Genomic DNA, 53,709 nt, shown 5'->3' on the forward strand with positions numbered 1-53,709 from the left:
GCATCGCGCTCGGCACGCCCTCGACGCTGCTGTTCGTGCCCTTCCTCTACAGCCTGCTGCGGCGGGGCGAGGCCAAGCCGCTCGAGGATTATGTATGATGCGCGCGGGCATCGAGAGAGAAGGATCGTTTCGTGAGCCAGCCTGACCGGACAGGGGACGACAAGAAAGTCCCGCCGCCGCCGGGCAAAGGCGGCTTCGTGCTGGCCGGGCTGGTCGCCCTCGGCCTGCTCGCCTACGGCGGCTACGGCCACTGGCAGCGGGCGGCCCGGGCCGAGGCGACGCAGCGCAAGCAGATCGAGTTCGTGCCCAAGGTCCGCACCGAGGAGGCCAAACGCCTCGACGGACCGGTCGAGCTGACCCTGCCGGGCCAGACCGAACCCTTCGCCACGGCACGGATCTATGCGCGCGCCACCGGCTACGTCGCCGAGCGCCACGTCGATATCGGCTCGCGGGTGAAGAAGGGCGACGTGCTCCTGCGCATCGCCGCGCCCGACCTCGACCAGCAATTGGCGCAAGCGGAAGCGCAGCTCGGCCAGTTGGAGGCGCAGCTCCTGCGGGCCGAGGCCATGGTGGACCAGGCGAAGGCCAACGTGAACCTCGCCCAGGTCACCAACGCGCGCACCTCGACGCTCGCCGGCCAGGGCTGGGCCTCGAAGCAGAACGCCGACACCACCCAGGCCGGCGTGCTCTCGCAGGCCGCCAACCTCGCCTCGGCCGAGGCCGACGTGAAGGTGGCGCAGGCCAACATCAAGGCGCAGCAGGCCACCGTCGGCCGCCTCAGGGCCCTGACCGGCTTCGAGATCGTCGCCGCGCCCTTCGACGGCGTGATCACCACCCGCAACGTCGATGTCGGCGACCTCGTCCAGGCGGATGCGGGTTCCGGCTCGCCGCTCCTGTCGATGGACCGGGACGACGTGCTGCGCATCTCGGTCAACGTGCCGCAGAACGCGGCGGTCGGCGTGCAGCCCGGCATCGCGGCCCGGATCAAGGTGCCGCAGATGCCCGACCGCAGCTTCTCCGGCGCGGTCGAGCGCAGCTCGGTCGCCCTGCTCGCCTCCTCGCGCACGCTGGTCACGCAGGTCGACGTGCCGAACCCCGACCGGACCCTGCGGCCGGGCCTGTTCGTCTACGTGACGCTGGCGATTCCCCGCACCGGCGGCGCGACGGTGGCGGTGCCGGCCGAAGCCCTGGTGTTCAACCAGTCCGGCACCCGCGTCGCCGTCGCCCGCGAGGAAGACCGCGTGACCTGGGCCGAGGTCCACGTCGCCCGCGACAAGGGCACGGTGGTGGAGGTGGACAGGGGGCTCTCGGGCGGCGAGCGCCTCGTGCTGAGCCCACCCGCGGATCTCAAGGACGGCGGCCGCATCGCCCCGCAGCCGCCGAAATCCGACAAGCCGATGCAGGCCGCGCAGCGGTAGAAACTTTCGCGCAGCCGCTCTCCCGCTGTCATGGCGAGGCTTCGGCCGATCCTGCCGGCGAAGAGGTTCCGGATGGGGCGAGTGCCTGATCCGGCGTCGGAGCGCTCTGGCTGGACGCCGACCGATGGTCGACTTCCTCTCGTCCGGCGGGCGCCCGCCGCCCACGCCTTCGCGCGGGCAACCGGCGATGCGCCGGGATCGGCGCCGGGTGGTATCAGGAGCCCGGCGCGCCCCGGCAATGTGTCGGATCGGACGGGAACCCTGCGGGACGCGAATGGCGCCGCTGCCATGGTCCCGCCATGGGCCGTCCCCGGTTCCGTCACGGAAAGGGTCGGTTTCCGCGAAGACTTCGTCAACCAAGAGCCGCTATTCTGCATCAAGTTTTACGGAACCCGGATCGGGGCCGGGTCTTGATGGACAAGCTCGGCCGCAACACCGCCGGTCGGCACCAGCAATCGGGAATGTGTTCCGTGAGTTTCACCGTCAGCGCCGGCACCGATTCACGCGTCTGTTCCTGGCAGCACGGCTCGATGATGAGTGCCCTGGAGCAGGGCCTCTCGCTGATGACGGCAGGGATGAGCGACGTGCGCATCGTCGATTCCGAAGGCCGCAGCCACAGCCCCGCCGCCCTCTACCAGCGCATGTTCGGACAGCGGCCGGCGGAAGAGGCCGCGCAGCCCCGCGCCCGCGCGGCCTGATCCGGCGCGCCATCACCGGAGTCGCGACGATCAACCCCGGAGCACCTCCGGCTTCGTGGCAGGATCGATACCGGGTGGCGACGAGATCGCACAATCACGGCCCCGAACAGGCCCGGCTCGACGGGATCGCCGATCCGGACGGACGTCGCGGTGACCGGCCTCGTCCTGCCGGACCAGGGGGCGCCGCATATCGAGCTGCTGTGCTGCCGCGGCGCCTTCGACCGCTCGGCACCCCCGCCCGGCCTCACCGATGCGGCGGCGACCCGCCTCGTCCTGGCGATGCGCGGCCGGGCCGCGCTGGACGCCGCCTGTTCAGCTCCCCTCTCCCGCTTCAGGGGAGCGGGATGCGCCTACCCCCGGATCGCCGCCGCATCCGGCGCCACGACCGCGAACAGGTCGCTCAGCGCCGCGAGGCTCGCGGCCTGGAGCGCGGCGGCCGGGACGGTGGCGCCGTCCGGCCCCGGCAGGGCGCGGGTGGCGGTGGCGGAGGCCACGACCGTCGGGCGGAAGCCGAGGTTGAAGGCGCCCCGCGCGGTCGAGTTCACGCACATATGCGTCATGAAGCCCGCCAGGATCACGTCCTTGACGCCGGCCGCTTCCAGCCGCGCCTGAAGGTCGGTGCCGACGAAGGAACTCGGATAGGTCTTGGTGACGACCGCCTCGCCCTCTCGCGGGGCGACCTCGTCGCTGATCTGGCCGATGGCCGCCGTGAGGTCGTAGGGTGAGCCCGGCCCGGCGTCGTGGCGCACGTGGAAGACCGGGATGCCCGCGTCCCGCGCCCGCTCCAGCAGGGTCTTGGCCTCGCGGATCGCCGGCTCGACGCCGTCGAGCCGCATCACGCCCTCGCGGTAGGTGTTCTGCAGGTCGATCAGCACAAGCGCCGAGCCGGCGAGGGCGGCGGGCTCCGGCGGCAGGCCGGACAGGCTGCGCAGGGTCTTGAGGTCGGTCATGGCTCTGGCCTTCTCGTGGGACGCGGTTCCGGGCGGGATGTGAGCCGAGCGGGGCTGCCCGCGCAACCTGCCGATCCGTCCAACGGAATCGGGACGGTCGATCCTGCCTCTCCTCGAACCGGTCCGGTCGATTCCTCCGGCTCCGCCGTCATCGCGAGCGTCGGCGAGGCGATCCGGCGGCGCGACCTGTCCGGAGAGGGCAGCCCGCACCGTCATTCTTGTCGCCATCGTCCGGCACGGGCCTCGCACGCCTCCAGCGGCAGGGTCGTCTCGCCGCCTTCCTCCTGCACCCGGACATGGCTCGGGCGCGGCTGCTTCGGTGGGCAGAGAAAGGCCCTTGAACGAGGGGGTCATCTCATACCGTTTCCGATCGATCGCTTCGGGTTTCGCCCCCCCTCCGTCATCGCGAGCGGCCGCGAAGGGATCCAGGGCGCGACAGGTCCGAAAAGGGCGCGCCCTGGATCGCCACGGCTTCGCCTCGCGATGACGCAGGAGAGGCCGAACTCATCAACCGGATATCGTATCACACGCCCTCCGGCCGCTCGCCCTGCGGCGAGCGATGCCCGTGCGCCGGACGGGTCCGCAGGTAGCCCTTGAAGCGCAGGTACTCGGCGACGATCGCGCAGATCGCCCGGTCCAGCGGCAGGTTCTCGACCGCGCAGTGCTCGTCGAGCGCCGCCACGACCTCCGGCGGGAAGGTCGGGATGCCGGCGAGTTTCGGTTCGGTCGAGGTGTCGCTCACGCTTTCGACGCTCCTCGCTCTCCGGTTGCATGGCCGCCCCGGCCGGCGGCACGCCCGGCCCGTCCGGGTCGCCGGGGCGGGTCGCGCCCAGGCGCCGCAGCAGCGCCGCGCGGGTCTGCACTGCCGGGGATGCGGCCCGAAGCGCGCGGGTGTCGGCGAGGAGGCACCGGACATCCCACGAACGATTCCCGCGCCCGCCCTCCCCCCGGGCTCGCCTCGAACAGCCGCGTCGGCGCCCGTTCGAACAGGCTCACGAGAAGGCCGAGCCGCTCGGTCTCGTCCGCCATCGTCGTCTCCGCTTCGGCCGGCGCGGTGCAGGCCCGGAGGTGAATGCCGGGAGCGCGGCCCGCGGTTCCCGGACTGCGCACACTCGCGACTTCGTGTAAGCTGGGTCGGGAACTCTCGCAGCGCCCGTCGGGATGTCCGTTCGTCCTCCATCCGTCGAGCCGCTTTTGCCTCCCTCATCGATCCTTCCCCTCGCCTGGCCCCGAGCGGCATCTCGCGGGGAGCCGGGCGATGCGGCGGGGGCGCAGGACAGGGGGGAGGATCGCCACGGCGGCTTTCCCACCGGGGCGATCGCGCGGCTGCACCGCGCCGGGCTGCTCGCGGCACCGCTGCCCGAACCGCTCGGCGGCCGCGGCCTGTGCGAGCCCGGCCGGGTGGACACGCTGCGGGCGCTGCTCACGCGGATCGGCCGCGACGACCTCGCGGTGGGTCGGCTCTACGAGGGCCACGTCAACGCCCTCGCCCTGGTCCTGCGCTACGCCGACGCCGCCACCGCCGAGCGGCTCGCCCGCGACGCCGGCGAGGGCCACCTGTTCGGCGTCTGGAACACCGAGCCGGCCGAGGGCGGCCTCGTCCTCGACCCCGCGGGCACGCTCCACGGCGCGAAGAGCCGCGCCTCGGGGGCCGGGTTCGTCACCCGTCCGCTGGTGACGGCGCGGCTTGCCGACGGGCGCCGCCTGATGCTGGTGATGCGGCTCGAACCCGGCGAGCGGGCCGACCTGTCGGATTGGCGCGCCCACGGCATGCGGGCCTCCGCCACCGGCACGGTCGACTTCTCCGGGCTCTGCGCCGCGGACGGGGCGGTGATCGGCGCGGCGGGCGATTACGGGCGCCAGCCCTTCTTCTTCGCCGGGGCGTGGCGCTTCCTGGCGGTCCAGCTCGGCGGCATCGAGGCGGTGGTCGAGACCCACCGCGCCCATCTCGCCGCGATGGGCCGGGGCGACGATCCGCACCAGCAGGCCCGGTTCGGGCGGGCGATGGTCGCGCTGGAGACGAGCCGCCCGCTCGTCGCCCGCGCGGCCCGGCTCGCCGCGGCGGAGGACGCGGCCCCGGAGCGGATCATCGCCTACGTCAACCTCGTCCGCGCCGCGGTCGAGGGGGCGGGCCTCGACGTGATCGCGCTGGCCCAGCGCTCGATCGGGCTGGCCGGCTTCCTCGAAACGCATCCGCTGGAGCGGCAGATGCGCGACCTCGCCACCTATCTGCGCCAGCCCGCCCCGGACGCCGCCCTGACGGGCATGGCGGCGCACGTGCTGGCGGCGGCCGAGCCGTTGCATGCGCTCTGGCCCGAGGAGGCCGCGTCGCAACCGGATTCCCTGCCGCGGCCGGCGGAGGTGGTCGGATGAGCGGGCGGCGGAGAGAGACGCTGCCGGAGCGCTACTTCGCGGAGATCTACGCCGCCGATCCCGATCCGTGGCGCTTCACCTCCAGCGCCTACGAGGCGGAGAAATACGCCGCCACGCTCGCGGCCCTGCCGCGGGCACAGTATGCGAGCGCTCTGGAGATCGGCTGCTCGATCGGCGTCTTCACCCGGGCGCTCGCCCCCCGCTGCACCGCGCTGACCGCCCTCGACATCGCCGAGGCGGCGCTCGCGGCGGCGCGGGACCGCTGCGCGGACCGTCCCCAGGTCGCGTTCGTCCGCGGCGCGGTGCCGGAGGTCTGGCCCGAGGGCCGGTTCGACCTCGTCGTGTTCGGCGAGATGCTCTATTTCCTCAGCCCTCCGGATCTGGCCCGGCTCGTCGCGCGGGTCGAGGCGAGCCTGGAGCCCGGCGGCGACTGCGTCCTCGTGCACTGGCTCGGCGAGACCGACTATCCCCTCTCCGGCGACGCGGCGGCGGAGGGCTTCATCGCCGGCACCGCCCCGTTCGCCCGCGTGCTGCACGGCGCGCGCACCGACGCCTACCGCCTCGACGTGCTGCGGCGGACCGGCGGCCGATGACGGCGCGTGCGCAAGAGGCCGTCCCGCGCCACCCGCTCTGGGTGCGCCTGACCCATTGGGTCAATGCCGGCGCGTTCCTGGCGCTTGCGGTCAGCGGCTGCGCGATCCTGCTCGCGCTGCCGCGCCTGTTCTGGGGCGAGACCGGGGCCAACGACGCGCCGGCCTGGCTCGTCCTGCCGCTGCCGGTGAACCTCGAACAGACCGGCTGGGGCCGCAGCCTGCACTTCCTCGCCGCCTGGATCTTCGTCCTCAACGGCGCGCTCTACGGGCTCGCCGCGCTGGCGAGCGGGCACCTCCTGCGCCGCCTCGCTCCCGACCGCGACCAGCTCCGCCCCCGCCGCATCGCGGGCGACATCCGCGCCCATCTGCGCCTCACCGGCTCGGGCGGGGCCGGAGCGGGCCGCTACAACGTCCTGCAGAAGCTCGCCTATCTCGCCGTGCTGCTCGTGCTGGGCCCGGTGACGCTGCTCTCGGGCCTCACCATGTCCCCCGGCGTCACGGCGGCCTGCCCCGAACTGTTCACCCTGTTCGGCGGCCGGCAATCGGCGCGCACGGTCCATTTCCTGTCGGCCGCCCTGTTCGTCGGCTTCCTCCTCGTCCACATCTGGCAGGTGCTCGCCAACGGTCCGTTCGACCTGATGCGCGGCATGATCACCGGGCATTCCGCGGCCCCGAAGGAGGAGAGGCGATGAGCGCCTTCACCCGCCGCCGGCTGATCCTCGGCTCCTCCGCCCTCGGCCTCGGCAGCGCGCTCGGGGCTTGCGAACTGATCGAGGGGGGCCCGCGCCGGCCGGGCCTCTACGGCTTGAGCGAGACCCTGACGCTCGCCACGCAGCGCTTCCTGCTGCGCGACCAGCCGCTGGTGCGGGAGTTCGGGCCGGAGGCGGTCTCGGCGGTGTTTCCCACCATCAACACCACCGATCCGGACGATCCCGCCTACCGCCGCTCGAAGGCGCGGGGGTTTTCGGACTGGCGCCTGCCGGTGAGCGGCCTCGTCGAGCGGCCGGCCGCCTTCTCCCTCGCCGAACTGAGGGCGATGCCGGCCCGCACGCAGGTGACGCTGCACGCCTGCGAGCAGGGCTGGTCGGCGATCGGCGGCTGGACCGGGGTGCCGCTCGCGCACGTGCTGGCCAGCGTCGGGCTCAAGCGCGAGGCGCGCTTCGTCGTGATCCGCGCGGTCGATGGCTGGTGGGACACCTACGACCTGTTCGACGCCCTGCATCCGCAGACGATCCTCGCCTACGGCATGAACGGCGGCGACCTCCCCGTTTCCCACGGCGCCCCGGTGCGCCTGCGGGTGGAGCGCCAGCTCGGCTACAAGTCGCTGAAATACCTCGCCGGCATCGAGGCGACCGACCGGGTCGACGGGCTCGGCCAGGGCCGCGGCAGCATGGTCTCGGAACTGGGCTTTTCGTGGTACGCCGGGATCTGAACCCCCCCTCTCCGTGCCGAGCCGTTGTCGGTCCGTCATCGCGAGCGTGGCGACCCATTCACCCGATCACCGGCGTGCACACCGCCCGGCCCTGCCCCGGCAGCGGCACCACCGCGACCTCGACGCCGTAGAGGAGCCGCAGGGTCTCCGGCGTCACCGTCTCCGCAGGCGGGCCGAGCGCGACGAGGCGGCCGCCGTGCAGCAGCGCCACCCGGTCGGCGCAGAGGAAGGCGTGGCCGGGATCGTGGGTGGAGAGCACCACGCTGATGCCGAGGCCGGAGAGCCGCCGCACCTGGGTCAGCACCCGGGCCTGGTTGCCGAAATCGAGGCTCGCGGTCGGCTCGTCCATCACCAGGAGCCGGGGCTCGCCCGCGAGCGCCCGGGCGATCAGGACGAGCTGGCGCTCGCCGCCGCTGATCTCGGTGTAGATCCGCTGGGCCAGATGGCCGATGCCCAAGGTGGCGAGCGCCCGCTCGACCGCCGCCCGGTCGGCCGGCCCGGGGCTCGCGAAGGCGGACAGCCGGCTGGCGCGGCCCATCAGCACCACGTCCCGCACGGCGAACGGGAAGAAGGCCGCGTGCGCCTGCGGCACGTAGGCGATCCGTTTCGCGATTTCGCGGCGCGGCCAATCGGTCAGGTCGGTGCCGTCGAGGAGGATGCGTCCGCCGAGCGGGCGCAGCAGCCCGAGCAGGGTCTTGAACAGGGTGGTCTTGCCGCCGCCGTTCGGCCCGAGCAGGCACAGCGCCTCGCCTTCCCCCACGGTCAGGCTGACCCCGGAGCCGACCGCGCGGGCACCGTAGCCGAAGGCGAGATCGCGGATCTCGAACATCAGGCCCAGCCCCGTCTGGCCGTCGCCAGCAGCCACAGGAAGAACGGCGCTCCGACGAGCGCGGTGAGGATGCCGAGCGGCACCTCGATGGGGGCGGCGGTGCGGGCCAGGAGATCGACCGCGGTGAGATAGCCGGCGCCGAGCAGCATCGAGGCCGGCAGCAGGCGCCGGAAATCCGGCCCGACCAGGAGGCGGGCGACGTGCGGCACGATCAGCCCGATCCAGCCGATCACCCCCGTCACCGAGACCGCGGCGGCGGTCACCAGAGTGGCGCCGGTCACCAGCACCGGGCGGACCACCCGCGTCTCGACACCGAGCGCCCGGGCCTCCTCGTCGCCGAGGCTCATCAGGTTGACGCGCCAGCGCAGCAGCACCAGCGGCGCGAGGCCGGCGAGCATCGCCGGCAGGATCGCGGCGACGTCGCCGGGCGTCACCGCGGCGAGGCTGCCGAGCAGCCAGAAGGTGATGGCGGGCAATTGATTGTAGGGGTCGGCGAGCACCTTCAGCAGCGCGATGCCGGCCCCGAGAAGCGCACCGACCGCCACGCCCGCGAGCACCAGCGTCAGCACCGGATCGTGCCGCCGCACCGCGAGCCCGACGGCGTAGACGGTGCCGACCGCGGCGAGACCGCCGACGAAGGCGAGCCCCTGGATCGCCGCCACCGGCAGCGAGAGCACGATCCCGAGCACGGCTCCCAGGCTTGCGCCCGCCGAAACGCCCAGGATGTCCGGCGAGACGAGGGGATTGCGAAACAGCCCCTGATAGGTCGCCCCCGCCGCCGCGAGCCCCGCCCCGACCACGAGCGCGCCGAGCACCCGCGGCAGGCGCACCTGCCAGACGACGGTCGCCGCGGTCGGATCGGTCGCGACGGGATGGCCGAAGAGCGGGGCGAGCACCTTGGCGGACAAAACCGAAAAGACGTCGGCGAGCGGCACGGGGTAGCGGCCGATGCCGAGGGAGACCAGCACGAGGAGGAGCAGCGCGGCCGGGCCCAGGGCCGCCAGCCCGAGGGCGCGCAGCCGCCGCGCCGGCCGGGCCGCCCCGGCCGGGCCCGCCGTCCCGCTCACCGGGCCGGCCCCGGCCCGGCGGCCTCGCGCAGGAGGCGGTCGAGCTGCTCCGGCTTGAGATCGACCCGGTAGAAGCGCCGGTAGAAGTCGCGCACCGCGTCACCCAGCGTCTGCGGGAATCGTTCGGGGAAGAACAGCCCGGCGAGCCAGCGCAGGCCGATCAGGCGGTTCACGCCCGGCGGCGCGTCGACCCAGCCGAAGGGCAGCGTCGGGATGGCGTGGACCCGGCCCTCGCGCACGGCCTTCAGCCCGCTCCAGAGCGGATCGGCCGCGGCCGTTTTCGGGAAATCGGGGTCGAGGGCGACGATCACGTCCGGGTTCCAGGCCAGCACCTGCTCGGGCGAGACGGCGGCGAGCCCCCCGGCGCCTTCCGCCGCCGCCACGTTGCGACCGCCCGCGGCCTCGACGATCTCGGTGTTGATCGAGCCGGAGAGCCCCGTCTCCAGGCCTCGCGGCCCGCGCCCGTAATAGACCCGCGGGCGCTTGTCCTCCGGCACCGCGGCGACGACCTCGGCCACCGCCTTCAGGATCCTTTCGGACTCGGTCGCGAGCATCTCGGCCTCGGTGTCGGCTCCGATCAGCGCGCCGAGGGTCCGATAGGTCTGCGGCGTGGCCGCGAAGCGTCCGTCGAGCAGCAGATAGGGGATGCCGGTCTGGGCCTGTACCCGGTCGGCGAGCGAGGCATAGGTCGCCCCCGTGCTGCCGACATCGACGATGAGGTCGGGCTTGAGGGCGAGCAGCGCCTCGACATTGGCGGTGTTGCCCCGCCCGGTCAGCCGCCCGTAGGCGGGCAGATCCCGGAGCTCGGGAGCCAGGAAGTCCCGCTCCTCCGGGCTCGGCGCCCGGGGCCAGCCGACCATCTTGCCGGGCGCCAGGGTGTAGAGCAGCACCGCGGCGGGCGGGCCGGCGGCGAGCACGCGGGTCACCCGCTCCGGCACCTCGACCCGGCGCCCGGCCGCATCGGTGACGGGCCGGGCGGCCGCGAGACAGGGATAGAGGCAGGCGAGCGCGAGAAGGCAGCGGAGCAGCGGCATCGGGGAAGGGCGTCTCCCGTGATAGCGCATCACCTATAGAGCATCGTCCCGAAAGGTGGTTGCCGGCTCGTCCGAGAAGACGATGCGACATCGAGCGCCTTTGCGCCGGAATGGCGCCGCGCCCGAACCGCGCCGGCGTCGCCCGGGTTGGTCCGGCACCGACATCCCCCGTGCCTATCCTTCGGAGAAAGCATGCCCGATCCGGTCGTCAGCCACCGCCACGTCGCCCTCGGCAGCCTGCGGCTGCACCTGGCCGAGGCGGGGCCGAGCGACGGGCCGCCCACCCTCCTGCTGCACGGCTTTCCCGAATTCTGGTTCGGCTGGCGGCATCAGATCGGGCCGCTCGCGGAGAGCGGCCTGCGCCTCCTCGTCCCCGGCCAGCGCGGCTACGGCCTCAGCGACCGGCCGAAGGGGCTTCCCGCCTACCATCTCGACCGGCTCGCCCACGACGTGATCGCCCTGGCCGATGCCTGCGGGGCGAAGCGCGTCCGCCTCGTCGGGCACGATTGGGGCGGGCTCGTCGCGTTCTGGACGGCGAGCTTCCACCCCGAGCGGGTCGAGCGGCTCGCCGTGCTCAACGCCTTCCATCCCGGCGTGTTCGGCGCCTATCTCCGGCACCATCCGGGGCAGGCGCTGCGCAGCGCCTATGCCGGCTTCTTCCAGCTCCCCCTGCTGCCCGAACGGCTGCTCACCGCCCGCGGCGGCCACCTCCTGCGGGAGCTGATGCGCCGCTCCAGCGCCTCCGACACCTTCGGCGAGGCCGACCTCGACGTCTACGCGCGGGAATGGCTGCGCCCCGGCGCGGTCACGGCGATGCTCGATTGGTATCGGGCGCTCGCCCGCCTGCCCCGCGCGCGCCACCCGCCGAAGGTCGCCGCGCCGACGCTGATCCTGTGGGGCGAGCGCGACCGGGCGCTCCAGCCGGGGCTGGCGCAGGCGAGCCTCGCCCTGTGCGAGCGCAGCCGCCTGCACCGGTTTCCCGAGGCGACCCACTGGGTGCAGCACGACGTGCCCGAGGCGGTCAACGCCGCACTGATCGCGTTCCTGCACGAATAGGAACCGGCGCCGGGCCAGAGGCCCCGGCGCCCGTTCGCATCCGGAAGCTCCCCGCGGTCGTGTCGGCGGCCGCTCATGCCGACGCCGCCACTCTCGCCGCTGCGCGAGCCGAATTCCATGCCGCCGCGCTGCGCGCCGTCGATGGCCGCGGGCTGAGCGGAGACCGAGGGCTCGTCAGCCACGCGGCGGCAGCCGGCACATCGGGCAAATCGTTGAGCCAAACAAGGTCGCCCTCCACGTCGAGCGAGCGGTCGGGGCAAGGACCTCCGCGTTGAAGGCGAAGGTCGCAAGTACAGTCAAGGCTGGCAAACCGCGCAGGACGCCATAGGTTGGTGCCGTCTAAAACAGCGTCTCCTAATGCGGGGCTATCGACGGCAATGGATGCGGTGACGACCACCGACCTGCTACGCCTTCAGGACAAGGCAGCCGACGCCGCGCGAATGCTGCGCTTGCTCGCGAACGAGAAGCGTCTCCTCATCCTGTGCCTGCTGGTCGCCCAGGGCGAGATGGACGTGACGAGCCTCGCCGAGGCCGTGGAGCTCAGCCAATCCGCGCTCTCGCAGCATCTCGCCAAGCTGCGCGAGGACGGGCTGGTCGCTTTCCGGCGCGAGAGCCAGACGCTCCACTATCGCCTGGAGGATCCTCGCGCCGCACGCCTGCTCGCGACGCTCAAGGACATCTTCTGTCCGGAAGCGGGCTGATCTTGCCGCAACGGCGCCCGCCAACGCTTCCTTCGGGCCGGAGGCGGGCCGGCGATCCTCAGAGCCGTGCCGCCATCAGGGCATGGCTGGTCCGATTGTCACGGTCCCCGGCGTCCGGTCCGATGGGGCCGTAATCCCCACGGAGCGCCTTCAGGGCGTTGCGCTCGACCTCGATCTCGCGGGCCGTGCGGAAGCCGAGCCGCCGCAGGATCGGCAAGGGCGGGCACCAGCCCGGACGGCATGCTGGAGCGGGAATGCCGTCACGGCCAGCGACAGGGCGAGCCAGCGCCGGCCGGCGGTCATGTGCCGAGGCGGCGAGCGCCAGCGCCGCGGTGTTGGCCTCCAGCGTCCGCTCGATGTCCCACTCAGCGTCGAGCCCGCGCAGCCGGCGGCCGATCGCCTGCGGGTGTTCGGCATGCCACTTCACGCTCGCATCGATGTCGGCAGCGATGCGCCGGTTGACGCGCGCATCCGTGCGAAGCGGGATCCGCTCCGCCGTTCCGGGGATCAACGGCCAGTTCCCTTCTGACATTAAATTAGCTATAACTAATCAAGAATTATCTAATAATATCACGATCGAGGCGTGGGCATCCGGTCCATGACAACCCCGAAGGCGGCGTGAGGATCACGAGTCGCCCACGGGTTCGCCCTTTCCGCGGCCCAGGAGTGATCAGCATGGACGGCTTCACCCCTCTCAGCGCCATCCTCGGCGGCGTCATGATCGGCGCTTCCGCGGCCCTGTTCCTGCTCCTCAACGGGCGCATCGCCGGCATCAGCGGCATCCTCGGCGGGCTGCTCGCCCCGCCCTCGCGCGAGACCGGCTGGCGGGTCGCCTTCCTGGCCGGCCTGGTCCTGGCGCCGCTGGTCTACGCCAGCTTGGGAGGAAGCCTGCCGCCGGTGACGGTCGACGCCTCGATCCCCCTCCTGGTGCTCGCGGGTCTGCTGGTCGGGTTCGGCGCACGCCTCGGGGCCGGCTGCACCAGCGGCCACGGCGTCTGCGGCATCGGTCGCGGCTCGCCCCGTTCCCTCGTCGCGACAGGCACCTTCATGGCCGTCGCCATCCTGACCGTCTTCGTCACCCGTCACCTGACCGGAGCCTGAGCCATGGCCAAGACCGCTTCCGCCTTCGCCGTCGGCCTGCTGTTCGGGCTCGGCCTCCTCGTCTCCGGCATGGCCAACCCGGCGAAGGTCCTCGCTTTCCTCGACGTGACCGGACGCTGGGACCCGAGCCTCGCCCTCGTCATGGTGGGCGCCGTCGCGGTCTCGGCGGCCGGCTACCGTGTCGCGCGGCGCCGCGGCCGGCCGGTGCTCGCGCCCCGGCTGGAGATCCCGACCCGGCGCGACCTCGACCCGCACCTGATCGCGGGTGCCGCGGTCTTCGGCATCGGCTGGGGCTTGGTCGGCCTGTGCCCCGGGCCTGCGCTGACCATCCTCACGGTCGTACCGGCCCACGCCGCGACCTTCGTGGCCGCCATGGCCGTCGGCATGCTGCTCTTCGGCCTCGTGCCCTCGGAGCCGACGGCGGTGCAGGAAGTTGACGCGTGATGCCCGGCTTGCTGACATCCGGTCTCGCGGCCGGCTCGGGCGGGGTCGTCGGCGTGATCCTCGGCGGCGGCGGCTCGATCCTGGCGGTCCCGCTCCTGACCTACGTGGTCGGCGTGAGTTCGCCCCACGTGGCCATCGGCACCAGCGCCCCGGCGGTCTCGGTCAGCGCGGCCGGCAACCTCGTCCCGCAATGGCGGGCCGGGAACGTGAAGTGGCGGTGCGCGGCGGCGTTCTCGCTCGCCGGCGTCCTCGGTGCGCTCGCCGGCTCGGCCGCGGCCAGGGCCTCCTGGCATCGCCGACGTGACCGCGCCGTCTTCACGTCAAGGCCGATCAGATCCACAGGATCTCCGCCTGGAGCCCGCTCCGGTCGGTCCGGTTGCTGAGCCGGAGCCTCGCTCCGCTTCGGCGCGAGGCGGCCTCCGCGATGGTCAGCCCCAGACCGCTGCCCGTCGCGCTCCTGTGACGTCCGCGGTAGAACCGCGTCGTGACCAGGGCGATCTCCTCCTCCGGGATTCCCGGGCCCTCGTCACGGGCGTAGAAGCCCGCGCCGTCCTGCCTGCGCCCCCACTCGACCGTGCCGGCCTGCATGTGCTGCACGGCGTTCTCGTGCAGGTTGCGAACGGCGAGCCGCAAGCTTTCCGGGTCGCCTCGCATGGTGAAGCCGCGCAGCGCGGGGTCGATGACGGTCGCGACGTCGCCCGGTGCCCGCATGCTCTCGACGGTCTCGGTCACCAGGGCGCCGACATCGATCTCGGTCAGGGTCGCACCGTGCGCCTCTGCGTCGAGCCGGGCGGCATCGAGGAGTTGGCGCACGAGCCGCGTGGTGCGGTCCACCGCGGCGAGGATCTGGCGCAGCGCGGCCTGGGCTACGTCCGGGTCCCGGGCGGCCATCGCGACCTGGGCCTGCGTCTTCAGTCCCGCCAGCGGCGTGCGCAACTCGTGGGCGGCGAAGGCCGTCACCTCCCGCTCGTGCCGGCGGGCCGCCTCGACCTTGAGGAACAGCGCGTTCAACGCGTCGGTCAGCGGGCGCACCTCCGCCGGTGCGCGCCCGGCGTCGATCGCGCTCATGTCGTCCGCGTCGCGTCGCGCCAGGTCCCGGGCCATCAGACGCAACGGGCGCAGGCCTCGCCCGAGGCTCGCCCAGATCAGCATGCCGAGCAGCGGGACGACGAGGAGGGCCGGGGTCACGAGGCCCATGATAAGGTCGGCGACGAGGCGCTCGCGCAAGCCGAGGCGGTCGCCGACCATCACGCGCACGCCCTTGTCGGCATCCTCCAGGGTGAAGACCCGCCAGGTCTCGCCGTCGACCTCGCGCTCCGAGAAGCCGGCGGGCGCATCGGTCAAGCGCCGCTCCGGGGCTCCGCTCGACCGGGCCACCATCCGGCCGTCGAGTGACCAGATCTGGCAGGAGAGCTGCCGCTCGTACCCGCCGGGCGGCGCGAAGGCGACCGGCGCGCCCGCCGCCCCGGCGTTGCCGACCGTGCCGACGAGGGAGCCGACCATGCGTGCGGCCTCCTGTAGCCGGGTGTCGAGGACCTGCTCCACCTCCCGCTTCGAGCCCAGGTAGATCCAGGCGACCGCGCTGAGCCAGATCAGGCCGGTCGCGAGGAGGAGGATGGCGAAGAGCCTGACGCGCAGCGAGCTCATGCGGGTGCCCTCATGCGATAGCCGAGGCCGCGCACCGTCTCGATGGCGTGTTTCCCGATCTTGGCGCGCAGGTTGTGCACGTGCACCTCGACCGCGTTGCTCTCGACCTCCTCCTGCCAGCCGTAGAGGCGCTCCTCCAGCTCGGCCTTCGAGCGCAGCACGTTCGGGCGCTCCATGAGGGCCGCCAGCACCATGAACTCGCGCCGGGATACGGTGACCGGCGCTCCGTCGACCGTAACGGTCAGGCTGCCGAGGTCGAGCCGGATGCCGCCGTGTTCCAGGCCGGCGGCGGCCCGCCCGGAAACGCGCCGCACGACCGCACGGATGCGGGCCGAGAGCTCGTCGAGGTCGAAGGGCTTGCCGAGGTAGTCGTCGGCCCCGCCGTCGAGCCCGGCGATCCGATCCGCGACGGCGTCCCGGGCCGTCAGCAGGACTACCGGCGTGCGGTCGCCCCTGCGGCGGAGGCCGCGCAGCACGTCGAGCCCCGAGCCGTCGGGCAGCATCAGGTCGAGCACCACCGCCGCGAACCTGCTCGTGCCGAGCGCGGCGTCGGCATCCGCGCAGGTCGCGACGCAGTCGACGGTCGCCCCGCCCAAGGACAACCCGGCGCGGAGGCCGTCCGAGAGGATGGGGTCGTCCTCGACGACGAGGATGCGCATGCGTGTCTCCCTTGGCTGCCCGGCATCCTCCGGACTCGGCTTAAGCCTGGCTTAAGCTGCGTTTTCGACTTGCGCCGGGCCGATCCGAAAACCGGACCCCGCAGCCGACCATGCCGAACCTTCTCGCCCACCTTATCCTCGCCGCCCTTGTCTGGGCGGGTGCGTCGCTCTGGTCTCCGGGTCACTGCCAGGAAGCCGCCGCTCGGCGGGTGCCGTTCACGCTGGCCGCGACCCGTCAGCCCGACCTCTCACTCCACCTGCGCTGGACCATCCCCGCCGGCACCTACCTCTATCGCGACCGAATCGCGGCCTCCGCGCCGACCGGGCAATCGCTGCCCGTCGCCATCGGGCCGGGGGAGACCGAGGACGACCCGAATTTCGGGCCGACCGAGGTCTATCACGGCGCGGCCGAGGCCACGGTGCCGGGCGCGGCCCTGGCCGGCCTGCGCTCGGTGCGCGTCACCTACCAGGGCTGCGCCGAGAAGGGCATCTGCTACCCGCCGGTCACGCAGACGCTCGATCTCGCGGCGCCGGGCGCGCCGGAGGCGGCACGGCCTGACGGCGGATCCGGGACAAAGCCGGCCGTTGGCGATGTCGCGGGCGGGCCGCGGGAAGCCGCGCGATCGGGCATCCTGCCATCCGGGCCGGCCTCGCTGCTCACCGGCAACCTCGCCGGCGTCCTGATGGGCATGTTCGGGCTCGGCGTCCTTCTCGCCTTCACGCCTTGCGTCCTTCCGATGGTGCCGATCCTGTCCGGCATGCTGGTCCGCACGGGCGGGGGCCTCACGCCGGTACGCGGCTTCGTGCTTTCCGGCAGCTACGTCCTCGCGATGGCCGGGGCCTATGCGAGCCTCGGCCTTGCCGCGGCTTGGCTCGGACGCAACCTGCAGGTCGCGCTGCAGACGCCGCTCGCCCTTGGCCTGATGGCCCTGACTCTCGTCGCGCTCGCCCTCTCCATGTTCGGCCTGTTCGACGTCCAGGCGCCGCGGTGGTGGCGCGACCGTACCGCCGGCTCGGCCGCGGCGGGAGGTGGCTCGGTCCTCGCCGCCGCGCTGCTCGGCTTCAGCTCGGCGCTGATCGTCGGACCCTGCGTGACGCCGCCTCTCGCCGCCGCGCTCCTCTACGTCGCGCAGACCGGCGACGTCCTGCGCGGCGCCCTGGCCCTGTTCGCGCTCGGCCTCGGCATGGGGGCGCCCCTCGTCGCGTTCGGCACCTTCGGGGCCGGGGTCCTGCCCCGGTCGGGCCCATGGCTCGTGCGGGCCAAGCAAGCCTTCGGCTTCGTCTTCCTGGCGCTGGCGGTCTCGCTCGTCGCGCGCCTGCTTCCGGGCGGCCTGACGCTGCTGCTCTGGGGCGTGCTCGCCATCGGCCTCGGGTGGTCCGTCGCGGCCCTCGCGGGAGCGGGCGGCCGGGCCCGCCTCGGCAAGGCGGCGGGCATCGCGGTCGCCGCCTACGGCTGCGCGCTCCTCGTCGGGGCCGCAACCGGGGGAAGCGATCCTCTCCGGCCCCTGTCCGGCCTCGTCCCCGGGGCGGCGGCCCCCCTGGCCCACCGGACGGCGACGACACCGGGCGGTCTCGACGCGGCACTGCGGGAAGCGCGCGAGCGGGGTGCGCCGGTCCTGGTCGAGTTCGCCGCGGATTGGTGCTCCGTCTGCAAGACCAACGAGCGGACCGTGTTGGCGGACCCAGAGATCCGGGAGCGGTTGAAGGCCGTCTCCGTCATCCGGGCCGACGTGACCCACGACGCCGCCGGCACGCGCGCCCTGATGCAGCGCTACGAAGTCGTCGGCCCCCCGACCCTGATCTTCCTTCGCGCCGACGGCAGCGAGGTCCGCGACGCCCGCACCGAGGGTGAACTCGCGGTCGGCGAGCTCAAGCGCCGTCTCGCCCTCATCGGCGCCTGAGCGAGCCTTTCCCACCAGCCACGAGGGGACCCATCATGAACCGCAGGACCCTGCTCGCCCTACTGTCGGCTGCCGCCCTGGCGCCGGCCCTGCTGTCGCTGGCGCCGCCCGTCGAGGACGCGTTCGCGCAAGGCGTCGATCCGAACGCCATCCTCAACGACCCCGAGGCGCCGGTCTCGGGCAACCCGAAGGGCGACCTGACCATCGTCGCCTTCCTCGATTACAACTGCCCCTTCTGCAAGAAGTCTCACCCGGACCTGGAGCGGCTGGTGAAGTCGGACGGGCGCATCCGCCTCGTCCACAAGGACTGGCCGATCCTGGGCGACGCCTCCGTCTACGGCGCACAGCTCGCGCTCGCGGCGAAGTACCAGGGCCGCTACGACGAGGTGCACAAGGCGCTCATGGCCATCCCGGGCCGCAAGATTCCGAAGGAGCGGATGCTGGAGGCCGTGTCCGCCTCGGGCGTCGACATGGCCCGGTTGGAGGCTGACCGGAGCGCCCATGCGAGCGAGATCGCCGCGCTGCTCCAGCGCAACCTCGACCAAGCCGATTCCCTCGGCCTGCAAGGCACGCCGGTTTACCTCATCGGCCCGCTGAAGGTGGCCGCCGCCCTCGACTACGACGGCTTCAAGCAGGCTGTCGCCCAGGCCCGCGCCAAGGGCCGCTCGTGATGCGGCGAATCGTGATGCGGCGGACCCTGCACTTGCCGGCGCTGATCGCGCTCGCCTCGGCACTCGGCGCCTGCACGGTCTCGGTGGGGGCGCCGGCCCCGAGCGCGCAGGTCCGGCCGGCCATCGGTCCCGAAGCCCTACGCCGGTACGCGGCCGTCACGGACGAGCCGTTCCCGGTGGAGGCGGTCGCGCCGCGCGACATCAAGGCCCGCAACGTCCGCCAGATGGTCCACTACCCGACGAAGGAGCCGCCCGGCACCCTCGTGATCGACCCCTACGGGCGCTTCCTCTACCTCGTCATGGAGGGCGGCAAGGCGATGCGCTACGGGGTCGGCGTCGGCAAGGCCGGACTGGAATTCACCGGCGAGGCGACGGTGGCCCGCAAGGCATCCTGGCCGCGCTGGACGCCGACGTCCGACATGATCCGGCGCGACCCCAAGCGCTACGGACCTTGGGCCGGCGGCATGGCGGGCGGCGACAGGAACCCGCTCGGCGCGCGCGCCCTCTACCTGTTCGAGGACGGCAAGGACACGCTCTACCGCATCCACGGCACCACGGAGCCCTGGAGCATCGGCGAGGCGGTCTCCTCGGGGTGCATCCGCATGCTGAACCAGGACGTGATCGACCTGCACCGGCGCGTCCCGATCGGTACGCGCGTCGTGGTTCTGGGGCCCGGGGGCGGCGCCGCGCACGCCGCGCGTCGCGGCCCCACGGAGGTCACCGGGAGCGTAGGCGCACGGCCCGGACGGGCGCAGCCGCCGGGGGACGGCCTCGATCACGCGACCCTCGCAGGCTTGTCCGCCGATGCGGTGGAGGACCGAGGGCGGATCGGGAGGAGGCGGGCGACGGAAGACGCCTCCGACGACGTGCCGGGGCGATGAGGCGGGCGGGCGGTCATTGGGCGATCACGGCGGCACGATGCCGGAGGGCGGCGCGTTCTGGCCGAGGAGGACCCCGTCGACGGTCCGGCCATGGAAGTCGAACGGGTCGTCGTGGTGCGCCTTCCGCGTTTCGGTGAGGAATGTGAACGAGAACAATTAACCAATCTAGGGCAAGCTGCCGATGTTGCCGAGGTGTCGCCATGCTGCAAAAGTTGACCATCCGCACAAAGCTGTTTGCCTCCTACGGTCTGCTCACTCTTTTCGTGATTGGGATTGGCGTTCTCGGCGTAAGAAGTGCTTCCGCGATCAATGCTCTTCTGATTGAAAGTCAAGCCAGGGATCTTCGCAAAACACAGACGATTGGCGAGATCAACGATTGGGCCGGACGGATTACTATCAGTTTGTTCCGTTATACTTTGAATGGCCGCGACCCACAGATCGTAGAGCAAACTGATGTCGAAATGCAACAGCGGCGTAATGAAATAGATCGGCTGATCAGATTATACGAAAAATTCCCGAAATCCGATACAGAGGCGCGAGTGTTCGCAAGCTTCAAAAAGAATTGGGTGACTTACATCGCGTCGATCCCGCCACTGCTAGAGCTGGCGCGCGAGGGGGACATCGAGCGAGCTCGTAAGATGATCGACTCGATTGTCACCGTGCACCGGAAGCGTGCCCTCGACGATGCCAAGCAACTCTACACCTTCGCCAAAGACTCCGCCGCCAAGGCCGGAGGCGCGGCGGCTGAGACTTACGAATGGGTGCGCAACCTCGTTGTGGGTGCCTCCGTCCTCGCCGTATTCGCATCCGTGTTTCTCGGCATCCTTATCGTCTGGAGTATCGGACGTGATTGCGCTGGGATCATCATCCCGATGCAGGCGCTGGCCGCTGGTGACCTCTCTGCCGAGGTGATGGGGCGGGGGCGCCGGACCGAGTTCGGCACGATCGCCGACGCAGTGCAGGTGTTCAAGGAAGCCATGATCCGCATGCGGGCGCTGGAGGCGGAGACCGTCCAGGCACGACTCGCGGCCGAAGAGCAGCGCAAGGTCGGCATGCGCGAGATGGCCGATGCCTTCGAGCGCGCGGTCGGTGGCATCATCGGCATGGTCTCGTCGTCGGCCACGGAGTTGCAGGCCACGGCGCAAACCATGACGGCCACCGCGACCGAAACGGCGAGCCAGTCCACGATCGTGGCTGTGGCGGCGGAGGAAGCGGCCTCGAACGTCAGCACGGTCGCCGCCGCCGCCGAGGAGCTCGGCGCCTCCGTGCAGGAGATCGGGCGTCAGGTCGCCGGGTCGGCCGACTTGGCGCAGGCCGCTGTGGCAGAGGCGGACCAGACCGCCACGCTGGTGCACGAACTCACCACGACGGTCGCCAATATCGGCGAAGTGGTGGCGATGATCTCGGGCATCGCCTCGCAGACCAACTTGCTCGCACTCAACGCCACCATTGAGGCCGCGCGCGCCGGTGAGGCGGGGCGCGGGTTCGCGGTCGTGGCAGCCGAAGTCAAGGCGCTTGCCGACCAGACCGCGCAGGCGACGGATGAGATCGGCCGCCAGATCGGGCAGGTGCAGGGGGCGACGGGTCATGCCGTCTCCGCCATCGGCGGCATCGGGGGGCGCATCCGCGAGATTAGCACCCTGGCCGCCTCCATTGCGGCGGCGGTGGAGCAGCAGGGGGCCGCGACGCAGGAGATCGTGCGCAACGTCGGGCAGGCGGCGACCGGCACCGGCGAGGTCACGAGCAACATCGCGGGCGTGGCAGGAGCGGCGGAGGAGACGGGGACGGCGGCCGCACAGGTGCTCGCCTCGGCAGGTGAACTCTCCCGCCAATCGGAGCATCTCTCGGCCGAGGTCGCGCGCTTCCTCCAGACAGTGCGCGCCGCCTAAGCAGCTCCCATGAAAGCGCGGGGGGTGCCGCGCGCCGCGGCCCCACGGAGGTCACCGGGAGCGTAGGCGCACGGCCCGGACGGGCGCAGCCGCCGGGGGACGGCCTCGATCACGCGACCCTCGCAGGCTTGTCCGCCGATGCGGTGGAGGACCGAGGGCGGATCGGGAGGAGGCGGGCGACGGAAGACGCCTCCGACGACGTGCCGGGGCGATGAGGCGGGCGGGCGGTCATTGGGCGATCACGGCGGCACGGTGCCGAAGGGCGGTGCGTTCTGGCCGAGGGGGACCCCGTCGACGGTCCGGCCATAGAAGTCGAACGGGTCGTCGTGGTGCGCCTTCCGCGTCTCGGCGACCGAGCCCTCGAAGCGTGGATCCTGCGGCCGTTCGCGGCTGTCGATGAAGGCCGCGACGGACCAAGCCTCCTCGTCCGACAGGGTGTTGCCCTGGCCGAGCGGCATGTTCGCCTTGATGAAACCGGCGGCGTTGGCGACCGAGCTCATGCCGGCTCCCCAGTTGTAGGACCGCGCCCCCCAGAGTGGCGGGGACACGGTATGTCCATCCGTGGTCGCCTGGCCTTCCCCGCCCGCACCGTGGCACAGGGCGCATTTGGTGGCATAGACGTCCCGCCCGTGCGCGATGTCGAGCGAGGCGGGCCGCGCCAGCTTGGGGTACCCCCGGCCTGGCGGGCTCAGGCCGGTCCGCGCTCCCCGTGCCAGGAAGAAGGCGTAGCTCTCCAGCGCGACCAACACCGGATCGCCGAGCGGCGGGGCCTTGCCGTTCATGCTGTAGCGGAAGCAGTCCTGCAGCCGCTCCGCGAAGGTGTTCACGTGCCGGTTCTTGGCGCGATAGGCCGGATAGTTCTCGTAAGCGGCCCAGAGCGGCGCCGAGCCGGGGAGCCTGCCGCCGTCGAGGTGGCAGTTCGAGCAGCGCAAGTCGTTGCCGACGAACCCGCGGGCGTGCGTCCCGGTGTCCTGGAAGATGTCCCTGCCCATCCGGACCATCGTCCCGAACGGGTCGTCCGGGATGGCGCTCTCCGGTGGGGGCTGGAAGTGCTCCGCAGCGGTTCCGGCTGGGTCGGGTCGGCGCGTCTGTTCCGCTTGGCCACCGCTCGTCCCCTCGGCCCTGGGAGGCCTTTGCCCGACGAGCACGATGAGGCCGAGCGAGGCCGCTCCGACGGCCCACACCCACGCTCCCGGAACACGCTTGCTCATCGCGGACCTCCGCTTTGCGTCGCCGGGACGGGCAGGCTCGCATAGTAGGCGGCGACGGCGGCGACCTCGTCGGCGGTGAGCTTGGCCTTGTCGATCCAGCCGGGTGTGGGGCCGGCCGTGACCTGAACGTCGATGCCGCGGGCCTTGCCGAAGGTCTCCGCCGCCTCCTTGATGGCCGGCAGCGGGCCCCTGGGCCCGTAGACCAGGACCCTGGCCGGGGCGGCGTGGGCCGCGCCGACGAGGACGAGCGTCAGGATCGTGGCGAGAATCCGGGCGGTGCGGGGCATGGCTAGTTCCGGTCCGGGGTGCCGTCGGCGTGGTAGGGCTCGAAGCCGTAGCGCGAGAAGATCGCGCGCGCTTCCGCGCCACGCAGGAAGTCCAGCCAGACACGCGCTTCCGCGGGATGGGCCGCATCCTTCACGGCGGCGCCGGCGTAGGCTCCGGTCTCGTTCTGGTCGGCGGGGATGTCGACGCGCTCCGTCGGCAGGTTCGCCTCGGCCTGGAACATGGCCTCCGAGCGCCAGGTGACGCCGGCGTCCGCACGACCCTGCATCAGCCACACCGGGGTCTGCCGGTGATGCATCCGCGTGAGGGCGGTCGTGCCCTCGGCCACCTTCGTCTCGTAGACGGTCCTGACGAGCGCCTCGCCGCCGGCCTTCCGGAGGGCGGACTTGATCTGCCGCGCGACGCCTTCGAATTCGGGGTTCGGCATCGCCAGCCTCAGTCCCGGCCGTGCCAGGTCGGCGAGCCCGGTGACCTTCGCGGGATTGCCCTTGGGCATCATGATCGCCAACTGGTTCGTCACGTAGGGAACCGCAGGCCCGACCAGGTCGCCCTCGCGGACGAGCCGCTCGACCGCCCCGAGCCCGGCGAGGTAGGCGTCCGGCTTCGCGGTCCAGGTCATGTTGCCCACCGTGACGCGCCCGCCGGCCCGCATCTGCCTGACGAGCAGGCCCGGCGGGATGGTCTCGTAGTAGATCCGGCCGGCGAGTTCCGGGTGCCGCGCCTCGAAGGCCGCGACCAGCGGGGCCATCGCGAAGAAGGAGTTGCCGCCGACGTAGAGGATCAGGCGGGCGTTCGTCAGGTCGCCGTGGAAGTCCGCGAGGTTGTCCGCCTCGTGGACCGTGAACTCCAGGCCCTTGTCGTGCGCCGGGGCGTTGGCGCCACCCTGCCAGGGCGGGAAGGTACGGTCGGCGTCGCGCCGCGGATCCGCGCCGGCCGGAGGGGCGGCGAGCAGGGCGAGGCAGGACAGGACGGGGGGAAGCGAGAGGCGAGGCATCCGGCGCTCCTACGGGTGGATGTAGGTGAAACCCATGCCCTGGAGCCGTGCCAACTCGGCGACGCCGCTCGGCACGATGTCGTCCTCCTTGACGCCGTAGAGTCCGTGCCAGTCGATCTTCCGCTCCGTCAGGGTGTTGTTGCAGATCAGGAAGCGCACCCCCATGCCCTTGAGGGCGTCGATGCGCCCGGCGAGGTCCCGGTCGTCCTTCGCCATCTGGAACAGGACGAGACCGTCGCCGTGGTCGACCACGCGGATCTCGACCTTGTCCTTGCCAAGCGCCTCGACGTGGTTGCGGATGTTGCCGAGCAACCGCTTGAAATAAGCGTCGTTGTCCGGCGGCGCGCCGTCGTTGTGGTAGACCACCTTCTGCGGCGTGTAGTAGCCGGACGGGGCCTCGCCGGCCGCGAAGGCGGCCCCGACGCACATTCCCAGGATGAGCAGGACGGCCGGGCCAAGGCGGGACAGGATCGTCATGACGGTCTCCGGTTGCTGATCTCGGACTGGTCGGAAGCGCCTGCTTGGAGGTGCCCGGCCCGGGGCTGGTCAGACGCGAAGGTAGCTCCACCCGGCCTCCTGCAGCGCGACGAGCCGGACGGCGCCGGCGCGGACCACGCCCACGTCCGGCAGCAGTTCCACCTTGCGCCCCTCGGCGTGTTCCATGGCCGTGATGGTGTTGCCGCAGGCGGAGATCACGATGCCCGGGACGCTCTCCATCACGGACTTGACCCGAGCCTTCGCCGGGGAGGTGTCGGCCCGGACCATGTGCAGGCCCGGCCCGTAAGCGACGATCTCCACCTCGACCTCCTCCGCGGCCTCGCCGTACTCGCGGGCGAGGTTCACGGCGTTGTTGAGGGCGAGATCGAACACGCCGGCATCGTTCGTGCTGACCTGCATCGCGACCCGGTGCGTCTTCGCGCCGGCCTCCGCGGCCGTCGCGGCCCGGGTGGCCACGAGGCCGGCCATCAGCGCCGCGATGCCCGACACACCCCTGCGCGACAGCAACATGTTCGTCCCTCCCGAACCCGGCCCAGACTCCCGGCCGCCTGCACGCCGATCCTTAAGCGGACCTTAAGGCGGCCTCTCGCGGCCGCCCGATTCACGCGGGCACGAAGCGGTAGGCATCCCCGGACCGCTCGACACGCCCGACGCCCGAGCCCGGTAGATGGAAGCCGACGAGCGTGACGCGCTCGTTCGCCAATCGGTCGAGCAAGGCGAGGCGGGTGCGGATCGCCAGGTCGCGGTCGAGGTCGCTCCCGAACGCCCAGGCAGGTCGGCGGAAGGAGATCACGGCGTGGCTGAGGGCGTCCCCTCCGATCAGGACCTGCTCGCGTCCCGCCTCGACGAGGACGGAGGCGTGCCCTGGCGTGTGCCCGGGCGTCGCAACGTAGGTGAGGCCGGGCGCGACCGTCTCACCGGGCTTGCGGCGCTCCATCTTGGCTTCGAGGCGCTTGAGCGTGCGCCGGGAGCCGATGGCCGATCCCTTCAACCAGTCCGGCACCTTCGTCTCGACGTCGTCGCGCGTCCAGAAGTCCCACTCCGCGGCCGGCACGACGTAGCGGGCGTTGGGGAATCGCTCGCTGTCGTCGAAGTCGTCGACGGCGCCCCAGAGGTGGTCGGGGTGCGCGTGCGTGAACACGACCCGGGTGACCGCCTCGCGCGAGACGCCGGCCGCTTCCAAGGTCTCCGCGAGCTTTCCCGCCGTCGGCTGGAAGGAGTTCCCCGAGCCCGCGTCGATCAGGATGACCTCGTCGCCGACGCGCACGAGGGACGCATTCGTCGGGATCGGGCCGGCTTCGGCTGGTTCCCCCACGGCCCTGAACAGCGCGTCGACCTCCGCGCGCGGCGCTTCGGGCAGCATGAAGCCGAGGGAGGACGACAGCGTGCCGTCGCTGGCCGTCTCCACCGTGCCGTCGCGCACGTTGAGGATCCCTGCCGGAGAGGCGGATATCCGCCCGCCCGGCCAAGCGGATGCCAGCAGCGCCGCCATCCCGGCGACGACCGTTCGCCTGTCGCAAACCCGAGCGAGCGGTCCTCGCCTCTCCGTGTCCTGGAAGTCGGGCATCGACAGGCTTCCCGTGTTCCCGCAGCCTACTGGACCGGCGGCGACTGCTTGGCGGCCTCGGATGCCTTCTCGGGCGTCACGTCGAGGATGCGCGCGCGACCGGTGATGGTCGCCGCCTCGGGCAGGCAGTCCTTCATGCAGGGCTTGGCCGTCCAGAATTCCTTCTCCGCCGTCTCGCGGTCGTCCATGAAGAAGTTCTTCTCGTTCGGCAGCCGGATGGTGGCGAGGTTCTTCTCGTTCACCTCGAAGTCCTGATCCTTCAGGATGTCGTTGAGGTAGAGAAGGTACGCCGTCAGCGAGTAGGTCTCGTCAGGCGTCAGCGTCTGCGCCGCCCCGAATGGCATGGCCCGGTGCACGAAGTCGAACACCGTCGTGACATACGGCCAGTAGGAGCCGACGGTCTTGACCGGATTGTCGGACTTGAGCGTGCCGGCACCGCCGGCGAGTTCCGGCCAGCGGCCGGCACCCTCGCCGAACTCGCCGTGGCAACTGGCACAGCGCTCCTGGAAGATCGTCTCGCCGAGCGCCGCCGTGCCCTTGCCGACGGGAAGCCCCTTGCCGTCGGGACGCACGTCGATGTCCCAGCCCTTGATCTCCTCGGGCGTCGCCGCACGGCCGATGTTCAGGCGCTCGGCGCCCGCGGCGGCGGTCGTGAGGAAGAGGACCGCGAGAGCGGCCAGGGTGCCGTTACGCGACCTCGACATTCTCGATCTCCCCGCTGGGCAGCACGTGCCAGGTCTGGATGCCGTTGTTGTGGTAGATCGAGTTCAGCCCGCGGTGCTGGCGGAGCGCCGCCTTCGTGGGCTGGACGTAGCCGGTCTCGTCGACGGCGCGCGATTGCAGCAGCAGCTCGTCGCCGTTCCAGTCGAACTCGTAGTAGAAGCGGGTCAGCGCCTTATCGAGCACGGGGCCGTCGAGGCGCGCGGCGCGCCAGTTGCGACCTCCGTCGAGGGAGACGTCCACGCTCCTGATCTTGCCGCGCCCGGACCAGGCGAGGCCCGAGAGCACCGTGAAGCCCTTCTGGCGCATCGGCGCCTGGGGGCTCGGGTTGGTGATCACCGACTTCGCGTCCATGACCCAGGTGAAGCGCCGCGCCCGGCCGTCCGGCAACAGGGCGGTGTACTTCGACGTTTCCTCGCGGGTGTGCCAGGGCTCGTCGCCGACCTTGATCCGGCGCAGCCACTTCACCCACATGTTGCCCTGCCAGCCGGGCAGGACGAGGCGCAACGGATAGCCGTGCTCGGGGTAGAGCGCCTCGCCGTTCATGGCGTAGGCGACGATCGCGTCGTCGAGCGCCTTCTCCATCGGTACCGAGCGCGTCATCGCCGCGGCGTCGGCCCCTTCCGGCAGCAGCCACGTGGCGTTCGTCTTGAGGCCCGCCTCCTCCAGGAGGACCTTGAGCGGCACGCCCGTGTACATCACGCAGTGGACCATGCCGTGCGTGAACTGGCAGCCGTTGAGCTGGGCGCCCTTCCACTCCATCCCGGAATTGGCCGCGCATTCGAGGAAGGCGATCCGATTGACGCGGGGGAAGCGCTTCACGTCCTCCAGCGTCAGCATCAGGGGCTTCTCGACGAGGCCGTGGATCATCAGCCTGTGCTCGGCCGGGTCGATCTCGGCGATGCCGCCGTGGTGGCGCTCGAAGCCGAGGCCGTTCGGGGTGATGATGCCTTCGAGCTGGTGCAGCGGCGTGAAGCTGACCGAGCTCTGGCGCGAGGCGGTGAGCCACTCCACGTCGCGGCGGATCACGTCCGCCTCGAACTTCGACGGCCGGCCGTAGGGGCGGCTGACGACACCGTCCCCGAGGGTCTGCGACCATTCGGGCACGTTCGGCGGCAGGTTCTTGGCGTCGGCCGCCGCGGCCCTGCCGGCAAGGGCACCTGAGCCGACGGCGCCGCCGAGGGCGAGACCTGTCCGCAGGAACGACCTGCGCGAGGGCGGGGGCGGCGGCTCCGAGATGCGCTTCGGGTCAGACATCGGCTTCTCCGAACTATTTCATATATTCTGATGAGTGAATATATTCGGTGCGATCAAGCGCCCCGGACGGTGACCTGCGCCGGGGTCGGGTTCACGGTTCCCTTGCGTTGAACGTGGGCGGCCACGACGTCCCAGATCGGCGGCCCCTCGGTGCCCTCGTTGACACTCGCCCAGCCGGCCACCGTGTACGAGCCTCCGGCCTCGGCGGGCTTGCCGGTGCGCAGGAGCGTGAGGTCGGAGATGCGCTGGCCTGCCGGCCGGGCCACGTCGATGGCGTAGGAGACGCCGCCGACCCGCACCATGTCGCCGCCCTGCTGATAGTACGGGTCGGCGTTGAAGAGGTTGTCGGCGACGTCCTCCAGCACCTCCTTCAGCCGGCTCCCCGTCATGGTCATGCGGTAGGCCGCCGGGTAGGTGATGGCGGTGGCGTTGTAGACGTCCTCGCGGGTGATCGGTTGGCCCGGCAGCAGGGTCGTGCCCCAGCGGAAGCCGGGCGAGAGCGCGATCTCCGCGTCGCGCTCCGCGAGCAACGCGTCGCAGATCATGTCGTCGATGGTGCCGTTGAAGTTGCCGCGGCGGTAGAGCAGGCCCTCTGCCCGCCCGAGCTCCTCCTTGAGCATGGCCTCGTGGGGTGCCCGGATCGCCTGGATCTTCGCCGTCATCGCCTTCTGCGGCGCGATGACGTCGGAGAAGATCGGGATCAGCTTCGAGCGGTAGCCCCTCACCGCGCCGTCGCGCACGTCGAGGTCGACGCGCGTGAGGAACTTGCCGTGGCTGCCGGAGGCGATCATCAGGGTCTGGCCGACCTTGACCGCCTGCGGCAGGGCGTCGTGCGTGTGGCCGGTCAGGATCACGTCGATCCCCTTCACCCGCGAGGCGAGCTTGCGGTCGACGTCGAAGCCGTTGTGCGAGAGCAGCACGACGAGGGCGGCCCCGTCCTTGCGGGCCCTGTCGACGCTCGCCTGCACGTCCTCCTCGCGGATGCCGAAGGACCAGTTCGGGATCATCCAGCGCGGGTTGGCGATGGGCGTGTAGGGGAAGGCCTGCCCGATCACCGCGACCTTCACGCCGCCGCGCTCGAACATCTTCGTGGACTCGAAGGCCGGCTCGTTCCACTCGGCGTCGCGTACGTTCTGGCCGAGGAAGGGACAGCCGAGCCCGTCCACGATCTCCTTCACGCGGTCCGTGCCGAGGGTGAACTCCCAGTGGCCCGTCATGGCGTCCGGCTTCAGCAGCGCCATGCACTCGACCATGTCCTGGCCCTTGCTCAGCATTGACGTGTAGCTGTTCTGCCAGGTGTCGCCGCCGTCGAGGAACAGGACCTTGTCGCCGCGCTCGGCGCGGATCGCGTCGAGCGCCGTGGCGATGCGGTCGAGGCCGCCCATGCGCCCGTAGCCGCGCGCGAGCGCGACGTAGTCCTCGGGCGTCAGGGCGTAGGCGAGCGGGGAGCCGCCGGGGATGCCGAACAGGTCGAGGTAGGCGCGGCCCGTCACATGCGGGATCTGGCCGCGCGCCTCGCCGACGCCGAGATTGGTCGAGGGCTCGCGGAACAGCACCGGCAGGAGTTGCGCGTGGATGTCCGTCAGGTGGACCAGGGTGACATTGCCCATCGGCTCGAAGGCCAGGAGGTCGTCCTGGGTGAGGCGCTGCTGGGCGAAGGCCCGGGTCCAGCCGCTCGGGACGAGCGCGGCGGTGGCGGCGGCGATCTGCAGGAAGTCGCGGCGTGAGGTCATCGGGGCCCGTGCGGCTCAGTTGCGGACGGCCGGCGTCTCGACCGGCAGGCCGAGGCCGCGCCAGGCGACGTAGATCTCCAGCGCGAGGAACTCGTCGGAGAGCGGCTTGAAGGGGGTGGCCCGCACGTCGAACATGCAGCCCTCCATCCGTTCATGGAGCGGCACGAGGCGCTGGTCGCGCAGTCGGTAGACGGGGAAGCCGTTGCTCTGCCCCTGGCTCAGGAAGTCCGCGCGCAGGAACTTGCCGTGGTTCTTCTCGTGGCAACTCGCGCAGGCGAGGTCGAGCTGTCCGTTGCGCTGGTAGTAGAGGGCCTTGCCGCGCTCGAACCACGGCGTCATCGGCCCGTCGACCTTCACCGCGACCGGCATGCCGCGGGACTGGTTGCGGATGTAGGTCGTCATCGCGGTGAGTTCCGGCGAGCCGAAGGCCCAGGGCTCGGCCTTCAGGGCGCCGCTGCGGCAGAGGTTGATCCGCTGCTCCAGGTTGACCGGTTTGCCGAGCTTCTCGTTCCACTTGGGGTAGGCGGCCGCCACGCCCTTCATCGAGGTCGCGGCCTCGTTGTGGCAACTCGCGCAGGACTTGCCCGCCGCGCCGTCGACCTTCGACCAGAGTTCCTCGCCCTGCTCGACGGCGAGGAAGCCCGGGTTATTGAAGTCGTCCGCCTGCATCGCCTGCGTCTCCTTGGAGCGGAAGTACAGGCCCGAGACCACCTCCTCGAACGGGGAATCGGGGCTTTGCGGCTTGATGCCGTGCTCCTGCCAGGCCGGACGCTCGGACGCGTCCTGCGCGCGCGGCGAGGGCGTGTCCTGCGCGTGCGTCGAGACGGCAAGGGCGAGGATCGCGACGGCGGCGAAGGCCAGAGGATAGGGAACGGACGGCATGGGAGCTCCGGCTCGACGTGGGGAGGCGCTCCGGGGCGGGACGCCCCGGGAGAGCGTCATGCGACCTTGATCTGCTCCGTGGCCTGGATCTTCGAGCCGTCGTCGTCGACCCAGGTGAAGGTCAGCGTCCCCGACTCCTCGGGCTTGAGCTTGAACTGGAAGTACGGGTTGGCGGAGACGGCGCTCTCAAGGTCGGCGCTGAAGATCGTCTTGCCGTTGAGGTCGCAGGTGAACTTGTTCAGGATCTTGCGCGGGATGGTCTTCCCGTCCTTGTCCTTGCGCTGACCCGATTCCATCGTGTGCGAGACGAGGGTCTTCACCTCGATGACGCCGCCCTTGGCGACTTCCTTCTTGTCCAGTTTGATCCGCGGCTTCACGTCGGCCATGTTGTCCTCCGGGTCTCGTGCTGATCGGCTCTAAACTCTTGTTTCGACGTGCTCTCTTGCGCCGAACCGGTACCCACTTCGGCGGAGAGCGCTCTAGACATCAGCCGCCGCAGCCGCCGATGGTGACCTTCACCTGCTTCACGTCGCTGAAGACCGAGCCGTCGTTCATGCGGGCGACCGCGATCACGTTCTGGGTCTCGGCGAGCCGGATGCGCGTGTTGGCCTCGGCCACGCTCGATGGCGTGAAGTGGAAGCTGATGACGCCGGGGTTCGGGTTGCCTTCGGCGACGATCATCACCTCCTCGACGAAGCTCTCCTTCGTCATCGGTGCGTCGACGCTGACCGTCATCGGGACGGTGTTGCCGTTCTCGGCGATCTCCGGAAGTTCGAGCTTGACCTTGCCCTTGATCGGCTCCTTGCCGCGCGTGAACGCCTTGATGGCCTCGTCGGTGCTGTTCTTCGCCGCGCGCGCCGGCCCCGCGCGCAGGGTCAGGCTCGTCGCAAGGACGGCTCCGGTGCCGAGGGCGAGGGCTTGGCGGCGGTTCAGGGGAGACATCATGGTTGCGGTTCCTTCACGGCTCGCGCGTCACTTCAGGGTGGTGAGGTAGGTGACCACGTCCTCGACCTGCTGGGCGGTCAGGATCGGCTTGCCCTGGAACTCGGGGCGGACGCGGTTCAGGCCGTCGACCCGGTAGAAGGCCGGCATCACGGTCGCCTCGGTGAAGACGTGCTTGGGGTTGACCACGATCATGCGCAGATGCGCCGCGTCCCAGCGGCCCGCGACGCCGTCGAGGGAGGGGCCGACCTCGCCGTGGAAGGACTCGGTCTTGAGCGACGAGATTTGGTGACAGCCGAGGCAATTGCCCTGGCGTCGGTTGGCCACGACCTTGGCTCCGGCGGAGGCGTCGCCGGGCTTGTCGGTCAGCGGATCGGGGATGGCATCGGTGCCATCGACCGCCACGATCTCGAATGGGGGAAGCCCGCCCGAGGCCGTCTCGGCTCCGGCGGCGGTCGCGAGAGCGCATGCTCCTGCGATCGCGTAGGCGTGAATCGGCCTGCGCATCTGGGTTTCCTCGGTGCGCCGTCTCTGCGGCTTCCGCGACCGTTCGTGGCCGCTCGCATCGCCGCCGGGCCTCCACCCATCGACATATGCGAATTATTGCAAGTTTGTCCTAGATCGCGTTCGAGTCAAGTCGAAATATTCCTTGAGGCAGGGACGGCGGCCGGCTCTCTAGCCCTTCTGTCCGGGGCCGGGGGAGCGCAGGTATTCGCGCAGGCTCGTCCGTTCGTAGCCGCGCTCGGCCACGAAGGCGAAGGTGCGACGGAAGTCCTCCGGCGCGACATAGCCTTGCATGCGCAGGACCTCCCGCTCCCGGGGACGCTTGCCCGCGAGCGTCGCCCCGTCGTCAGGGAAGAACTGGAGGGTCGGCGTGAAGCGGACCCCGTACTTCTCCGCGAAGCGCTTCTCGGACAGGCGTTCCCCGTCGAAGTCCGTCACCTCCCGCGCGCCGATGATGTTGAGCTGCAGGATCTCGAACCGGTCGCGGACGAAGCCGCTCGTACCCGGATCCGCGAAATTCACGAGGTGCATCTCCTTGCAATAGGGACATCCCTTCAGCTCCCAGAGCACGGCGAGGCGCTTGCCGCGCTCGTGCGCCGCCTTCAGGTCGTCGGGCAGGTCGAGGAAGCTTTCGAGGAACCAGGACTGTCGATAGAGGCCGTCATCGCCCTGGATCGGCTCGGCCGCGGCACGTCGCGGCAAGCCGAGCGCCAGAACGCCCGCGAGGAACCGGCGCCGGGTCGACATGGCGTTTCCTCCAAATATTCTCCTTCATGCATGTGTAGGGTGCTTCGTCGGTGCCTGGCAATCCGGGGATGGCGACGTTCGGGCGGCCTGCGCCTCTTCTCCGACTGTATCGCGGAACTGTCCGGCCGTTACGTCGCGTTGGACCGGTACTGTCCGGGCAGCCCGGGTCTCGACGACGCAGCCGAGCGCGCGGAGATCGAAAGCGCGGCGAGCCGCGTCGCCGCGGCCGTGAACCGCTGCGACGCGGAAGCCGGCGAGGCCGTTCGGTCGGATCCGGAGTTCCGGCGCCTCGCGGACGGGATGGCGGCCAGCCTCGCCAAGGTGGCGTCCGCCGTCGCCGCCCGCGACCCGGCGCTGCTTCACCGGCTCCTGATCGAGTTGCGTGCCTTCGAGCGGCTCCTCGCGTTCCGGTACGGATGAGGCTCAAGGCGGCCAAGCCGCGGGGCGCGCCTCCGCCCGGCGGTAATGGCTCACCCGATCCGCCCGAGGACCGGAACGGCGTCCGTCAGCCATGATCCCACGAGGGGCATCCACCCGCCGAAGATGACGACCCCGGTCGCGACGAGGGCGATGCCCGTCGTCGCCTCGATGGTGCGTACGTGGCGCCGGAACCGGCCGGCCACCCTCAGGAAGGGGCCGGTGAAGAAGGCGGCGGCGACGAAGGGCAGGCCGATCCCCGCGGCGTAGGCGGCCAGCAGCCACGCGCCGCGCGCGACCTCGTCCTCCCCGCCGGCAAGCAGCAGGATGGAGGCCAGGACGGGGCCGACGCAGGGCGTCCAGCCGAACGCGAAGGCGAGCCCCACGAGGAAGGCCCCGACGATGCCCTCCGGGCGGGCCTCGACCTGGAATCGCACGTCGCGCAGGAGCGGCATCCAGCGGAAGATTCCGATCATGTGGAGGCCGAGCACGACGATCACGACGCCGGCGACGCGCGACAGCACGCCGACGTGGTCCGTCAGGAGCTGGCCGATGGCGGACGCGCTCGCGCCGAGCGCCACGAAGACCGCCGCGAAGCCGAGCACGAAAGCCAGGGCACGCAGGACGGCGCGGCGCGCGAGCGTGCGGTCCGGGCGCTCGGCGAGTTCCTGCAACGAGGCGCCGGCCAGGAAGCAGAGATAGGGTGGCACCAGCGGCAGGATGCAGGGCGAGAGGAAGGAGAGCAGCCCGGCGCCGAAGGCGGTCAGGATCCCGACGTCGGCGGTCACGGCGCTACCCCCCTCGAACATATTCGACTTTCCCTATATTATGCGCCGGGATGCCGCGCTTGGGAAGGCTGATGCACGGAACGAGGCGGTCCATGATGGCGGCGGCATGGGGGCTTTTCCTGCTGCCCGCGACGGCCGAGGCCGCCGAACTGCTCATGTTCGAGCGGCGCGGTTGTCCCTGGTGCAGGGAGTGGAACCAAGTGATCGGCCCGGTCTACCCGAAATCGGACGTCGGCCGGCGGGCGCCGCTGCGTCGTGTCGACCTCGACGCGGGCATGCCGCCGGGACTCACGCTCAAGCGCCCGATCCGCTACACACCCACGTTCGTCCTCGTCGAGGGCGGGCGCGAGCTGGGCCGGATCGAGGGTTATCCGGGCGAGGACTTCTTCTGGGGGCGGGCCGAGCGGCTTCTCGGTCGGCTGCCCGCCTCGCCCTGAAGCGGCGCGGACGGCACGCCACCTGCAAGCGAACGGCCAGGAAGAGGACTGAACGATGCCGCTGCAGCAGGCGGAGACGGCGACGAACGGGACGGCTCCCGGATCCATCGACCTGGATCTGCTGCTTGCCAACGCCCGGGACGCGAGCGAACTCCTGAAGGCCCTCGCCCACGAGGCGCGGCTCGTCATCCTCTGTCTCCTCGTCGAGGGCGAGCGATCCGTCTCGGAACTCGAGCAGTTGCTGAACCTGCGCCAGCCCGCCGTCTCGCAGCAGCTCGCACGACTGCGCGCCGACGACCTCGTGGAGGCCCGCCGGGACGGCAAGAACATCTACTATGCCCTGGCCCGCCCCGAGGTCCGCGAGATCATCGCGGCCTTGCATCGCGCCTTCTGCGAAAGGGGGACGGGCTGACGGTCGTCCCGGTCCGTGAAGTGGGCGCCTTCGTTTCCCGTGGCATCCTCGGGAACCGGGTCCGAAATGCCATTCTCATCGTTTGCGCCCTCCCGAGCGGGCGCCGTGAGCATCCTGCACCGCGCGTTGCGTCGAGCAGACGGCGACGAACGCCCGTAACGGTCCCTGCCACTGCCCGAATACGACAAAGGCATAACACGTTGCGGCGGGCTCGACGCTGAGGCGCTCAGGCGTGACGGTCCACGAGGTAGTACAGACCGGCCCGCGCGCCGATGAGAATTGATGTCAGAGCGAGCATCGAGCCGACCGATAGCGTCGAGAGCCCACTCAGCCCTTGGCCGATGGTGCATCCCAGGGCGGTCACGCCCCCGGTGCCCATCAGGAACGCCCCGAGGAGATGGCGCTTGACCTCGCGCGCGTCGTCGGGGGCCTCCCAGTGGAATTCACCGGCGCTGCGCGCGGCGACGAAGGCGCCGAGGAGGACCCCGACGACGGAGCCTACACCGAAGTCGACCTTCATTCCGCTGGCGAGCATCGCGTACACCAGCGTGTCGCCGACGGGACGGGCGAAGCTGAAGGAGCCGACCGCGCGCGTCTCGAAGTCGTCGTGGCCTGCGACCCCGTTCGTCCACCAGCCGGCGACGATGAGGCACCCTATGGCAACGGCGCCGTAGGGGAGCCGTCGGGTCTTCCGGAAGCCGGGCTCGGCGAGGGCGGCGAAGCCGAGGCCGGCCGCGACCGTGAAGCCCAAGGTGTCGACGCCGTTTCGGTCGAGGCCGAGCAAGGTCCCCAGCCGTTGCGCGCCGGCTGCCCCGAGATCGACGCTCAGTGCTTCGGCCAGCGCCGCCCGCCCGAACCCGGTCAAGCCGCCGATGGCCATGTATGCGGAGAGGCCCAGCACCAGCAGGACGGGAAGTGCCCTCAGGTCGCCGCCGCCGAGGCGCAGCAGGGCCCCGAAGCCGCAGGTCCCCACGAGTGCCATCCCGAACCCGAACATCACGCCGCCGCCGACCAGCGCTCCCCATTCCAGGCGCGGACTCAGGTAGATGGACCGCGCGAGGTCGAGGCCGGCATACGTTTCCAGCAGGTGGGTGCCCAGGATCGCGATCCCGGCGGCGAGCATCCAGGCACGGGCCCGTCGCGTGTCCCGCGCGTAGACGGCGTCCTCGACGGCGCCCAGCGTGCAGAACCGCCCGCGGCGGGCGACCGAACCCAGCAGCGCTCCCAGAACGAAGCCGAGTGCCGCTCGAAGGAGATGCACGGGCAAGATGTCCAGCATCAGCCGAGCCTCGCGGCCGAAGTTGCGACGGCCTGCGTCGAGGCCGCGACAACCGATGCGCGAGCGATCGCCGCAACGTTCGGGTCTCGATGCCGAGGACGCGCGCGGCCGCAGGCACGTTGGCGCCCATGCCGCGAAGGACCGCCTCGGCATCCCTCCGTTCCCGGCGCGCCATAGCCTTGCATCGCTGCGTCGGCCGGAGGCGCCATCCGGCGCGCGCACGGGATTTCGAACGCCACGACGGGCACCCGGCGCGGCCTTCAAACCGCCAGCTTGGGCTTCGCCATCCACTCGCGCCCCTTGAGCATGCCTTGCCAGTAGATCGGCGGGAGCATGCGCTCCTTGAGCAGCCACGCGGCTCGGCTCGGCTTCGTGCCGTCGATGAACCAGGATGGGAAGCTGGGGAGGAGCTTGCCGCCGTAGCCGAACTCGGCGAGCAGGATCTTGCCGCGCTCGACCGTGAGCGGGCACGAGCCGTAGCCATCGTAGACGGCATCCGGCTCCTTGATGAAGCCCATGTCGCGCAGCAGGTTGTGCGCCACCACCGGCGCCTGCTTGCGCGCCGCGGCGGCGGTCTTGGCGTTCGGCGCGCTGCAGGCGTCGCCCAGCGCGTAGACCTCGGCGAAGCGCTTGTGGCGCAGGCTCGCCTGGTCCACCTCGACCCAGCCGCCCGAATCCGCCAGGGGGGAGGCCCTGACGAAATCGGGGGCCTGCTGGGGCGGAACGACGTGGATCATGTCGAACGCGGTCTCGACCGTCGACTTGGTCCCGTCCTCGGCCGTGCACGTGAACCAGGCACGCTTGGCCGGGCCGTCGACGCGCGTGAGGTCGTGGTTGAAGTGGAGCTTCGCACCGTAGCGCCGGACGTATTCCATCAGCGGCGGCACGTATTCCTTCACGCCGAACAGGCTTGGCGTTGCCGTAAAGAAGTCGATCCCGATGTCCGCCAGGCGGCCCGCGCGCCGCCAATGGTCCGCGGAGAGGTACATCGCCTTCTGCGGCGCGCCCGCGCACTTGATCGGCATGGGCGGCTGGGTGAACACGGCCCGGCCTCCGCCGAGGCCCTGGACCAGTTCCCAGGTGTAGGGTGCGAGGTCGAAGCGGTAGTTCGAGGTGACCCCGTTTCGGCCGAGCGTCTCGTCCAGACCCTCGATGCCCGCCCAGTTGAGCACGAGCCCGGGGGCGACGACGAGGCGGTCGTAGCCGACGGTCCGGCAGCCCTCCAGCACCACGGCCTTCTTCTCGGGCTCGAAGGCGACCACCCCGGCCTTGATCCAGGTCACGCCGTCCGGGATCAGCGACACCATGGTTCTGGCGGTCGTGCTCTGCTCGAACACGCCGGCGCCGACCATCGTCCAGCCGGGCTGATAGCAATGCACGTCGGCCGGGTCGATCAGGGCGACCTCCAGGTCGGGCTTGCGCGCCTTCAGGCTCGAGGCGGCCGCGATGCCGGCCGCGCCGCCGCCGACGATGACGACGGCGAAGCGTCTCTCGGTTCCCTCTGTCGGTGCGCCGCCGCGCGCCGCGATCCGCCGGGCCGCGCCGTTCATGTCGTAGCCCGCGGCCTTCGTGGCCGCCAGGATCTCCGGCACGGCGCGGCCGCGCCGTGCCTCGGCCAGCGACCAGAGCGTCGCCGAGCGCGAGCCGGTGCGGCAGTAGGCGAGGGTCGGCTTCGGCAGGGCGTCCGCCGCAGCCTTGAAGGCCGCGACGTCTTCGTCGGTGATCCCGCCCGACGTGACGGGCAGGTAGCGCGCGGCGATGCCCGCCTGCCCGGCCAGCCGCTCGATCTCGCCGAAGTTCGGTTGGTCGGGACCCTCGGCATCGGGGCGATTGCAGACGATCGACCGGAACCCGGCAGACGCAGCCGCCGGGATGTCGTCAGGCCCGATCTGCGGGGCGACGGCCAAGTCGTCCGTGATGTGCTTGGCGTCCATGGAGTGTTCCTTTCAATATTTAAAATTACATAATGAACTTGATTGACCCGATCATAGGAGATATTGACAAGGGTGCAATCCCCATAATAGCTGGCAGTGCGCCGTCGAGATGCCGGGACGAACAATATATGATTTCACATATTGAAACGCTGGACGATGCGACCGGCAGACCGGCCTGTCCGCCGGTCATGGGCGATCCCGCTCCCGGCTTCCGGGCACGCACGACGATGGGAGAGCGGATGCTTGAGGATTACCGCGGGCGCTGGCTGGTTTTGTTCTCCCACCCGGCGGACTTCACGCCGGTCTGCACGAGCGAGTTCCTCGCCTTCTCGCGCGCCTATCCCCGCTTCCAGGCGCTGGACTGCGACCTGCTCGGCCTCTCCGTCGACAGCCTGTCGTCGCACCTCGCCTGGGCGCACAACATCGAGGACCGCTTCGGCGTTCGCGTACCGTTCCCGATGCTGGAGGATCCCTCCATGGCCATCGCGCGCGCCTACGGCATGCTGCCTCCGGGCGCCGTATCGAGCGCGACCGTGAGGACCACCTTCGTCATCGATCCGGACGGGATCATCCGGGCCTCCTCCACCTACCCGATGACGGTCGGGCGCAACGTCGAGGAGATCCTGCGCCTCGTCGCCGCGCTTCAGGTCACCGACGAGGCGGACGTCGTCACGCCGGAGGCCTGGCGGCCGGGCGACCCGATCATCGCCGCGCCGCCGCTGACGTTCCACGGAGCCGCCGGCCGCCCGGACGGCGAGGCCGGCGACTGGTACTTTCGAACGGGGACCTTGTGACCATGGCGGAGACGAACGGCCCGCGCCCTATCGTCCGGGGGTTCTACGAGCGGCGAACCGGCAGCATCCAGTACGTGGCCTCGTGCCCGCGGACGAAGCGCTGCGCCATCATCGATCCCGTGCTCGACTTCGACGAGAAGTCGGGCGCGACCGCGACCCGATGCGCCGACGAGATCCTGGACTACGTGCGGGCAGAGGGGCTCACGGTCGAATGGATCCTGGATACGCATCCCCACGCCGACCATTTCTCGGCCGCTCAGTACCTCAAGGAGCGGACCGGGGCCCCGACCGCCATCGGCGAGCGGATCGTCGAGGTCCAGAAGCTCTGGAAGGCCATCTACGGCCTTGCGGACCTGCCGACGGACGGCTCGCAATGGGACCGCACCTTCGCGGAGGGCGACACCTTCTCGGTGGGCGAGGTGCCGGCCCGGGTCCTGTTCTCGCCGGGACACACGTTGGCCTCCGTCACCTGCGTGGTCGGCGACGCCGCCTTCGTGCACGATACCCTGTTCATGCCGGATTCGGGCACCGCGCGCGCCGACTTCCCCGGCGGCAGCGCCGCCGCGCTCTGGCGCTCGATCCAGGCCATTCTCGCGCTGCCCGACGAGACGCGCGTCTTCACCGGTCACGACTATCAGCCGAACGGTCGCGAAGCGCGCTGGGAAAGCACTGTCGCCGAGCAGAAGGCACGCAACACCCACATGGTCGAGGCGCGCACCGAGGCCGACTTCGTGCGCATCCGCGAGGCGCGCGACGCGACCCTGCCGATGCCCAGGCTCATCCTGCACGCCCTGCAGGTCAACATCCGTGGCGGCCGGCTGCCCGACCCCGAGGCGAACGGCAGGCGCTATCTCAAGTTTCCGTTGAACGCCCTGGATGGGGCGGCCTGGGAATGAGCCCGGCGGCATCGCTTCCCGAGGGCAAGGCGCGGGAGGTGGCCGACCTCCTGAGGGTGTTCGCGCACCCGGGCCGCCTGCGCCTCCTCTGCCGTCTGTTCGAGGGCGAGTGCGCCGTCGCCGAAATGGAGCGCGAGCTCGGCATCCGGCAGCCGAGCTTGTCCCAGCATCTGAGCGAGTTGCGCGAGGCCGGGTTGGTCTCGACCCGCCGCGAGCACAAGACCGTCTTCTACACGCTGACGGAGCCGCGTGCGCGCGAGTTCGTCGAGATCCTGCACGAGATGTTCTGCTCGGGCGAGCCGCGGCGGCGTGCTCGGCGCGGGAAGGCGAGCGGACGTGACCGGAACGGCGGGGCGGCCATGTTCGCCTGGACGGGCGGCACGATGGCCGGCCCGGGCCCGGACCGTTCGGAGCGGTCCACGCGGTGAGCGCCGTGCTCGCCTTCCTGTCCGGCGGCTTCGTCGGGTTCAGCCTCGGCCTCATCGGCGGCGGCGGCTCGATCCTGGCCACCCCCCTCCTCCTCTACGTGGTGGGCGTGGGACAGCCGCACGTCGCCATCGGGACGGGGGCGCTCGCGGTGGCGGTCAGCGCCTTCGCGAACTTCGCCGGCCATTGGCGGGCCGGTAACGTGCGCTGGGGCAACGCGCTCGTGTTCGCCGCCTTCGGCGTGATCGGCGCGCTCGGCGGCTCGACGCTGGGCAAGGCCTTCGATGGCGAGCGCCTGCTCTTCCTGTTCGCCCTGGTCATGATCGCCGTCGGGTTGCTGATGCTGCGGTCCGGCACGCGCCGCCGCTCGGCGCCTGCCGCGGCCGGCGAGCCCGTCGCGCCGGCCTTCACGCCGAGGTTGGCCGTGGTGGCGCTGGCCGTCGGCGTCATGTCCGGGTTCTTCGGCATCGGCGGCGGCTTCCTGATCGTGCCGGGTCTCGTGTTCGCGACCGGAATGCCGATGATCAACGCCATCGGCACCTCACTCTTCGCGGTCGGCGCGTTCGGCGTCGCGACAGCGGCCAACTATGCCCTCTCGGGCTTGATCGATTGGCCCGTCGCGGCCCAGTACATCGCCGGTGGCCTCGTCGGCGGCTGGGTCGGGATGCGCCTGGCCTGCCGTCTCGCCGGACGGAAGGGCGCGCTCGACCGGATCTTCGCCTCCCTCATCTTCGCGGTCGCCGCCTACATGCTCTATCGGACAGGCGGCGCCTGGACCTGATCGAGCGGAAGCCTCGGATCCTGCCATGGCCCTCACAAGTCTCGACGCCCTCGTGCTCGCCCGCGCGCAGTTCGGCTTCACGGTGGCCTTCCACATCGTGTTCCCGGCTTTCTCCATCGGGCTGGCGAGTTACCTCGCCGTGCTCGAAGGGCTGTGGCTCGCCACGAAGCGCGAGGTTTACATCAACCTCTTCAAGTATTGGCTGAAGATCTTCGCCGTGGCCTTCGCCATGGGCGTCGTCTCCGGCATCGTGATGTCCTACCAGTTCGGCACCAACTGGTCGGTCTATTCCGACAAGACCGGGCCGGTGCTCGGGCCGATGATGGCCTACGAGGTGCTCTCCGCCTTCTTCCTGGAGGCGGGCTTCCTCGGGGTGATGCTGTTCGGCATGAACAAGGTCGGACGCGGCCTGCACTTCGTCGCGACCCTGATGGTGGCGGTCGGCACCTGCTTCTCGGCCTTCTGGATCCTGTCCGTGAACTCGTGGATGCAGACGCCCCAAGGCTACGCCATCAGCGCGCAGGGGCAGTTCGTACCCGCCGACTGGTGGGCGATCGTGTTCAACCCGTCCTTCCCCTACCGCCTCGTGCACATGGTGCTGGCCGCCTACCTCACCACCGCGCTGGTGGTCGGGGCGGTCGGCGCCCGGCACCTCCTGCGCGACCGGGCGAATGCGGGCGCGCGCACCATGTTCTCGATGGCGATGTGGATGCTGGCTTGCGTCGCGCCGCTCCAGATCCTGGCGGGCGACGCGCACGGTCTCAACACGCTGGAGCACCAGCCCACCAAGGTCATGGCGATGGAGGGCCATTTCCGGAGCCATCCGGACGGGGCGCCGCTGGTCCTGTTCGGCCTGCCCGACGAGCAGGCCGGCACCGTGCGCTACGCCCTGGAGATCCCGAAGCTCTCCTCGCTCATCCTGAAGCACGGCCTCGACGCGCCCCTGAAGGGCCTCGACAGCGTGCCGCGGGCGGAGTGGCCGCCGGTGCCGATCGTGTTCTGGTCGTTCCGCGTGATGGTCGCCATCGGCTTCGCGATGCTGGGGCTCGGCCTGTGGAGCCTGTGGGCGCGCGTGAAGGGCCGGCTCTACGCGATGGCCTGGCTGCACCGCGCGGCGATCGCGATGGGTCCGGCGGGTTTCGTGGCCGTGCTCGCCGGCTGGATCACCACGGAGGTCGGGCGCCAGCCCTACACGGTCTACGGCCTCCTGCGCACCGCCGATTCCGTGTCGCCGCTCCAAGCGCCGGCCGTGGCGGCCTCGCTCGTCGCTTTCGTGCTGGTCTATTTCGCGGTGTTCGGCATGGGCGTGCTCTACATCCTGCGGCTGATGGCGCAGGCGCCCCATGCCGGCGAGCCGGGCCTGCAGCCCGGCCTGCCGATCCGCACCGCCGGCGTCACCCCGGCACCCGCGGTCGATCCCGACCGCCGCCTCCAGCCCGCGGAGTGAGACGATGCTTGACTCCCTGCACCTCTCCCTCGATCTCTCGGTGGTCTGGGCCTTCGTCATCGCCTTCGCGGTTTTCGCCTACGTGGTGATGGACGGCTTCGACCTTGGCGTCGGCCTGCTCTTCCGCGGCCTCCGACCGGGGGAGGAGCGCGATACCGCCATGAACTCGATCGCGCCCGTCTGGGACGGCAACGAGACCTGGCTGATCCTCGGCGGCGGCAGCCTGTTCGCCGCCTTCCCGCTCGCCTACGCGATCATCCTGCCCGCGCTCTACGCGCCGATCATCGCGATGCTGCTCGGGCTGATCTTCCGCGGCGTCGCCTTCGAGTTCCGCTGGCGCGACCCAGGGCACCGCGCCGCCTGGGACGTCGCCTTCACCGGGGGCTCGCTGGTGGCCGCGCTCGGCCAGGGCATCACGCTCGGCGCGCTGCTGCAGGGCATCTCCGTGGCCGGCCGCGGCTACGGCGGCGGCTGGTGGGACTGGCTGACCCCGTTCAGCCTGCTCACGGGGATGAGCCTCGTCCTCGGCTACGCCCTGCTCGGCGCCACTTGGCTGGTGATGCGCACCGAGGGCACCACCCGCATCCACGCCCGGCGCATGGCCTTCCGCTTCGGGGTCGCGACGATCGCCTGCATCGGCCTCGTCAGCGCGGCGACGCCCTTCCTTAACGCGGCCTATGCCGGGCGCTGGTTCACGTGGCCGAGCGTGCTGCTCACCGCGCAGGTGCCGCTCTTCGTGGTGGTCGGCACCGCCCTGTTCTTCCGCGCGCTCGCGCGGGACGCCGAGCGGGCGCCCTTCCTGCTGGCGCTCGGCCTGTTCGCCCTGTCCTACGCCGGGCTTGGCATCAGCATCTTCCCCGACATCGTGCCCGGCCGGGTCACGATCTGGGAGGCGGCCTCACCGCGCTCCTCGCAGATCTTCATGCTGGTGGGCGCGAGCGTGTTGATCCCGGTCATCCTCGCCTACACGGCCTATGCGTACTGGGTGTTCCGCGGGAAGGTCGGCCAGGAGGGTTACCATTGAGCACGCCGCCCCCGTCCTGGGCCTCGCGCCTCGGCTGGTTCGCGGCCCTCTGGCTCGGCGGCGTCGTGACGGTAGGCCTCGTCGCCTACGGGCTGCGTTTCTGGCTCAAGGGATGACTCGTCCGCAGCGGCTTCCGGCGACCCGAAGCCTGAGGCCGACAAGACATCGTGAGAGAGGCGCGGACCGAGCTGTCCTATGCCTGCTCGACGCGCGGCCAATCCCCTCAGTCGGTGTGTTCTGGGACTGGCCCTCAGCCTGCCGGTCGCCGGGGTTGCGGACGCCGATGAACCGGCCAAGCTCAGCAGCTTCCAGCCTCTCGGGTCGAGGATGCATACCCGTCCGCCGAGGAACTCGCCGCCGCCCCTGTGCTGGAGGACTGGGAGTTCGGGGTGCGGCCGGTGGCGGCGCTCGTCGATCGTGTCACGCACCATCCGGATTTCCCAGCCGTCCGTCCGGGTTCGCACCTCGGAGGTCTACGTCTTCGACCGCCGTACCTGGGCCAGAACCTGTTCGAGGCTCTATCGGTTGGGGCGTCCGGCAGGTCCGCGTCCGAGCTTTACAGTAGGGCGCAGGCCGACCCATCGAAGCGGCCTGCCTCCCCTCCCCGGACACCCGGATGCCGATCCCGCCTTCCGGGACGCCGGCGAGGGAAGGCTCCCTCGTCGGCCTAAGCCGCCGTGCGAGGAAGGCAGATGGTGACCTTCCTCGTCGGGAGCGAGCTTGAGCGGAGCTGGGGCAATTTCTCCAAGCTCAATGGTCGGGCATCCTAAGTGGCCGCAAGCAACCTGTTGCTTCCTGGGAAGAACCCGGCCTCGCCCCAACCTGTCGCCGAGCGTCTTCTCCATCAGCTTATCGCCATCAGTGGGCAGTGCAGGTGCAAACTCCTGACCCCGAGCGGACCCTGGGGCCACCGCTGGCGAAGGTCCGGATGGAGTGGGAAAGCGGCTCTAGAGGCTGTTATGAACCGGCTGCGAGTTGAGCGGCCTTTTTGAGCATCAAGCAGACGAAGGCGACGATGTGGAGGTCGGCCAGCGTACTGGCGTAGCGCTCGTAGTCTTTGACGAGGCGGCGGAAGCGTGTGGCCCAGGCAAAGGAGCGCTCCACGACCCAGCGCCTGGGCAGCAGCACGAAGCCGCGCTTGGCCTCGGGCAGTTTCACGACCTCCAGTTCGATGCCGTGCTTGCGCGCGGCCGCAGCCGGCTTCTCGCCGGTGTAGCCCTGATCGAAGGCGATCTCGACGTGATCGTCGGTGGCCGCCTGCACGGCCTTGGCCAGACGCTCGACCTGGGCACGGTCGTCGGCGTTGGCCGGCGTGACGTGCAGGGCCAGGAGATGGCCGAGCGTGTCCACCGCCATGTGCAGCTTCGAGCCCTGCTTGCGCTTGGCTCCGTCGTAGCCGGCCCGATCGCCGCTCTCGGGTGTCGCCCGCAGCGTCCGGCTGTCGAGGATGGCCGCCGACGGCTCGGCCTTGCGTCCGGCTGCCAGGCGCAGCACGGTTCGAAGGTCCTCGGCCAGTTGCTCGAAGCAGCCCGCCGACAGCCAGCGTTGCGCCTGCTGGTAGACCGCCGCCCAGGGCGGCAGGTCGTGGGGCATCCAGCGCCAGGGCGCGCCCGTCTTCACCACGTAGCGCAGCCCGTTGAACACCTCCCGCAACGGGTGCGCGCGCTGGCCCGCGTCCTCGCGCACCAGCGTCAGGTACGGCGCGACCAGCGCCCACTCACCATCGGATACATCGGACGGATAGGCTTTTCGGATCAGGCTCATGCCCGATCATCTGAGCCATCTGCCAGATAGGTCCATAACAGCCTCTAGCTTGCTTACCGCACCCGCCCCACGTGATGAAACGGCATGCTGCAAGAGCTGCGCCCGAGTGGAAATATCGAACATATTAGGATAAAATCACAAAGGCACATTATTTTCTCTCAATATTTCTCTCAATGTCTTTCGATCTGTTTTACCAAAACTGTTGGTTGGGAGTGTCGGCAGGATAAATATCTCAGAAGGGATGTAGATGCGCGCAAGTTTCTGGCCGACGAAGGTTTTCAAGTCCGCCGCATCGACCTCGACGTCAGATTTCAAAACCACGAAAGCGACCGGAATCTCTCCGAGATCGGCGTGCGGGGCGCCGACGACGCAGCAGTCGTGGACCGCCGGGTGAGTGACGAGGTGTCGTTCGATCAAGGCCGGTGAGATATTTTCGCCGCCGCGGATGATGACGTCCTTGATCCGGCCGGTGATCGCGAGAAAGCCGTCCGCATCGAAGCGCCCGAGATCACCCGTTCGCAGCCAGCCGTCGATGATCGGCTGCTCGCTGCTTCCGATGTAACCCGCCATCAGAACCGGGCCGGAGATGCGGATCTCGCCCTCGCTGCCTTCGGCGGCTTCCGCGTTCGTGACGGGATCGAACAGGCGTACCGTCTGTCCGGCGAGCACGGTTCCGATCGTGCCGATCCTGCGGTTGCCGGGTGGATTCATGGTCGAGGTGCAAGTCGCCTCCGAGAGGCCGTAGGAGACGACGAGCGGGACACCGAAGGCGTCCTCGATCTGGCGATGCAGCGTCGGCGTGATCGGCGCGGAACCGCAACGCAGGAAGCGCAGGGCCGGGAAGCGCTCACTCTCCGTCAGATGCGGCAGCATCCGGGCGAAGATCGTCGGCACGCCGGTCATGTAGGTCGGCCGATCGCGGCGCAGAGCCTCGATCGCCGTCTCGGGTTTGAAGCGGTCCAGCAGGATCACGCTCGCGCCCGCGAGGAATGGCGCGATGAGCTGATTGTTCACGCCGTTGGTGTGGTAGAGCGGCATGACGTGCAGGAGCCGATCCTCCGGCCCGGTTCCGGTGTGGTGCAGGACACCTTCGGCATTGCAGATCAGGGCACCGTGGCGCAGGAGCACGCCCTTCGGCCGGCCGGTGCTGCCCGAGGTGAACAGCAGCATCGCATCGTCTTCGCGGCCGAGGCGATCGTCGCCGTAGGCCCCTTCGATCGCCAGATCCTCGAGCGGGCGCAGTGAAAGATCCGGCGATGCCGCCTGCGCGAAGCGCTCGGCATGGTTCGCATCGACGAGAAGATGGCGCATCCCGACCGTCTGCGCCTGCTCGGCGAAAGCCGCCGGTGCGAGACCCGGATCGACGAAGCAGACACAAGCTCCCGCCTGCATCGCGCCGAAATAGGCGGCGATCGCCACCGCCGACTTCCCCGCGACGAGGCCGACCTTGTCGCCGCGCGTCACGCCCCAGGCGTGCACGCCCGCGGCGGAGCGATCGATGCGCCGACCGAGTTCGGCGTAAGTCACGGGCTCCGGGCCGTCGATCGCCAGACGTCCGGCCCGCGCATGCCCCGCGATCGCTGCGCGCAGGCGCCCGCTGATCGAATCCGTCATCGCCCGGCTCCTCCCAACAAGATTTTTCTGATGTCAGCGCAGTCGGATCGCGCCGTCGCGCTCGAACCGCCCTTCCGGATCGAGCGCGGTCAGCGCCTCGGTCTCGGCTTGCGTCGGCCGGGCGGTCGGCTCCGCGCCGTCGCTGTCGAAGGCGAAGCCCGTCCGCGCACGCACCTCGTCGAGACTCGCCTCGGGATGCCAGGAGGACAGGACGAGCCGGCCGTCGCGCTTCGTGAACACGGCGATCGGCGTCACCACCCCGTGCATGCCGCCGGAGGCGGTGACGAAATCGAGGGTCTCGACGAGGGTGCGGCGTGAATGCTCGGTCCGCCACGTCACCGCCCGCCGGGCGGTCGGCAGCATCACCGCGCCGCCGCCGCCGCCGGGCAGCCGCACCTTCGGCGCGTGCCAGTCGCCGATGCAGGAGACGTTGGTGCGGCCCGCGCCGTCGACCTGCGCCGCGCCGAGAAAGCAGAGGTCCATCTTCCCCCGGGTGCAGAGGTCGTAGAAATCCTCGTTGGCGAAGATCGCGCGCGAGCCCTCGGCCAGGACCGGATCGGAGGAGGAGATCGGCACCGTCGACGGGGTCGGATCCACGCCGCCGGCGACGTTGATGTAGGTGAAGGCGAAGGGGTAGGCCCGCTTGGCGAGCAGGCAGGCCAGCATGGGCAGCGCCGAGTTGACGCCGCTGAAGGTGATCTCGTTGGGCCGCACGAAGCGGGCGAGGTTCGTGACGATGTAGGAGAAGCCGGACCACTCAGACATGAGCCGCCTCCCGCGTCGCAGGAGCCGTCGTGGGGGCCGTTTCGGGCGCCATGGCGAGATGGGCTTCGAGCACGCCGGGGGCCGCCTCCATGTAGGCCTCGACCGCCGGGTAATCGACGGCGTAGTGCGGCCAGCACGAGCCCGGCCACGCCCCGTTGGGGACGATGCTGACGGCCTCGACGAGGAAGTGGGGGACGAGCGTCAGTTCCGGCTGACCGCTGAACGAGGCGCGCGGGGCGATCGCCTCGGCCACGACGAGGACCCGCTTGGCCGAGCGGCTCATGATCCGGTCCCAGTGCGAGGTGCCGTAGACGCGCACGTCCCCGGCCTCGCTGACCTCGTTGGCGTGGATCACCGCGAAGTCCGGCTCGATCTTCGGGATGACGTAGACGGGCTCGCCTTGTCCGTAGGGGTCTTCGAGCATTGTCCAGCCGTTGAGTGCGGGCAGGTCCGAGCCGTGGATGCCGCCGCAGGGCATGAACGGCACGCCGAAGGCGGCCGCGCGCAGGCCCGCGGTCAGGCTCGCGCAGGCATGCTCTTCGAGCCGGATCGCGCCGGTCTCGACCGCCTTCCGGTACCAGGGGGCGAGGCCGAAATTGCCCTCCATCGCGACGATGCCGGCGCGGGCCCGGCCGAGGGCGCCGGCCCGGCACAGGATGTCGATGTCGTAGCCCGGCGACTGCTTGATCACCTCCAGGTCCTTGCGACCCTGACGGATCAGTTCGCGCACCAGGGCGAAGGGCCCGCGGTGCAGGAAGCTGCCCCCGAGCGCGAGGGAGCTGCCGTCGGACACGCGCGCGGCGAGATCCGCCAGCGGGACGATCTTCGAGGTTCCGATACTCAACGGACGGTCTCCCGAGCGAATGGGTGTCAGGCGCGGTAGGCGCGGATGCGCTCCTTCAGCCCTAGCCGTAAACAACGCGCAGGGCTGGGAAGCGGGACATCCCGCCGGTTTCCCGACGGTTCCGGGACGCCTTCCGTCCAGGGGTACCAGGCAACGAGGAGCACCCGCGTATCCGTGGAATGTCTTCGGCCGGTCCCCGGGCCACCGCCGCGAGCGTGACCGCGAAGCCCGGGCCTCGGGACTCGTCAGGTCCTGGGCAATCCGTTCCGCGACGCCGGACCGCATCGGCGCGAAGCCATGACATGGACCCGTAGAGATGTCGGCATTCTCGGGCTTGGCCATTCAAGGACCGTTCCATTGACCCGGCCGCCATGCTGGAGCCAGGGCGGCCGGCCAACCTCGCATCGACATCTCGCCAGGGCGCGAGCGTCCGGGTGGCGGACCGCGGGCTCCCAATCTAAGCTTGAGCGAAACGGGGAGGCGGATGCGCAAGTAGATCAATGGCGAAGGCTGATCACCACCGGAACGCGCTCCGCATCCTGTTCATCCTGACACGGGGAAGCCGTCCAGCACCTGAGGCAGGGGTCGAGGGGTTCGACCGCGTTTTCACCGGCGAGAGCCGTGTCCACGCCCTCGATTTCTGGATGCGCTACCCCGACTACCTTGCCGATGAGTTGCTGACCCTGTTTGAGGCGACCGGCGATCCATCCCACCTCGACGAAGCACGTCGGATCTTCGACCGCGACGAGCCGGACCTGCGAAGGGTCCCGATGATGCGGTTCTATTTCGGCGCCTACGAGCCGCTCGACACGGTGCTAACATTACAGTTGCGTTTTTGGCGAGGTTCTGACTCCATGCGGCACCATGATTCGTGCATCATGGACGCCGGGGGCCTCGATTGAGGCGACGCTGGAGCTCTGGGCCTCTTCGCTGCGGGAGGTGAAGGGACGCATGCGCCCGCTGTTTTCTCAGGAGCGGGTGGCGGCCTCGGCGGGAGCATTCCTGGACGGACTGCTCGGCGCGGAGCGGCGCAAGACCAGTTGGATGCGGGCGGAAGCTGCGGGCGATCCCGGGCCCTGGCGTCAGCAGGCCGTGCTCGGTCGCGGACGCTGGGATGCCGACGCCCTGCGCGACGTCGTGCGGGACTATGCCCTGGAAACCCTGGCCGACCCGGACGCGGTTCTGGTTCTCGACGAGACTGGCTTTCTCAAGCAGGGCAAAGCCTCGTGCGGTGTGCATCGCCAGTACACCGGCTCGGCCGGAAAGATCACGAACTGTCAGATCGGCGTGTTCGCGGCTTACGCCTCGCACCACGGTCACGCGTTCATCGATCGGGCCTTGTACCTGCCCAAGACCTGGACCTCGGATCCGGCCCGGCTGGCCGCCGCCCACGTGCCGGAGGGGACGAGCTTTTCGACCAAGCCGGGATTGGCTCTAACGATGATCGAGCGGGCGATGACCGCCGACGTGCCGTTCTCCTGGGTTGCGGCCGACACCGTCTATGGGGTCGGCGACATCGAGATGGCTCTACGGCGCGCGGGCAAGGGCTACGTGCTCGGGGTCAAGACCGATCACCTGTTCAATTCCTGGGTCGGCAAGCCGCTGGTGGCCGGCACCGCCGAGGCGATCGCGAACGGCCTCGCTCCGACGGCCTGGACGCGCCTGTCGGCGGGCGAGGGCACGAAGGGCGCGCGGCTGTACGACTGGGCTTACTGCGAGTTGGCCGACCTCGACGGTGCCGACTACGATCAGGCCGGCCTGTGGACGCGCGGCCTGCTGATCCGCCGTAGCCTGACTGACGGCGAGCGGGCGTACTTCACGACGTGGTGCCCGGCCGGCACGTCGGTCGCGACCCTGGCGACGGTCGAGGGCCAGCGTTGGACGATCGAGGACGCGTTCGAGACGGCCAAGACCGAACTTGGGCTCGCTCATAATGAGACCCGTTCCTGGCACGGCTGGCACCGGCACGTCAGCTTGGTGATGATGGCCTTCGCCCTGCTGGCCGTAATCCGCCATCACGCCAACGCGCCGCCCCCAAAAAGACGGGCGCGGCCGAGACCGCCCGCGCGCTGATCCGCTGGTCGGTCCAGGAGATCCGCCGCATCGCGGTGCGGCTGGCACAGCGGCGCATCCAGCCCGCTCACGTCATCGCATGGTCGCTCTGGCGACGGGCGCATCAGGCGACCGCCCGAAACGCCCATCTCAAACGCCGTGCGTCAGCCGACAGGGGACGTCAACGGCGTAAGCCCAGCACAATGAACAGCAAGCAAAAATGCTTTAAAACGCAACTGTAATGCTAGTGGTCTGAGTTGGAAGTTTCCCGACTTTTTGATCGGGGTGTAGGCTTCGTCGTGTCTGAGGGGAGGCGCCGATGTCCCGCGGACCGAAGACGGCCGCCGTCGTGCTGACGGATGAAGAGCGTTCAGAGTTGCAGCGCTTGGTCCGGCGGCGCGGCGCGGGTCAGGCCGCCGTGATGCGGGCGCGCATCGTGCTGACGGCAGATGCTGAACCTCAGGCGACGAACCGGGCAATCGCCGTACGACTCGGGATCAGCCGGCAGAGCGTGATTACGTGGCGGCAGCGCTTCCTGGCGCATCGCCTGGAAGGGTTGGTGGACGCGCCTCGCAGTGGGGCGCCGCGGCAGGTCGGCGACGAGGTCGTCGAGGCGCTGATCGTACGCACGCTGGAGACGCAGCCCGTGGGGGCGACGCATTGGTCGACGCGCGCCATGGCCCGGCAGGTCGGCATGAGCCAGACCATGGTCTCGCGCATCTGGCGTGCCTTCGGGCTCCAACCCCACCGCGCCGAGACCTTCAAGCTGTCGCGCGATCCCGCCTTCGACAAGGTGCGCGACGTGGTTGGCCTCTACCTCAACCCACCGGATCGGGCGCTCGTGCTGTGCGTCGACGAGAAGCCGCAGATCCAGGCTGTCGAGGGCACCGCGCCGGTGCTGCCCATGCGCCCCGGCCAAGTCGAGCGCCGCAGCCACGACTACAAGCGCCACGGCACCACGGATCTGTTTGCCGCCCTCGACGTGAAGGCGGGCACGATCATCGGCGCCTGCAAGGGCCGCCACCGCGCGAGCGAGTTCCGCTCCTTCCTCGATCAGGTCGAGGCCGCGGTGCCCGTCGATCTCGACGTCCACGTGGTGCTCGACAATGCCGCCACCCACAAGACGCGCCTCGTGCACGACTGGCTCGTCAAGCGTCCACGCTGGCACCTGCACTTCACTCCGACCTCGGCATCCTGGCTCAACATGGTCGAAGGCTGGTTCGCTCTGCTGACGCGGCGCTGCCTGCAGCGGGGCGCCTTCGCCAGCACCGACGCCCTCAAGGCGGCGATCCACGCCTACATCGATCACACCAACGCCGAGCCGAAGCCGTTCGCCTGGACGAAGTCCGCCGATGACATCCTCGCCAACGTCAAACGCTTCTGCCAACGAACTTCCAACTCAGACCACTAGGAGCTTCGTGCGGATGCCGCCGACGGATCGGGCCGGGGCCGCGATGAGTATCGCGGCAGCTGCGCGAACGGCGGCGTCGAGAGCAGCTTCCTGTTCTTGCGCGCGAGTGAGATCGCAGGCACGGGCACCGCGTGCCCAAGCTTGCTGCCGACGAAGCAGGACCTGCTGCAGGCGGTAGCGCCGCCGGCCCGGGGACGTACTGCGCGACTCGGCGTCCGCAGTGCCGGCTCTGGCCGGCTGCGCGCTGCTCGGGCTCACCGTCGAGCGCCTGCTGGTGCGCCCCTTCGTGGTGCGCAACTCCGACGCGTGGCTCCTGGCTCCTGGCGACGGTGGCTGGCGGCATCATCCTCGCCTACGACAGCGCCCGCCTGACGCCGGAGGCGCGCATCCAGCTCGAACCGCTGGGGCAGGCCCTGCGGGCGCCGGAACTCGCCGGCCACCGCTTCCTCATCGCCGGCCACACCGACGCGGCCGGGGGGGCTTGCCTACACCGTCTTCCTCGGGCTCGCCCTGATCGCCTACGCCGCCGTCGGCCTCGCGGCCCTGCGCCTGCACGTGCCGCCCGCCGCGGAGCGCTGGCTCGGGCCGCTCGTCGGCGCCGTGACCGGGCTGGTGACGGCCGCCACCGCCGTCTCCTCCTTCCCGTCCGCGCCCTATCTCGGGGCGCTGGGCCTGACCAAGGACGACCTGATCCAGGCGCTCGGCCTGTCCTTCACCGTCTCCACCGTGGCGCTCGCCGTCGCCCTGGCGGGCGGGGGTGCCCTCTCGCTGACCATGGCGGGCGTCTCCCTCCTCGCCCTCGTCCCGGCGGGGCTCGGCATGGTGCTCGGCGCCTGGGTGCGGGGCCGGGTCAGCAAGGCGGTGTTCCGCCGCTGCTTCTTCCTCGGCCTGATGGGCCTCGGGCTGCATCTCGCCCTGCGGCCACTGTTCTGAAGGGCCGGGGCGCGGCCGTTTACGGCTCGACCTTCCGCAGTTCCAAGCTGACGCCGATATCGGGATCGCGCCGCCAGCGCCCCTCCCCGACCGCCACGAGGTTCACCGCGTGGCCGCGCCGGGCCTTGAGGGTCAGGTGGCCGTTGGCGAAGCGCCAGCTCACGGGATCGAACACCGTGATCCCGCTGTCGCGGCAATCCGGCAGCATCCGCACGGCGGCCTTGTCCCGCTCGGTCTCGGTGGGTGCCGCGAGTTCGAGGCGGCAGACATCCTTCCGCGCGGCCCGGTCGAGGGCGTAGAGGCCGGGCGCCGGCCCGTCCGGCACCGGGGGCGTCGCCGGGACCGCCGCACCGGCCTCGGCCGCGACCGGGGTCGGCCGGCCCGCCCCGGCGGCCGGGGATGCCGGGGGCGGCTGCATCGCCGCGATCCGCAGGGGCACGAGATTGTAGCGCTCGCCGTTCTCAGCCGTGGCGCCGAGGCTCATCCCGTCCGCGTTCTTCGTGAAGGCGAGCAGCGGCCGCGCGTCGCGATCGACGAGGCGGAGGCCCTCGCTGGTGAACAGCCAGCCGGTGATGCCGGCCATGAGCGGCAGGGCCCGGCGGCAGCCGGCGGGAAAGCGCGCCGCACGCCCGCTCGGGCTGGCATCCATCGACAGGGTCAGCACGCAGCGCCGCATCCCGCCCTCCCGGGCGAGGTCCCAGGTGCCCGCCGCGCCCGCCAGGGTTTCGGGCAGCGCCGCGAGGCCGCCCGGCGCGGGCGCGGTCTCGGCCGGAGCGGGTGCGTCGGCCGGTACGTCCGGGCCCGGCACGGACGGGGTCTCCTGCGCGCGGGCGGTGCCCGCCGCCAGCGCGAGGACGGCCAGCGCGCCCGCAACCGCCATGCGCCTCATCGCTCGCCCCTTTCTCATCGGCCGTTCCAGGGCGTCTCCGGCACCGGGGTCACCGGTCCCTTGCCGTCGAACCAGGACAACACATTGTCGGTCATCAGCCGCCCCATCGCGTCGCGGG

The 53,709-nt window shown here is 70.5% G+C and carries 60 protein-coding genes and 2 pseudogenes (2 of these 62 only partly in view); 30 read left to right on the forward strand and 32 right to left on the reverse strand.

Annotated elements, in window-relative coordinates:
* The 3 genes from PGN25_01075 to PGN25_01085 all read left to right on the forward strand — a co-directional run.
* Positions 1 to 98 carry the 3' end of an efflux RND transporter permease subunit gene (locus PGN25_01075; GenBank protein ID MEH3116241.1) on the forward strand. 3,133 nt of this gene lie to the left of the window's left edge, so only the last 98 of its 3,231 coding nucleotides appear in the window; the start codon falls outside the window, past its left edge; it ends in the stop codon at positions 96 to 98.
* Between the two features lie 33 nt (positions 99 to 131).
* Complete coding sequence (locus PGN25_01080) at positions 132 to 1,418, forward strand: efflux RND transporter periplasmic adaptor subunit (GenBank protein ID MEH3116242.1); 1,287 nt, start codon at positions 132 to 134, stop codon at positions 1,416 to 1,418.
* A 470-nt stretch (positions 1,419 to 1,888) separates the two neighbouring features.
* Positions 1,889 to 2,116, forward strand: coding sequence for a hypothetical protein (locus PGN25_01085; protein ID MEH3116243.1), 228 nt, complete (start codon positions 1,889 to 1,891; stop codon positions 2,114 to 2,116).
* A 350-nt stretch (positions 2,117 to 2,466) separates the two neighbouring features.
* Here PGN25_01085 and PGN25_01090 read toward each other — a convergent pair whose 3' ends face one another.
* Together PGN25_01090 and PGN25_01095 are read right to left on the reverse strand one after the other, a co-directional pair.
* Positions 2,467 to 3,066 carry a cysteine hydrolase family protein gene (locus tag PGN25_01090; GenBank protein MEH3116244.1) on the reverse strand — a complete coding sequence of 200 codons (600 nt, stop codon included), beginning with the start codon at positions 3,064 to 3,066 and terminating at the stop codon, positions 2,467 to 2,469.
* 523 nt (positions 3,067 to 3,589) lie between these two features.
* The gene (locus PGN25_01095; protein ID MEH3116245.1) at positions 3,590 to 3,808 is read right to left on the reverse strand and encodes a hypothetical protein; all 219 of its coding nucleotides are present in this window, start codon (positions 3,806 to 3,808) and stop codon (positions 3,590 to 3,592) included.
* Positions 3,809 to 4,227: 419 nt separating this feature from the next.
* Between PGN25_01095 and PGN25_01100 the strand changes: the two genes are divergently transcribed.
* Genes PGN25_01100 through PGN25_01115 form a run of 4 tightly spaced genes read left to right on the forward strand, consistent with a single transcriptional unit; the run spans position 4,228 to position 7,464 of the window.
* Positions 4,228 to 5,439: an acyl-CoA/acyl-ACP dehydrogenase gene (locus PGN25_01100; protein MEH3116246.1), complete on the forward strand. Its 1,212-nt coding sequence runs from the start codon at positions 4,228 to 4,230 to the stop codon at positions 5,437 to 5,439.
* The gene (locus PGN25_01105) at positions 5,436 to 6,032 is read left to right on the forward strand and encodes an SAM-dependent methyltransferase (GenBank protein ID MEH3116247.1); all 597 of its coding nucleotides are present in this window, start codon (positions 5,436 to 5,438) and stop codon (positions 6,030 to 6,032) included. The genes PGN25_01100 and PGN25_01105 overlap by 4 nt, the downstream gene beginning before the upstream one ends.
* Positions 6,029 to 6,724 carry a cytochrome b/b6 domain-containing protein gene (locus tag PGN25_01110; GenBank protein ID MEH3116248.1) on the forward strand — a complete coding sequence of 232 codons (696 nt, stop codon included), beginning with the start codon at positions 6,029 to 6,031 and terminating at the stop codon, positions 6,722 to 6,724. Before PGN25_01105 ends, PGN25_01110 begins: the two co-directional genes overlap by 4 nt.
* Positions 6,721 to 7,464, forward strand: coding sequence for a molybdopterin-dependent oxidoreductase (locus PGN25_01115; protein ID MEH3116249.1), 744 nt, complete (start codon positions 6,721 to 6,723; stop codon positions 7,462 to 7,464). The genes PGN25_01110 and PGN25_01115 overlap by 4 nt, the downstream gene beginning before the upstream one ends.
* 58 nt (positions 7,465 to 7,522) lie before the next feature.
* Here the strand turns inward: PGN25_01115 and PGN25_01120 are convergent, their stop codons facing one another.
* The 3 genes from PGN25_01120 to PGN25_01130 are packed head-to-tail and all read right to left on the reverse strand — an operon-like array spanning position 7,523 to position 10,394.
* Positions 7,523 to 8,296, reverse strand: a complete 774-nt coding sequence (locus PGN25_01120; protein MEH3116250.1) for an ABC transporter ATP-binding protein — start codon at positions 8,294 to 8,296, stop codon at positions 7,523 to 7,525.
* On the reverse strand, positions 8,293 to 9,360 hold the full coding sequence (locus PGN25_01125) for an iron ABC transporter permease (GenBank protein ID MEH3116251.1): 1,068 nt from the start codon (positions 9,358 to 9,360) through the stop codon (positions 8,293 to 8,295). Before PGN25_01125 ends, PGN25_01120 begins: the two co-directional genes overlap by 4 nt.
* Positions 9,357 to 10,394: an iron ABC transporter substrate-binding protein gene (locus PGN25_01130; protein MEH3116252.1), complete on the reverse strand. Its 1,038-nt coding sequence runs from the start codon at positions 10,392 to 10,394 to the stop codon at positions 9,357 to 9,359. The genes PGN25_01125 and PGN25_01130 overlap by 4 nt, the downstream gene beginning before the upstream one ends.
* A gap of 192 nt (positions 10,395 to 10,586) precedes the next feature.
* Between PGN25_01130 and PGN25_01135 the strand changes: the two genes are divergently transcribed.
* Together PGN25_01135 and PGN25_01140 are read left to right on the forward strand one after the other, a co-directional pair.
* Positions 10,587 to 11,450, forward strand: a complete 864-nt coding sequence (locus tag PGN25_01135) for an alpha/beta fold hydrolase (protein ID MEH3116253.1) — start codon at positions 10,587 to 10,589, stop codon at positions 11,448 to 11,450.
* Positions 11,451 to 11,827: 377 nt separating this feature from the next.
* Positions 11,828 to 12,151, forward strand: coding sequence for a metalloregulator ArsR/SmtB family transcription factor (locus PGN25_01140; protein MEH3116254.1), 324 nt, complete (start codon positions 11,828 to 11,830; stop codon positions 12,149 to 12,151).
* A gap of 58 nt (positions 12,152 to 12,209) precedes the next feature.
* On the opposite strand, the gene PGN25_01145 is transcribed toward PGN25_01140, so the two are convergent.
* Positions 12,210 to 12,662: a hypothetical protein gene (locus PGN25_01145; protein ID MEH3116255.1), complete on the reverse strand. Its 453-nt coding sequence runs from the start codon at positions 12,660 to 12,662 to the stop codon at positions 12,210 to 12,212.
* Between the two features lie 164 nt (positions 12,663 to 12,826).
* Between PGN25_01145 and PGN25_01150 the strand changes: the two genes are divergently transcribed.
* The 3 genes and pseudogenes from PGN25_01150 (at position 12,827) to PGN25_01160 (ending at position 13,980) form a co-directional block, all read left to right on the forward strand.
* Entirely contained in the window at positions 12,827 to 13,252 is a 426-nt protein-coding gene (locus tag PGN25_01150; GenBank protein MEH3116256.1) for a YeeE/YedE thiosulfate transporter family protein, read from the forward strand.
* Positions 13,253 to 13,255: 3 nt separating this feature from the next.
* Positions 13,256 to 13,696, forward strand: coding sequence for a YeeE/YedE family protein (locus PGN25_01155; protein MEH3116257.1), 441 nt, complete (start codon positions 13,256 to 13,258; stop codon positions 13,694 to 13,696).
* Positions 13,696 to 13,980 (forward strand): annotated as a pseudogene (locus tag PGN25_01160) (TSUP family transporter). The gene PGN25_01155 and the pseudogene PGN25_01160 overlap by 1 nt, the downstream one beginning before the upstream one ends.
* Before the next feature lie 46 nt (positions 13,981 to 14,026).
* Here PGN25_01160 and PGN25_01165 read toward each other — a convergent pair.
* Positions 14,027 to 15,343: a sensor histidine kinase N-terminal domain-containing protein gene (locus PGN25_01165; GenBank protein ID MEH3116258.1), complete on the reverse strand. Its 1,317-nt coding sequence runs from the start codon at positions 15,341 to 15,343 to the stop codon at positions 14,027 to 14,029.
* Positions 15,340 to 16,002, reverse strand: a complete 663-nt coding sequence (locus PGN25_01170; GenBank protein MEH3116259.1) for a response regulator — start codon at positions 16,000 to 16,002, stop codon at positions 15,340 to 15,342. The genes PGN25_01165 and PGN25_01170 overlap by 4 nt, the downstream gene beginning before the upstream one ends.
* A gap of 110 nt (positions 16,003 to 16,112) precedes the next feature.
* Between PGN25_01170 and dsbD the strand changes: the two genes are divergently transcribed.
* From dsbD to PGN25_01185, 3 genes are read left to right on the forward strand one after another with little or no spacing between them, the layout of a single operon-like run.
* Positions 16,113 to 17,903: a protein-disulfide reductase DsbD gene (gene dsbD / locus PGN25_01175; protein ID MEH3116260.1), complete on the forward strand. Its 1,791-nt coding sequence runs from the start codon at positions 16,113 to 16,115 to the stop codon at positions 17,901 to 17,903.
* A gap of 35 nt (positions 17,904 to 17,938) precedes the next feature.
* Positions 17,939 to 18,574 (forward strand): DsbA family protein, encoded by a 636-nt coding sequence (locus tag PGN25_01180; protein ID MEH3116261.1) that lies wholly within the window; start codon positions 17,939 to 17,941, stop codon positions 18,572 to 18,574.
* 14 nt (positions 18,575 to 18,588) lie between these two features.
* Entirely contained in the window at positions 18,589 to 19,455 is an 867-nt protein-coding gene (locus PGN25_01185) for a L,D-transpeptidase (GenBank protein MEH3116262.1), read from the forward strand.
* Between the two features lie 24 nt (positions 19,456 to 19,479).
* Here the strand turns inward: PGN25_01185 and PGN25_01190 are convergent, their stop codons facing one another.
* Positions 19,480 to 19,611, reverse strand: a complete 132-nt coding sequence (locus PGN25_01190; GenBank protein MEH3116263.1) for a hypothetical protein — start codon at positions 19,609 to 19,611, stop codon at positions 19,480 to 19,482.
* A 44-nt stretch (positions 19,612 to 19,655) separates the two neighbouring features.
* Here PGN25_01190 and PGN25_01195 point away from each other — a divergent pair, with 44 nt between their 5' ends.
* The gene (locus PGN25_01195; GenBank protein MEH3116264.1) at positions 19,656 to 21,344 is read left to right on the forward strand and encodes a methyl-accepting chemotaxis protein; all 1,689 of its coding nucleotides are present in this window, start codon (positions 19,656 to 19,658) and stop codon (positions 21,342 to 21,344) included.
* Positions 21,345 to 21,583: 239 nt separating this feature from the next.
* Here PGN25_01195 and PGN25_01200 read toward each other — a convergent pair whose 3' ends face one another.
* From PGN25_01200 to PGN25_01265, 14 genes are all read right to left on the reverse strand, one after another.
* Positions 21,584 to 22,555, reverse strand: a complete 972-nt coding sequence (locus PGN25_01200) for a c-type cytochrome (GenBank protein MEH3116265.1) — start codon at positions 22,553 to 22,555, stop codon at positions 21,584 to 21,586.
* The gene (locus tag PGN25_01205; GenBank protein ID MEH3116266.1) at positions 22,552 to 22,842 is read right to left on the reverse strand and encodes a hypothetical protein; all 291 of its coding nucleotides are present in this window, start codon (positions 22,840 to 22,842) and stop codon (positions 22,552 to 22,554) included. Before PGN25_01205 ends, PGN25_01200 begins: the two co-directional genes overlap by 4 nt.
* 2 nt (positions 22,843 to 22,844) lie before the next feature.
* The gene (locus tag PGN25_01210) at positions 22,845 to 23,834 is read right to left on the reverse strand and encodes a substrate-binding domain-containing protein (protein MEH3116267.1); all 990 of its coding nucleotides are present in this window, start codon (positions 23,832 to 23,834) and stop codon (positions 22,845 to 22,847) included.
* A 9-nt stretch (positions 23,835 to 23,843) separates the two neighbouring features.
* Entirely contained in the window at positions 23,844 to 24,311 is a 468-nt protein-coding gene (locus tag PGN25_01215) for a DsrE family protein (GenBank protein ID MEH3116268.1), read from the reverse strand.
* 69 nt (positions 24,312 to 24,380) lie between these two features.
* The gene (locus PGN25_01220) at positions 24,381 to 24,842 is read right to left on the reverse strand and encodes a DsrE family protein (protein MEH3116269.1); all 462 of its coding nucleotides are present in this window, start codon (positions 24,840 to 24,842) and stop codon (positions 24,381 to 24,383) included.
* A gap of 91 nt (positions 24,843 to 24,933) precedes the next feature.
* Positions 24,934 to 25,755 carry an MBL fold metallo-hydrolase gene (locus tag PGN25_01225; GenBank protein ID MEH3116270.1) on the reverse strand — a complete coding sequence of 274 codons (822 nt, stop codon included), beginning with the start codon at positions 25,753 to 25,755 and terminating at the stop codon, positions 24,934 to 24,936.
* A gap of 170 nt (positions 25,756 to 25,925) precedes the next feature.
* Complete coding sequence (locus PGN25_01230) at positions 25,926 to 26,603, reverse strand: c-type cytochrome (GenBank protein MEH3116271.1); 678 nt, start codon at positions 26,601 to 26,603, stop codon at positions 25,926 to 25,928.
* A complete protein-coding gene (soxC, locus tag PGN25_01235; protein MEH3116272.1) occupies positions 26,587 to 27,876 on the reverse strand; it encodes a sulfite dehydrogenase in 1,290 nt (429 codons plus the stop codon). The genes PGN25_01230 and soxC overlap by 17 nt, the downstream gene beginning before the upstream one ends.
* A 53-nt stretch (positions 27,877 to 27,929) precedes the next feature.
* Complete coding sequence (gene soxB, locus PGN25_01240) at positions 27,930 to 29,609, reverse strand: thiosulfohydrolase SoxB (protein MEH3116273.1); 1,680 nt, start codon at positions 29,607 to 29,609, stop codon at positions 27,930 to 27,932.
* A 15-nt stretch (positions 29,610 to 29,624) separates the two neighbouring features.
* The gene (soxA, locus tag PGN25_01245) at positions 29,625 to 30,491 is read right to left on the reverse strand and encodes a sulfur oxidation c-type cytochrome SoxA (protein ID MEH3116274.1); all 867 of its coding nucleotides are present in this window, start codon (positions 30,489 to 30,491) and stop codon (positions 29,625 to 29,627) included.
* Positions 30,492 to 30,547: 56 nt separating this feature from the next.
* On the reverse strand, positions 30,548 to 30,877 hold the full coding sequence (gene soxZ / locus PGN25_01250; protein ID MEH3116275.1) for a thiosulfate oxidation carrier complex protein SoxZ: 330 nt from the start codon (positions 30,875 to 30,877) through the stop codon (positions 30,548 to 30,550).
* Positions 30,878 to 30,977: 100 nt separating this feature from the next.
* Positions 30,978 to 31,433 carry a thiosulfate oxidation carrier protein SoxY gene (soxY, locus tag PGN25_01255; GenBank protein ID MEH3116276.1) on the reverse strand — a complete coding sequence of 152 codons (456 nt, stop codon included), beginning with the start codon at positions 31,431 to 31,433 and terminating at the stop codon, positions 30,978 to 30,980.
* A gap of 30 nt (positions 31,434 to 31,463) precedes the next feature.
* Positions 31,464 to 31,940 carry a sulfur oxidation c-type cytochrome SoxX gene (soxX, locus tag PGN25_01260; protein MEH3116277.1) on the reverse strand — a complete coding sequence of 159 codons (477 nt, stop codon included), beginning with the start codon at positions 31,938 to 31,940 and terminating at the stop codon, positions 31,464 to 31,466.
* Between the two features lie 168 nt (positions 31,941 to 32,108).
* A complete protein-coding gene (locus PGN25_01265; protein ID MEH3116278.1) occupies positions 32,109 to 32,684 on the reverse strand; it encodes a thioredoxin family protein in 576 nt (191 codons plus the stop codon).
* 138 nt (positions 32,685 to 32,822) lie between these two features.
* Here PGN25_01265 and PGN25_01270 point away from each other — a divergent pair, with 138 nt between their 5' ends.
* On the forward strand, positions 32,823 to 33,104 hold the full coding sequence (locus PGN25_01270; GenBank protein ID MEH3116279.1) for a hypothetical protein: 282 nt from the start codon (positions 32,823 to 32,825) through the stop codon (positions 33,102 to 33,104).
* 50 nt (positions 33,105 to 33,154) lie between these two features.
* Here the strand turns inward: PGN25_01270 and PGN25_01275 are convergent, their stop codons facing one another.
* The gene (locus PGN25_01275; GenBank protein ID MEH3116280.1) at positions 33,155 to 33,889 is read right to left on the reverse strand and encodes a cytochrome c biogenesis protein CcdA; all 735 of its coding nucleotides are present in this window, start codon (positions 33,887 to 33,889) and stop codon (positions 33,155 to 33,157) included.
* A 95-nt stretch (positions 33,890 to 33,984) separates the two neighbouring features.
* Between PGN25_01275 and PGN25_01280 the strand changes: the two genes are divergently transcribed.
* Positions 33,985 to 34,326 carry a thioredoxin family protein gene (locus PGN25_01280; protein ID MEH3116281.1) on the forward strand — a complete coding sequence of 114 codons (342 nt, stop codon included), beginning with the start codon at positions 33,985 to 33,987 and terminating at the stop codon, positions 34,324 to 34,326.
* A 55-nt stretch (positions 34,327 to 34,381) separates the two neighbouring features.
* On the forward strand, positions 34,382 to 34,738 hold the full coding sequence (locus PGN25_01285) for a metalloregulator ArsR/SmtB family transcription factor (protein MEH3116282.1): 357 nt from the start codon (positions 34,382 to 34,384) through the stop codon (positions 34,736 to 34,738).
* A 226-nt stretch (positions 34,739 to 34,964) separates the two neighbouring features.
* On the opposite strand, the gene PGN25_01290 is transcribed toward PGN25_01285, so the two are convergent.
* Complete coding sequence (locus PGN25_01290; protein ID MEH3116283.1) at positions 34,965 to 36,017, reverse strand: YeeE/YedE family protein; 1,053 nt, start codon at positions 36,015 to 36,017, stop codon at positions 34,965 to 34,967.
* 260 nt (positions 36,018 to 36,277) lie between these two features.
* Positions 36,278 to 37,951, reverse strand: coding sequence for a TIGR01244 family sulfur transferase (locus tag PGN25_01295; protein MEH3116284.1), 1,674 nt, complete (start codon positions 37,949 to 37,951; stop codon positions 36,278 to 36,280).
* Between the two features lie 128 nt (positions 37,952 to 38,079).
* Here PGN25_01295 and PGN25_01300 point away from each other — a divergent pair, with 128 nt between their 5' ends.
* Genes PGN25_01300 through PGN25_01330 form a run of 7 tightly spaced genes read left to right on the forward strand, consistent with a single transcriptional unit; the run spans position 38,080 to position 43,435 of the window.
* Positions 38,080 to 38,745, forward strand: a complete 666-nt coding sequence (locus tag PGN25_01300; GenBank protein MEH3116285.1) for a peroxiredoxin — start codon at positions 38,080 to 38,082, stop codon at positions 38,743 to 38,745.
* Positions 38,746 to 38,747: 2 nt separating this feature from the next.
* Positions 38,748 to 39,641: an MBL fold metallo-hydrolase gene (locus tag PGN25_01305; protein MEH3116286.1), complete on the forward strand. Its 894-nt coding sequence runs from the start codon at positions 38,748 to 38,750 to the stop codon at positions 39,639 to 39,641.
* Complete coding sequence (locus PGN25_01310; GenBank protein MEH3116287.1) at positions 39,638 to 40,069, forward strand: metalloregulator ArsR/SmtB family transcription factor; 432 nt, start codon at positions 39,638 to 39,640, stop codon at positions 40,067 to 40,069. The genes PGN25_01305 and PGN25_01310 overlap by 4 nt, the downstream gene beginning before the upstream one ends.
* Complete coding sequence (locus PGN25_01315; protein MEH3116288.1) at positions 40,066 to 40,848, forward strand: sulfite exporter TauE/SafE family protein; 783 nt, start codon at positions 40,066 to 40,068, stop codon at positions 40,846 to 40,848. Before PGN25_01310 ends, PGN25_01315 begins: the two co-directional genes overlap by 4 nt.
* 25 nt (positions 40,849 to 40,873) lie before the next feature.
* A complete protein-coding gene (locus tag PGN25_01320) occupies positions 40,874 to 42,295 on the forward strand; it encodes a cytochrome ubiquinol oxidase subunit I (GenBank protein ID MEH3116289.1) in 1,422 nt (473 codons plus the stop codon).
* Positions 42,296 to 42,311: 16 nt separating this feature from the next.
* A complete protein-coding gene (cydB, locus tag PGN25_01325; GenBank protein MEH3116290.1) occupies positions 42,312 to 43,319 on the forward strand; it encodes a cytochrome d ubiquinol oxidase subunit II in 1,008 nt (335 codons plus the stop codon).
* On the forward strand, positions 43,316 to 43,435 hold the full coding sequence (locus tag PGN25_01330; protein ID MEH3116291.1) for a DUF2474 domain-containing protein: 120 nt from the start codon (positions 43,316 to 43,318) through the stop codon (positions 43,433 to 43,435). Before cydB ends, PGN25_01330 begins: the two co-directional genes overlap by 4 nt.
* A gap of 841 nt (positions 43,436 to 44,276) precedes the next feature.
* On the opposite strand, the gene PGN25_01335 is transcribed toward PGN25_01330, so the two are convergent.
* From PGN25_01335 to PGN25_01350, 4 genes are all read right to left on the reverse strand, one after another.
* A complete protein-coding gene (locus tag PGN25_01335) occupies positions 44,277 to 45,083 on the reverse strand; it encodes an IS5 family transposase (GenBank protein MEH3116292.1) in 807 nt (268 codons plus the stop codon).
* A 135-nt stretch (positions 45,084 to 45,218) separates the two neighbouring features.
* Positions 45,219 to 46,697, reverse strand: coding sequence for a class I adenylate-forming enzyme family protein (locus PGN25_01340; protein MEH3116293.1), 1,479 nt, complete (start codon positions 46,695 to 46,697; stop codon positions 45,219 to 45,221).
* Positions 46,698 to 46,730: 33 nt separating this feature from the next.
* A complete protein-coding gene (locus tag PGN25_01345) occupies positions 46,731 to 47,462 on the reverse strand; it encodes a glutaconate CoA-transferase (protein ID MEH3116294.1) in 732 nt (243 codons plus the stop codon).
* Positions 47,455 to 48,306 (reverse strand): CoA transferase subunit A, encoded by an 852-nt coding sequence (locus PGN25_01350; GenBank protein MEH3116295.1) that lies wholly within the window; start codon positions 48,304 to 48,306, stop codon positions 47,455 to 47,457. Before PGN25_01350 ends, PGN25_01345 begins: the two co-directional genes overlap by 8 nt.
* A gap of 500 nt (positions 48,307 to 48,806) precedes the next feature.
* Between PGN25_01350 and PGN25_01355 the strand changes: the two genes are divergently transcribed.
* From PGN25_01355 to PGN25_01370, 4 genes and pseudogenes are all read left to right on the forward strand, one after another.
* A complete protein-coding gene (locus PGN25_01355; GenBank protein MEH3116296.1) occupies positions 48,807 to 49,208 on the forward strand; it encodes a hypothetical protein in 402 nt (133 codons plus the stop codon).
* Positions 49,171 to 50,379 (forward strand): IS701 family transposase, encoded by a 1,209-nt coding sequence (locus PGN25_01360; protein ID MEH3116297.1) that lies wholly within the window; start codon positions 49,171 to 49,173, stop codon positions 50,377 to 50,379. Before PGN25_01355 ends, PGN25_01360 begins: the two co-directional genes overlap by 38 nt.
* 298 nt (positions 50,380 to 50,677) lie before the next feature.
* Positions 50,678 to 51,769 carry an IS630 family transposase gene (locus PGN25_01365; protein ID MEH3116298.1) on the forward strand — a complete coding sequence of 364 codons (1,092 nt, stop codon included), beginning with the start codon at positions 50,678 to 50,680 and terminating at the stop codon, positions 51,767 to 51,769.
* 495 nt (positions 51,770 to 52,264) lie between these two features.
* A pseudogene (locus PGN25_01370) lies at positions 52,265 to 52,702 on the forward strand (TSUP family transporter).
* A gap of 19 nt (positions 52,703 to 52,721) precedes the next feature.
* Here the strand turns inward: PGN25_01370 and PGN25_01375 are convergent.
* Together PGN25_01375 and PGN25_01380 are read right to left on the reverse strand one after the other, a co-directional pair.
* A complete protein-coding gene (locus PGN25_01375; protein ID MEH3116299.1) occupies positions 52,722 to 53,591 on the reverse strand; it encodes an AprI/Inh family metalloprotease inhibitor in 870 nt (289 codons plus the stop codon).
* Between the two features lie 14 nt (positions 53,592 to 53,605).
* Positions 53,606 to 53,709, reverse strand: the final stretch of a protein-coding gene (locus tag PGN25_01380) for a 2-hydroxyacid dehydrogenase (GenBank protein ID MEH3116300.1). The gene runs 883 nt beyond the window's last position; 104 of the gene's 987 nt are visible here — the last part of the coding sequence; its start codon lies off the right edge, out of view — the gene reads right to left on this strand; it ends in the stop codon at positions 53,606 to 53,608.

The organism is Methylorubrum populi, from assembly GCA_036946625.1.
Taxonomy (GTDB): Bacteria; Pseudomonadota; Alphaproteobacteria; order Rhizobiales; family Beijerinckiaceae; genus Methylobacterium; species Methylobacterium populi_C.

Excerpts from the sequence above, each read along its gene's own strand:
- PGN25_01090 (MEH3116244.1), bottom strand. The coding sequence starts at position 3,066 with ATGACCGACCTCAAGACCCTGCGCAGCCTGTCCGGCCTGCCGCCGGAG.
- PGN25_01100 (MEH3116246.1), top strand. The coding sequence starts at position 4,228 with ATGTCCGTTCGTCCTCCATCCGTCGAGCCGCTTTTGCCTCCCTCATCG.
- PGN25_01105 (MEH3116247.1), top strand. The coding sequence starts at position 5,436 with ATGAGCGGGCGGCGGAGAGAGACGCTGCCGGAGCGCTACTTCGCGGAG.
- PGN25_01110 (MEH3116248.1), top strand. The coding sequence starts at position 6,029 with ATGACGGCGCGTGCGCAAGAGGCCGTCCCGCGCCACCCGCTCTGGGTG.
- PGN25_01115 (MEH3116249.1), top strand. The coding sequence starts at position 6,721 with ATGAGCGCCTTCACCCGCCGCCGGCTGATCCTCGGCTCCTCCGCCCTC.
- PGN25_01130 (MEH3116252.1), bottom strand. The coding sequence starts at position 10,394 with ATGCCGCTGCTCCGCTGCCTTCTCGCGCTCGCCTGCCTCTATCCCTGT.
- PGN25_01135 (MEH3116253.1), top strand. The coding sequence starts at position 10,587 with ATGCCCGATCCGGTCGTCAGCCACCGCCACGTCGCCCTCGGCAGCCTG.
- PGN25_01140 (MEH3116254.1), top strand. The coding sequence starts at position 11,828 with ATGGATGCGGTGACGACCACCGACCTGCTACGCCTTCAGGACAAGGCA.
- PGN25_01150 (MEH3116256.1), top strand. The coding sequence starts at position 12,827 with ATGGACGGCTTCACCCCTCTCAGCGCCATCCTCGGCGGCGTCATGATC.
- PGN25_01155 (MEH3116257.1), top strand. The coding sequence starts at position 13,256 with ATGGCCAAGACCGCTTCCGCCTTCGCCGTCGGCCTGCTGTTCGGGCTC.
- PGN25_01165 (MEH3116258.1), bottom strand. The coding sequence starts at position 15,343 with ATGAGCTCGCTGCGCGTCAGGCTCTTCGCCATCCTCCTCCTCGCGACC.
- PGN25_01170 (MEH3116259.1), bottom strand. The coding sequence starts at position 16,002 with ATGCGCATCCTCGTCGTCGAGGACGACCCCATCCTCTCGGACGGCCTC.
- dsbD (MEH3116260.1), top strand. The coding sequence starts at position 16,113 with ATGCCGAACCTTCTCGCCCACCTTATCCTCGCCGCCCTTGTCTGGGCG.
- PGN25_01180 (MEH3116261.1), top strand. The coding sequence starts at position 17,939 with ATGAACCGCAGGACCCTGCTCGCCCTACTGTCGGCTGCCGCCCTGGCG.
- PGN25_01185 (MEH3116262.1), top strand. The coding sequence starts at position 18,589 with ATGCGGCGGACCCTGCACTTGCCGGCGCTGATCGCGCTCGCCTCGGCA.
- PGN25_01195 (MEH3116264.1), top strand. The coding sequence starts at position 19,656 with ATGCTGCAAAAGTTGACCATCCGCACAAAGCTGTTTGCCTCCTACGGT.
- PGN25_01200 (MEH3116265.1), bottom strand. The coding sequence starts at position 22,555 with ATGAGCAAGCGTGTTCCGGGAGCGTGGGTGTGGGCCGTCGGAGCGGCC.
- PGN25_01205 (MEH3116266.1), bottom strand. The coding sequence starts at position 22,842 with ATGCCCCGCACCGCCCGGATTCTCGCCACGATCCTGACGCTCGTCCTC.
- PGN25_01210 (MEH3116267.1), bottom strand. The coding sequence starts at position 23,834 with ATGCCTCGCCTCTCGCTTCCCCCCGTCCTGTCCTGCCTCGCCCTGCTC.
- PGN25_01215 (MEH3116268.1), bottom strand. The coding sequence starts at position 24,311 with ATGACGATCCTGTCCCGCCTTGGCCCGGCCGTCCTGCTCATCCTGGGA.
- PGN25_01220 (MEH3116269.1), bottom strand. The coding sequence starts at position 24,842 with ATGTTGCTGTCGCGCAGGGGTGTGTCGGGCATCGCGGCGCTGATGGCC.
- PGN25_01230 (MEH3116271.1), bottom strand. The coding sequence starts at position 26,603 with ATGTCGAGGTCGCGTAACGGCACCCTGGCCGCTCTCGCGGTCCTCTTC.
- soxC (MEH3116272.1), bottom strand. The coding sequence starts at position 27,876 with ATGTCTGACCCGAAGCGCATCTCGGAGCCGCCGCCCCCGCCCTCGCGC.
- soxB (MEH3116273.1), bottom strand. The coding sequence starts at position 29,609 with ATGACCTCACGCCGCGACTTCCTGCAGATCGCCGCCGCCACCGCCGCG.
- soxA (MEH3116274.1), bottom strand. The coding sequence starts at position 30,491 with ATGCCGTCCGTTCCCTATCCTCTGGCCTTCGCCGCCGTCGCGATCCTC.
- soxZ (MEH3116275.1), bottom strand. The coding sequence starts at position 30,877 with ATGGCCGACGTGAAGCCGCGGATCAAACTGGACAAGAAGGAAGTCGCC.
- soxY (MEH3116276.1), bottom strand. The coding sequence starts at position 31,433 with ATGTCTCCCCTGAACCGCCGCCAAGCCCTCGCCCTCGGCACCGGAGCC.
- soxX (MEH3116277.1), bottom strand. The coding sequence starts at position 31,940 with ATGCGCAGGCCGATTCACGCCTACGCGATCGCAGGAGCATGCGCTCTC.
- PGN25_01265 (MEH3116278.1), bottom strand. The coding sequence starts at position 32,684 with ATGTCGACCCGGCGCCGGTTCCTCGCGGGCGTTCTGGCGCTCGGCTTG.
- PGN25_01280 (MEH3116281.1), top strand. The coding sequence starts at position 33,985 with ATGGCGGCGGCATGGGGGCTTTTCCTGCTGCCCGCGACGGCCGAGGCC.
- PGN25_01285 (MEH3116282.1), top strand. The coding sequence starts at position 34,382 with ATGCCGCTGCAGCAGGCGGAGACGGCGACGAACGGGACGGCTCCCGGA.
- PGN25_01290 (MEH3116283.1), bottom strand. The coding sequence starts at position 36,017 with ATGCTGGACATCTTGCCCGTGCATCTCCTTCGAGCGGCACTCGGCTTC.
- PGN25_01295 (MEH3116284.1), bottom strand. The coding sequence starts at position 37,951 with ATGGACGCCAAGCACATCACGGACGACTTGGCCGTCGCCCCGCAGATC.
- PGN25_01300 (MEH3116285.1), top strand. The coding sequence starts at position 38,080 with ATGATTTCACATATTGAAACGCTGGACGATGCGACCGGCAGACCGGCC.
- PGN25_01305 (MEH3116286.1), top strand. The coding sequence starts at position 38,748 with ATGGCGGAGACGAACGGCCCGCGCCCTATCGTCCGGGGGTTCTACGAG.
- PGN25_01310 (MEH3116287.1), top strand. The coding sequence starts at position 39,638 with ATGAGCCCGGCGGCATCGCTTCCCGAGGGCAAGGCGCGGGAGGTGGCC.
- PGN25_01320 (MEH3116289.1), top strand. The coding sequence starts at position 40,874 with ATGGCCCTCACAAGTCTCGACGCCCTCGTGCTCGCCCGCGCGCAGTTC.
- PGN25_01335 (MEH3116292.1), bottom strand. The coding sequence starts at position 45,083 with ATGAGCCTGATCCGAAAAGCCTATCCGTCCGATGTATCCGATGGTGAG.
- PGN25_01340 (MEH3116293.1), bottom strand. The coding sequence starts at position 46,697 with ATGACGGATTCGATCAGCGGGCGCCTGCGCGCAGCGATCGCGGGGCAT.
- PGN25_01345 (MEH3116294.1), bottom strand. The coding sequence starts at position 47,462 with ATGTCTGAGTGGTCCGGCTTCTCCTACATCGTCACGAACCTCGCCCGC.
- PGN25_01355 (MEH3116296.1), top strand. The coding sequence starts at position 48,807 with ATGGCGAAGGCTGATCACCACCGGAACGCGCTCCGCATCCTGTTCATC.
- PGN25_01360 (MEH3116297.1), top strand. The coding sequence starts at position 49,171 with ATGATTCGTGCATCATGGACGCCGGGGGCCTCGATTGAGGCGACGCTG.
- PGN25_01365 (MEH3116298.1), top strand. The coding sequence starts at position 50,678 with ATGTCCCGCGGACCGAAGACGGCCGCCGTCGTGCTGACGGATGAAGAG.
- PGN25_01375 (MEH3116299.1), bottom strand. The coding sequence starts at position 53,591 with ATGAGGCGCATGGCGGTTGCGGGCGCGCTGGCCGTCCTCGCGCTGGCG.